This is a genomic window from Streptomyces sp. NPDC057697 (assembly GCF_042799335.1).
GTDB lineage: Bacteria > Actinomycetota > Actinomycetes > Streptomycetales > Streptomycetaceae > Streptomyces.
The window spans coordinates 153,386-210,828 of record NZ_JBHVJA010000001.1; the positions used below are offsets into that span (position 1 = coordinate 153,386).

Annotated in this window: 47 protein-coding genes and 1 tRNA gene (1 of these 48 cut by a window edge); 22 read left to right on the plus strand and 26 right to left on the minus strand. The window is 72.2% G+C overall.

Annotated elements, in window-relative coordinates; genetic code table 11:
• Positions 1–157 precede the first annotated feature (157 nt).
• The 5 genes from ACFVFH_RS00735 to ACFVFH_RS00755 form a co-directional block, all read right to left on the minus strand.
• Positions 158–1,162 (minus strand): TerC family protein, encoded by a 1,005-nt coding sequence (locus ACFVFH_RS00735; RefSeq protein WP_383761467.1) that lies wholly within the window; start codon positions 1,160–1,162, stop codon positions 158–160.
• Positions 1,163–1,426: 264 nt separating this feature from the next.
• Positions 1,427–3,361 (minus strand): TerD family protein, encoded by a 1,935-nt coding sequence (locus tag ACFVFH_RS00740; RefSeq protein ID WP_383761470.1) that lies wholly within the window; start codon positions 3,359–3,361, stop codon positions 1,427–1,429.
• 144 nt (positions 3,362–3,505) lie between these two features.
• On the minus strand, positions 3,506–4,084 hold the full coding sequence (locus tag ACFVFH_RS00745; protein ID WP_362443411.1) for a TerD family protein: 579 nt from the start codon (positions 4,082–4,084) through the stop codon (positions 3,506–3,508).
• A gap of 131 nt (positions 4,085–4,215) precedes the next feature.
• Positions 4,216–6,336 carry an excinuclease ABC subunit UvrB gene (uvrB, locus tag ACFVFH_RS00750; protein WP_383761473.1) on the minus strand — a complete coding sequence of 707 codons (2,121 nt, stop codon included), beginning with the start codon at positions 6,334–6,336 and terminating at the stop codon, positions 4,216–4,218.
• 105 nt (positions 6,337–6,441) lie between these two features.
• Positions 6,442–7,329 (minus strand): MHYT domain-containing protein, encoded by an 888-nt coding sequence (locus ACFVFH_RS00755; RefSeq protein WP_383761476.1) that lies wholly within the window; start codon positions 7,327–7,329, stop codon positions 6,442–6,444.
• A 214-nt stretch (positions 7,330–7,543) separates the two neighbouring features.
• On the opposite strand from ACFVFH_RS00755, the gene ACFVFH_RS00760 reads away from it, so the two are divergent.
• The 3 genes from ACFVFH_RS00760 to ACFVFH_RS00770 all read left to right on the plus strand — a co-directional run bounded on the left by ACFVFH_RS00760 (position 7,544) and on the right by ACFVFH_RS00770 (position 11,047).
• The gene (locus tag ACFVFH_RS00760) at positions 7,544–8,494 is read left to right on the plus strand and encodes a glycerophosphodiester phosphodiesterase (protein ID WP_383761479.1); all 951 of its coding nucleotides are present in this window, start codon (positions 7,544–7,546) and stop codon (positions 8,492–8,494) included.
• Positions 8,495–8,611: 117 nt separating this feature from the next.
• Positions 8,612–9,160 (plus strand): methylated-DNA--[protein]-cysteine S-methyltransferase, encoded by a 549-nt coding sequence (locus tag ACFVFH_RS00765; protein ID WP_383761482.1) that lies wholly within the window; start codon positions 8,612–8,614, stop codon positions 9,158–9,160.
• 396 nt (positions 9,161–9,556) lie between these two features.
• Positions 9,557–11,047 (plus strand): MFS transporter, encoded by a 1,491-nt coding sequence (locus ACFVFH_RS00770; RefSeq protein WP_383761484.1) that lies wholly within the window; start codon positions 9,557–9,559, stop codon positions 11,045–11,047.
• 13 nt (positions 11,048–11,060) lie between these two features.
• On the opposite strand, the gene ACFVFH_RS00775 is transcribed toward ACFVFH_RS00770, so the two are convergent.
• A complete protein-coding gene (locus tag ACFVFH_RS00775) occupies positions 11,061–11,423 on the minus strand; it encodes a cupin domain-containing protein (RefSeq protein WP_329199688.1) in 363 nt (120 codons plus the stop codon).
• A gap of 279 nt (positions 11,424–11,702) precedes the next feature.
• On the opposite strand from ACFVFH_RS00775, the gene ACFVFH_RS00780 reads away from it, so the two are divergent.
• Together ACFVFH_RS00780 and ACFVFH_RS00785 are read left to right on the plus strand one after the other, a co-directional pair.
• On the plus strand, positions 11,703–12,668 hold the full coding sequence (locus tag ACFVFH_RS00780) for a pseudouridine-5'-phosphate glycosidase (RefSeq protein ID WP_383761487.1): 966 nt from the start codon (positions 11,703–11,705) through the stop codon (positions 12,666–12,668).
• Positions 12,665–13,582: a carbohydrate kinase family protein gene (locus ACFVFH_RS00785; RefSeq protein ID WP_383761490.1), complete on the plus strand. Its 918-nt coding sequence runs from the start codon at positions 12,665–12,667 to the stop codon at positions 13,580–13,582. Before ACFVFH_RS00780 ends, ACFVFH_RS00785 begins: the two co-directional genes overlap by 4 nt.
• Before the next feature lie 105 nt (positions 13,583–13,687).
• On the opposite strand, the gene ACFVFH_RS00790 is transcribed toward ACFVFH_RS00785, so the two are convergent.
• Both ACFVFH_RS00790 and ACFVFH_RS00795 read right to left on the minus strand, forming a co-directional pair.
• Positions 13,688–14,338 (minus strand): uridine kinase, encoded by a 651-nt coding sequence (locus ACFVFH_RS00790; RefSeq protein WP_383761492.1) that lies wholly within the window; start codon positions 14,336–14,338, stop codon positions 13,688–13,690.
• Positions 14,339–14,419: 81 nt separating this feature from the next.
• Positions 14,420–15,562, minus strand: coding sequence for a hypothetical protein (locus ACFVFH_RS00795; protein ID WP_383761495.1), 1,143 nt, complete (start codon positions 15,560–15,562; stop codon positions 14,420–14,422).
• A gap of 65 nt (positions 15,563–15,627) precedes the next feature.
• Between ACFVFH_RS00795 and ACFVFH_RS00800 the strand changes: the two genes are divergently transcribed.
• Positions 15,628–15,993: a nuclear transport factor 2 family protein gene (locus ACFVFH_RS00800; protein ID WP_383761498.1), complete on the plus strand. Its 366-nt coding sequence runs from the start codon at positions 15,628–15,630 to the stop codon at positions 15,991–15,993.
• A gap of 171 nt (positions 15,994–16,164) precedes the next feature.
• On the opposite strand, the gene ACFVFH_RS00805 is transcribed toward ACFVFH_RS00800, so the two are convergent.
• A complete protein-coding gene (locus ACFVFH_RS00805; protein ID WP_383761501.1) occupies positions 16,165–16,833 on the minus strand; it encodes a winged helix-turn-helix transcriptional regulator in 669 nt (222 codons plus the stop codon).
• 86 nt (positions 16,834–16,919) lie between these two features.
• Here ACFVFH_RS00805 and ACFVFH_RS00810 point away from each other — a divergent pair, with 86 nt between their 5' ends.
• Positions 16,920–18,131 (plus strand): pyridoxal phosphate-dependent aminotransferase, encoded by a 1,212-nt coding sequence (locus ACFVFH_RS00810; RefSeq protein WP_383761503.1) that lies wholly within the window; start codon positions 16,920–16,922, stop codon positions 18,129–18,131.
• A 13-nt stretch (positions 18,132–18,144) separates the two neighbouring features.
• Positions 18,145–18,762 (plus strand): peptidase, encoded by a 618-nt coding sequence (locus tag ACFVFH_RS00815; protein ID WP_383761506.1) that lies wholly within the window; start codon positions 18,145–18,147, stop codon positions 18,760–18,762.
• A gap of 320 nt (positions 18,763–19,082) precedes the next feature.
• On the opposite strand, the gene ACFVFH_RS00820 is transcribed toward ACFVFH_RS00815, so the two are convergent.
• The 3 genes from ACFVFH_RS00820 to ACFVFH_RS00830 form a co-directional block, all read right to left on the minus strand.
• A tRNA-OTHER gene (locus ACFVFH_RS00820) sits at positions 19,083–19,168 on the minus strand.
• Between the two features lie 32 nt (positions 19,169–19,200).
• Positions 19,201–19,932 carry a hypothetical protein gene (locus ACFVFH_RS00825; protein WP_383761509.1) on the minus strand — a complete coding sequence of 244 codons (732 nt, stop codon included), beginning with the start codon at positions 19,930–19,932 and terminating at the stop codon, positions 19,201–19,203.
• 50 nt (positions 19,933–19,982) lie between these two features.
• A complete protein-coding gene (locus tag ACFVFH_RS00830; RefSeq protein ID WP_383761511.1) occupies positions 19,983–20,438 on the minus strand; it encodes a RidA family protein in 456 nt (151 codons plus the stop codon).
• 346 nt (positions 20,439–20,784) lie between these two features.
• Between ACFVFH_RS00830 and ACFVFH_RS00835 the strand changes: the two genes are divergently transcribed.
• Complete coding sequence (locus ACFVFH_RS00835) at positions 20,785–21,240, plus strand: DUF3574 domain-containing protein (RefSeq protein ID WP_383763468.1); 456 nt, start codon at positions 20,785–20,787, stop codon at positions 21,238–21,240.
• A 187-nt stretch (positions 21,241–21,427) separates the two neighbouring features.
• Here the strand turns inward: ACFVFH_RS00835 and ACFVFH_RS00840 are convergent, their stop codons facing one another.
• The 3 genes from ACFVFH_RS00840 to ACFVFH_RS00850 form a co-directional block, all read right to left on the minus strand.
• Positions 21,428–22,780, minus strand: a complete 1,353-nt coding sequence (locus ACFVFH_RS00840) for an SWIM zinc finger family protein (RefSeq protein ID WP_383761514.1) — start codon at positions 22,778–22,780, stop codon at positions 21,428–21,430.
• Positions 22,777–25,785 (minus strand): DEAD/DEAH box helicase, encoded by a 3,009-nt coding sequence (locus tag ACFVFH_RS00845; protein WP_383761517.1) that lies wholly within the window; start codon positions 25,783–25,785, stop codon positions 22,777–22,779. Before ACFVFH_RS00845 ends, ACFVFH_RS00840 begins: the two co-directional genes overlap by 4 nt.
• A gap of 182 nt (positions 25,786–25,967) precedes the next feature.
• On the minus strand, positions 25,968–27,041 hold the full coding sequence (locus ACFVFH_RS00850) for a slipin family protein (RefSeq protein ID WP_383761520.1): 1,074 nt from the start codon (positions 27,039–27,041) through the stop codon (positions 25,968–25,970).
• Positions 27,042–27,321: 280 nt separating this feature from the next.
• Here ACFVFH_RS00850 and ACFVFH_RS00855 point away from each other — a divergent pair, with 280 nt between their 5' ends.
• Positions 27,322–27,666, plus strand: coding sequence for a hypothetical protein (locus ACFVFH_RS00855; RefSeq protein WP_383761523.1), 345 nt, complete (start codon positions 27,322–27,324; stop codon positions 27,664–27,666).
• Here ACFVFH_RS00855 and ACFVFH_RS00860 read toward each other — a convergent pair.
• Together ACFVFH_RS00860 and ACFVFH_RS00865 are read right to left on the minus strand one after the other, a co-directional pair.
• A complete protein-coding gene (locus ACFVFH_RS00860) occupies positions 27,650–28,204 on the minus strand; it encodes a class I SAM-dependent methyltransferase (protein ID WP_383761525.1) in 555 nt (184 codons plus the stop codon). The two genes, ACFVFH_RS00855 and ACFVFH_RS00860, sit on opposite strands and share 17 nt — an antisense overlap.
• 9 nt (positions 28,205–28,213) lie before the next feature.
• Positions 28,214–29,407, minus strand: coding sequence for a PucR family transcriptional regulator (locus ACFVFH_RS00865; RefSeq protein WP_383761528.1), 1,194 nt, complete (start codon positions 29,405–29,407; stop codon positions 28,214–28,216).
• A 208-nt stretch (positions 29,408–29,615) separates the two neighbouring features.
• Here ACFVFH_RS00865 and ACFVFH_RS00870 point away from each other — a divergent pair, with 208 nt between their 5' ends.
• From ACFVFH_RS00870 to ACFVFH_RS00880, 3 genes are read left to right on the plus strand one after another with little or no spacing between them, the layout of a single operon-like run.
• Positions 29,616–30,518 carry an SGNH/GDSL hydrolase family protein gene (locus tag ACFVFH_RS00870; protein WP_383761531.1) on the plus strand — a complete coding sequence of 301 codons (903 nt, stop codon included), beginning with the start codon at positions 29,616–29,618 and terminating at the stop codon, positions 30,516–30,518.
• A 6-nt stretch (positions 30,519–30,524) separates the two neighbouring features.
• Positions 30,525–32,516: a hypothetical protein gene (locus ACFVFH_RS00875; protein ID WP_383761533.1), complete on the plus strand. Its 1,992-nt coding sequence runs from the start codon at positions 30,525–30,527 to the stop codon at positions 32,514–32,516.
• A 40-nt stretch (positions 32,517–32,556) separates the two neighbouring features.
• Positions 32,557–33,651 carry a tyrosine-protein phosphatase gene (locus ACFVFH_RS00880; RefSeq protein WP_383761536.1) on the plus strand — a complete coding sequence of 365 codons (1,095 nt, stop codon included), beginning with the start codon at positions 32,557–32,559 and terminating at the stop codon, positions 33,649–33,651.
• Positions 33,652–33,693: 42 nt separating this feature from the next.
• Here ACFVFH_RS00880 and ACFVFH_RS00885 read toward each other — a convergent pair whose 3' ends face one another.
• Positions 33,694–34,854: an ADP-ribosylglycohydrolase family protein gene (locus ACFVFH_RS00885; RefSeq protein WP_383761539.1), complete on the minus strand. Its 1,161-nt coding sequence runs from the start codon at positions 34,852–34,854 to the stop codon at positions 33,694–33,696.
• A gap of 47 nt (positions 34,855–34,901) precedes the next feature.
• Here ACFVFH_RS00885 and ACFVFH_RS00890 point away from each other — a divergent pair, with 47 nt between their 5' ends.
• A complete protein-coding gene (locus tag ACFVFH_RS00890; RefSeq protein WP_383761542.1) occupies positions 34,902–35,180 on the plus strand; it encodes a DUF6343 family protein in 279 nt (92 codons plus the stop codon).
• A 33-nt stretch (positions 35,181–35,213) separates the two neighbouring features.
• On the opposite strand, the gene ACFVFH_RS00895 is transcribed toward ACFVFH_RS00890, so the two are convergent.
• The 3 genes from ACFVFH_RS00895 to ACFVFH_RS00905 all read right to left on the minus strand — a co-directional run bounded on the left by ACFVFH_RS00895 (position 35,214) and on the right by ACFVFH_RS00905 (position 37,312).
• Complete coding sequence (locus tag ACFVFH_RS00895) at positions 35,214–35,582, minus strand: tetratricopeptide repeat protein (protein ID WP_383761545.1); 369 nt, start codon at positions 35,580–35,582, stop codon at positions 35,214–35,216.
• 88 nt (positions 35,583–35,670) lie between these two features.
• Positions 35,671–36,273, minus strand: a complete 603-nt coding sequence (gene coaE / locus ACFVFH_RS00900) for a dephospho-CoA kinase (protein WP_383761548.1) — start codon at positions 36,271–36,273, stop codon at positions 35,671–35,673.
• A 100-nt stretch (positions 36,274–36,373) separates the two neighbouring features.
• Positions 36,374–37,312 (minus strand): PAC2 family protein, encoded by a 939-nt coding sequence (locus ACFVFH_RS00905; RefSeq protein ID WP_383761550.1) that lies wholly within the window; start codon positions 37,310–37,312, stop codon positions 36,374–36,376.
• Positions 37,313–37,795: 483 nt separating this feature from the next.
• On the opposite strand from ACFVFH_RS00905, the gene ACFVFH_RS00910 reads away from it, so the two are divergent.
• Positions 37,796–38,758: a right-handed parallel beta-helix repeat-containing protein gene (locus ACFVFH_RS00910; protein ID WP_383761553.1), complete on the plus strand. Its 963-nt coding sequence runs from the start codon at positions 37,796–37,798 to the stop codon at positions 38,756–38,758.
• Between the two features lie 97 nt (positions 38,759–38,855).
• Here the strand turns inward: ACFVFH_RS00910 and rpsA are convergent, their stop codons facing one another.
• Positions 38,856–40,367 (minus strand): 30S ribosomal protein S1, encoded by a 1,512-nt coding sequence (gene rpsA, locus ACFVFH_RS00915; RefSeq protein ID WP_072483117.1) that lies wholly within the window; start codon positions 40,365–40,367, stop codon positions 38,856–38,858.
• Between the two features lie 399 nt (positions 40,368–40,766).
• Between rpsA and ACFVFH_RS00920 the strand changes: the two genes are divergently transcribed.
• Entirely contained in the window at positions 40,767–41,579 is an 813-nt protein-coding gene (locus tag ACFVFH_RS00920) for a class I SAM-dependent methyltransferase (RefSeq protein ID WP_383761555.1), read from the plus strand.
• A 103-nt stretch (positions 41,580–41,682) separates the two neighbouring features.
• Positions 41,683–44,259 carry an ATP-dependent helicase HrpB gene (hrpB, locus tag ACFVFH_RS00925; protein ID WP_383761557.1) on the plus strand — a complete coding sequence of 859 codons (2,577 nt, stop codon included), beginning with the start codon at positions 41,683–41,685 and terminating at the stop codon, positions 44,257–44,259.
• Here hrpB and ACFVFH_RS00930 read toward each other — a convergent pair.
• From ACFVFH_RS00930 to ACFVFH_RS00940, 3 genes are all read right to left on the minus strand, one after another.
• Complete coding sequence (locus ACFVFH_RS00930) at positions 44,246–45,217, minus strand: DUF3068 domain-containing protein (protein ID WP_383761560.1); 972 nt, start codon at positions 45,215–45,217, stop codon at positions 44,246–44,248. The two genes, hrpB and ACFVFH_RS00930, sit on opposite strands and share 14 nt — an antisense overlap.
• Before the next feature lie 33 nt (positions 45,218–45,250).
• On the minus strand, positions 45,251–45,388 hold the full coding sequence (locus ACFVFH_RS00935) for an SPW_0924 family protein (RefSeq protein ID WP_136330601.1): 138 nt from the start codon (positions 45,386–45,388) through the stop codon (positions 45,251–45,253).
• A gap of 145 nt (positions 45,389–45,533) precedes the next feature.
• The gene (locus ACFVFH_RS00940; RefSeq protein ID WP_383761563.1) at positions 45,534–47,315 is read right to left on the minus strand and encodes a lytic murein transglycosylase; all 1,782 of its coding nucleotides are present in this window, start codon (positions 47,313–47,315) and stop codon (positions 45,534–45,536) included.
• A gap of 347 nt (positions 47,316–47,662) precedes the next feature.
• On the opposite strand from ACFVFH_RS00940, the gene ACFVFH_RS00945 reads away from it, so the two are divergent.
• A complete protein-coding gene (locus ACFVFH_RS00945; RefSeq protein WP_383761565.1) occupies positions 47,663–48,517 on the plus strand; it encodes a DUF4184 family protein in 855 nt (284 codons plus the stop codon).
• Between the two features lie 313 nt (positions 48,518–48,830).
• On the opposite strand, the gene polA is transcribed toward ACFVFH_RS00945, so the two are convergent.
• A complete protein-coding gene (gene polA / locus ACFVFH_RS00950; RefSeq protein ID WP_383761567.1) occupies positions 48,831–51,542 on the minus strand; it encodes a DNA polymerase I in 2,712 nt (903 codons plus the stop codon).
• A 156-nt stretch (positions 51,543–51,698) separates the two neighbouring features.
• On the opposite strand from polA, the gene ACFVFH_RS00955 reads away from it, so the two are divergent.
• From ACFVFH_RS00955 to ACFVFH_RS00970, 4 genes are all read left to right on the plus strand, one after another.
• Positions 51,699–53,975, plus strand: coding sequence for an FdhF/YdeP family oxidoreductase (locus ACFVFH_RS00955; RefSeq protein WP_383761570.1), 2,277 nt, complete (start codon positions 51,699–51,701; stop codon positions 53,973–53,975).
• Positions 53,976–54,103: 128 nt separating this feature from the next.
• On the plus strand, positions 54,104–54,574 hold the full coding sequence (locus ACFVFH_RS00960) for a PaaI family thioesterase (protein ID WP_383761572.1): 471 nt from the start codon (positions 54,104–54,106) through the stop codon (positions 54,572–54,574).
• 670 nt (positions 54,575–55,244) lie between these two features.
• Positions 55,245–56,462 carry a branched-chain amino acid ABC transporter substrate-binding protein gene (locus ACFVFH_RS00965; protein WP_383763470.1) on the plus strand — a complete coding sequence of 406 codons (1,218 nt, stop codon included), beginning with the start codon at positions 55,245–55,247 and terminating at the stop codon, positions 56,460–56,462.
• Between the two features lie 100 nt (positions 56,463–56,562).
• A protein-coding gene (locus ACFVFH_RS00970; protein ID WP_093539618.1) for a branched-chain amino acid ABC transporter permease crosses the window boundary here: on the plus strand, positions 56,563–57,443 show its 5' portion. The gene runs 49 nt beyond the window's last position; the window shows 881 of its 930 coding nt (coding positions 1–881); its start codon is at positions 56,563–56,565; its stop codon lies beyond the right edge, outside the window.

The window sequence follows — 57,443 nt, forward strand, 5'->3', positions numbered from 1 at the left end:
GGGGCCGCGGGGCGGCCCGGGGCGCCCCGGGGGGGGGGGGGGGGGGGGGGGGGGGGGGGGCGCCGGGGGGGGGGGGGGGGGGGGCCCCCCCCCCCCCCCCCGGCCGGTGCCGGTTCCCGTCCTGCGGGACGGCCGGGTGTCCGGCCGTCCGCCGGGGTCAGGCGTCGATGCCGGCGCCCTTGCCCGCGGCCTTGTCCGCCTCCCCGTCCGATTCCGTCCGGGCCTGCTTCTTGTTGGCGACGAGGCTGGTGATCGTGGTGATCACCAGCACGCCGCAGATGACACCGAGGGACACCGGGATGGAGATCTCGGGAACGTGCACACCGGACTCGTGGAGCGCGTGCAGCACCAGCTTCACGCCGATGAAGCCGAGGATGACCGAGAGTCCGTAGCTCAGGTGCACCAGCTTCTTCAGCAGTCCGCCGATCAGGAAGTACAGCTGCCGCAGCCCCATCAGGGCGAAGGCGTTGGCGGTGAAGACGATGTACGGGTCCTGGGTCAGGCCGAAGATCGCCGGGATGGAGTCCAGGGCGAACAGCACATCGGTGGTGCCGATGGCGAGCATGACGACCATCAGCGGTGTCAGGACGCGCTTGCCGTTGTTCCGGATGAAGAGCTTGGTGCCGTGGTAGCGGTCGGCCACCCCGAAGCGGCGCTCGATCGTCTTGAGGAGGCGGTTCTCCTCGAACTCCTCCTCTTCCTCGTCGGCCCGCGCCTCCTGGATGAGCTTCCAGGCGGTGTAGATCAGGAACGCGCCGAAGATGTAGAAGACCCACGAGAAGTTGGCGATCACGGCGGCGCCGGCGGCGATGAAGACCGCCCGCAGCACCAGCGCGATCAGCACGCCGATCAGCAGCACCCGCTGCTGGAGGTGTGAGGGGACCGAGAACTTCGCCATGATCAGGACGAAGACGAAGAGGTTGTCGACGCTGAGCGACTTCTCGGTGATGAAGCCCGCGAAGAACTCGCCGGAGGCCTGGCTCTCGCCGAAGAGCAGCAGGCCGAGCCCGAAGAGGACGGCCAGGGCGATCCAGACGATCGTCCAGATTCCGGCTTCCTTGGTCGTCACGTCATGGGGCTTGCGCCCGATGAAGAAGTCGACGGCGATGAGGGCTGACAGACCAAGAATGGTCAGCACCCAGAGGGTCCATGAAACGTCCACTGCGCCTCCGGCAGTTCGCTACGGCTACTGATCAGCGTCGTCGCTGCCGGAGGTCTCTTCCACCCGGGCGCACGGGATGTGCGCCTCGGGCCGGCGCCCCGGGACCGGTCACGGTCCGTATTGACGGGAACGCCGCGTACGGGAGTACTCCCCTCCGTTCAAAGAACAGTACAGGGAATCCCAAGGAAAGGTAAAGAGCAGGGTAAAGATCTTTCAAACACGCAGGCCAGAGGGGTGTTAACAGGGGAAGCCGATGCGCCCGGCTCAGGGTTGCCGGGGGCGGCGGGCCGCGGCCACCTGGGCGAGCACCTGCTCCAGGACCCGGCTGCCCGGCGGTATCCGCGACGGCTCGTACGTCCAGGCGTGCCCCACCCAGGGGTCGGCCAGGTGGTCGTCGGCGACCGGGGTGACCCGCAGCAGCGAACGCCACAGCGGATCGAGCACCGGCCCGTACGCCCTGGCGTCCTCCCGGTCCGCCACCATCATCAGGTGGACGCCGACCGAGGGCCCCTCGTCGGCGAGGTAGCGCAGCTGGGTGACGGCCCGGTCGTCGAAGCCGTGTGGGAAGTCGTTGACGATCAGCAGCTGCTCACCGGTGTCCAGATCCGGCGGGAGGGAGTCGGCGGCGCCCGCCCGGATCGCCATCTGCACCAGGTCGACGCGCCGGGTGAGCCGGGCCAGGACCGAGGCCACGCCCCCGGCCCCGGCGGCGGGCGGACCGGCGAGCGCTCCGGAGCGGACGAGGGGGGCGAGCGCCCCGGCCGCCGAGCCCGCGGGGTCGATGACATGGACCGAGAACTCGTCTGCCGGGTAGACCGCCAGCAGCCGGGCCGCGTGCGCGACCGCGGTCTCCATGGCGAGGACGCGCAGCCGGGCGGCGTCCGTCAGGGCCGCGTCCTCCGAGGACGTGCGGCCGCTGTCGACCCAGATCCCGCGCTCCAGCGGCAGCCGGACCAGCAACGGGATGCGCAGGCCGGGGTTCTCGGGCAGGTGGAGGTCGCCGATGCGCAGCGCCATGGGGATCTCCATCGGGACGCGGTAGGCGTGCCAGACGGGGTTGTCCCAGCCCGCGAACGGGGTGGGCAGCGCGGGTTCCACCACGGCCGCCTCGGCGGCCAGCTGGGCGAGGTCGCGGTCGAGGGCCTCGCGCGCCCGGGTGGTCAGCTCGTCGCGCTTGGTGCGGGCCTGCGCGCGGGCCCGGTCCGCCGCGCCGCCGATCCGGCTGCGCGGGTCGGACAGGGTGCGTTCGAGCTCCTGCTCCATGCGGGACTCGGCGAAGTCGACGGCGCTGCGGTAGGCGGCGGTGGTGCGGGCCAGGTCCTCGAACATGCCCCAGATCTGGTTGTAGAGGCGCTCGTCCATGGACCAGCCGGTGGCGTCCCCGGCGACGGGCTGTGCGGGGCGGCCCGGCTCGGCGGGCGGCGCGGTGGGCGGGGGCGGCGGGGGCGCGGTGGTCCGGCGGCGCGGGTGCGCGTAGTCGATGGGCCCGCCGGACGTGGCGGCGGACGGCGGGGTGGCGGGCTCCGCGAGCGGCTCGGGTGGCTGTGCCGCGGTCCGCGGAACGTCCGGGGGCGGTACGGGACCGGCGCCGGATCCGACCCGGTCGGCGTCCGGGGTGCGCGGCGGGGGCGGGGTGACCGAGCGGGCCGTCGCCCGGGTGACCGCGTCCTGGATGGAGCGGGCCAGCTCGGCGGCGCCGGAGAGGCCCTGGTCGGCGAGCATGGCGTCGAGGCCGCCCGCGTAGCCCTGGCCGACGGCACGCACCTTCCAGGCGCCCTGACGGCGGTAGAGCTCCAGGGCGGCGACGGCGGATTCGGTGTCCAGGCCGGTGAGGGTGAAGGTGGCGATCTCGGTGCCGTCGAGTCCGGTGACGGAGACGAAGGGGGCCGCGACCGCGCCGAACCGTACCGGGCCGCCGACTCCCGTCGGCAGGGCCAGCAGGACCGTGACCCGGTGCACCGGGGCGGGCAGGGCGTCGAGGTCCACGGCGAGCCGGTGGTCGGCGGCTGCCTGCCCGGACACCTCGATCCCGGGGAGCCGGGGCGATCCCGGGTGGGCGATCCATTCGGTGCCGCGCACCGTGCCGTTCTCGTCCCCCAGCGTGGCGCCGGCCACGACGGGCGTGCCGGCCGATACCCGGATCTCCAGACGGGTCTGGGGCAAGGTGTGGTTCTGCCCCCGGACCAGCTCGGCCGTCATTGCCCTGTCCCCTCGACGATGCGCTGCTGCGCTCTGCTCTGCGGTGCTGGTGCGACATGCGCGTCGCGATGTGATGCAGCTCCCGGCGGCCGATGCCTCCGGGAGCTGCGCGTACCGATGTGTACCGGCGTGGCCGGGACCTGGCTACAGGTGCGGCAGGATCGCCGGCATCAGGTCCTGGAAGGTGCGGCCGTTGGCCGGGTTGCCGAGGGCCGTCATCTGCCAGGCGTTCCCCGAGCGGTGCACCTTCGCCATGATCTGCGCGGTGTACTGCCCGCCGCCGTCCAGCGTGTAGCGGGCGAGTTCCTGGCCGTTGGTCTCGTCGACGATGCGGCAGAAGGCGTTCTGGACCTCCTGGAACGTCTGGCCGGTGAAGGAGTTCACCGTGAAGACGATCTGGTCGATGTGGACCGGCACCCGCTGCAGGTCGACGAGGATCGCCTCGTCGTCGCCGCCGGAACCGGCGCCGCCGACCAGGTTGTCCCCGGTGTGCTTGACCGAGCCGTCGTCACTGACGAGGTGGCGGAAGAAGACCACATCGACCGGCTGCTTGTCGGCGAAGAGCACCGCCGACGCGTCGAGGTCGATCTCCCGCGTACGCGAACCGAACAGGCCCCGGCGCGGTGCCGCCTGCCAGCCGAGCCCCATCCGTACCGCGGTCAGGGTCCCCCCGTCGCTCTTCTGCAGGCTGATGGCCTGACCCTTGGTCATATTGACCGTCACGCGCTGTCCCCTCTCCGCTTTCCCCGCAACCGTCCGTGCGCGGTTTCCCAGCACCCTACGCAGTCGCGTCGGCGACGCGACCGCTCGGGGCCGTTTTGTGTCGGTTCTGCAACACACCGGGTGCGACGGGCTCAGGCGAGCCCCGCTTCCCGCATCTGGCGCAGCTCCTTCTTCAACTCCCCGACCTCGTCGCGCAGTCGAGCCGCCACCTCGAACTGGAGGTCCGCGGCGGCCGCCCGCATCCGGTCGGTCATCTCCTCGATGATCCCGGCGAGTTCGGTGGCGGGCCGGTCGGTGACCGCTCCGCCGCCTCCCTCGGCCTTCCTGGATCCGGCCGCCTTGGTGCCCAGCGCGGGCACGGGGGCCTTGGCGCCCTTGGCCTGGCGGTAGCCGGTGCCGAGCAGCTGCTCGGTGTCGACCTCCTCGCGGGCGATCGTCGCGACGATGTCGTTGATCTTCTTCCGCAGCGGCTGCGGGTCGAGACCGCGCTCGGTGTTGTAGGCGATCTGCTTCTCGCGGCGGCGGTTGGTCTCGTCGATGGCCTGTGCCATGGCCGGGGTGATCTTGTCCGCGTACATATGGACCTGGCCCGAGACGTTACGGGCGGCACGGCCGATGGTCTGGATCAGGGACGTGCCCGAGCGCAGGAAGCCCTGCTTGTCCGCGTCGAGGATGGCGACGAGCGACACCTCGGGCAGGTCGAGGCCCTCGCGCAGCAGGTTGATGCCGACCAGTACGTCGTACTCGCCGGAGCGCAGTTCGCGCAGCAGCTCGATGCGGCGCAGCGTGTCGACGTCGCTGTGCAGATAGCGGACCTGGATGCCGAGCTCCAGGAAGTAGTCGGTGAGGTCCTCGGCCATCTTCTTGGTGAGGGTGGTGACCAGGACCCGCTCGTCCTTCTCGGCGCGGGTGCGGATCTCGTGGACCAGGTCGTCGATCTGGCCCTCGGTGGGCTTGACGACCACTTCCGGGTCGACGAGGCCCGTGGGGCGGATGATCTGCTCCACGAAGCCCTCGCCCCGGGACAGCTCGTACTTCCCGGGGGTGGCGGAGAGGTAGACGGTCTGGTTGATCCGGCTCAGGAACTCCTCCCACTTCAGCGGGCGGTTGTCGAGCGCGGAGGGGAGCCGGAAGCCGTGGTCGACGAGGGTGCGCTTGCGGGAGGCGTCGCCCTCGTACATGGCGCCGATCTGCGGCACGGTGACGTGCGACTCGTCGAGGACGAGGAGGAAGTCCTCGGGGAAGTAGTCGAGGAGGGTGTTGGGGGCGGTGCCCGGCGAGCGGCCGTCGAAGTGCATCGAGTAGTTCTCGACGCCGGAGCAGGTGCCGATCTGGCGGAGCATCTCGATGTCGTACGTGGTGCGCATCCGCAGCCGCTGGGCCTCCAGCAGCTTGCCCTGCTTCTCCAGCTCGGCGAGGCGCTGCTCCAGCTCCTGCTCGATGCCGGTGACCGCCTTCTCCATGCGTTCGGGACCCGCGACGTAGTGGCTGGCGGGGAAGACGTGGAGGGACTGGTCCTCGCTGATCACCTCGCCGGTGAGCGGGTGGAGGGTGGAGAGTGCCTCGATCTCGTCGCCGAACATCTCGATGCGGACGGCGAGCTCCTCGTAGACCGGGAAGATCTCGATGGTGTCGCCGCGGACCCGGAAGGTGCCGCGGGTGAACGCGAGGTCGTTGCGGGTGTACTGGATCTCGACGAAGCGGCGCAGCAGCTGGTCCCGGTCGATCTCCTCGCCGACCTTGAGCTGGACCATGCGGTCCACGTACTCCTGGGGCGTACCGAGGCCGTAGATGCAGGAGACGGAGGCGACCACGACGACATCGCGCCGGGTGAGCAGCGAATTCGTCGCGGAGTGGCGCAGCCGCTCGACCTCCTCGTTGATCGAGGAGTCCTTCTCGATGTAGGTGTCCGACTGCGGGACGTACGCCTCGGGCTGGTAGTAGTCGTAGTACGAGACGAAGTACTCGACGGCGTTGTTGGGCAGCAGCTCGCGGAACTCGTTCGCCAGCTGGGCGGCGAGCGTCTTGTTGGGCGCCATCACGAGCGTGGGGCGCTGCAGCTTCTCGATCATCCACGCGGTGGTCGCCGATTTGCCGGTGCCGGTCGCTCCGAGCAGGACGACGTCCTTCTCGTCGGCGCGGATGCGCCGCTCCAGCTCGGCGATGGCCGCGGGCTGGTCGCCGCTGGGCTGGTAGGGACTGACGACCTCGAAAGGCGCCACCGAACGTTCGATCTTCGAAACGGGCCGCATGGAACCACCGTACGACCCACCACTGACAACCGGGTCTGCCCGGCCCGCGCGCCGGGCCGGATCGGCCTGTCCACCGGGGCGGATCGGCCGTCTGCCGGGTCGGGGTCAGCGTTCTCCCGGCGGCGCGGGGTCGCGCGGCCGGGAGTGGAACGACGCCGGGTCGGCGTGTGTGCCGAACCGCGGCACCTGCCGCTGGGCCGGGATGCCGGGGGGCCGGCCGGTCCCGTTCAGGGCCCTGGGGTCGTTCCAGTCCGGGCTGCCCATCACCATCAGCGGATCGAACATCACGACCACCGCGGCGAGGAGCAGGAAGCAGCCGGGGCCGATCAGCAGCGGCACGAGCGGCGCGGTCGTCCCGTCGGCGGCGGTGTTGTCGGGGAGGGCGCCGGGGTGCAGATGGACGCTGAGCGCGGCCATGCCGGTGTAGTGCATGCCGCTCACCGCGACGCCCATGACGACGCTGGCTCCGAGGCTGGGCAGGAAGCCTTTGACGGAGACGGCCGCCCAGAGGGCGGTCGTGGCGGCCACCACGGCGATGACGACGGAGAGGGACACGGTGAGCGTGTCGTATTCGAGCTGTCCTTCGAGGCTTATTCCGGCCATACCCAGGTAGTGCATGGTGGCCATGGCGAGTCCGGTGATGGTCCCGCCCGTCACCAGGGCCATTCTGGTGGCGCCGCGGTAGCCGACGATGAAGATGCCGACGCCGACCATGCCCACGGCGACCGCGAGGCTGGCGAAGGTGATCGGCTTGTCGTAGCGGACGGTCACGCCCTCGACGGAGAAGCCCATCATCGCGATGAAGTGCATCGTCCATATGCCGGAGCCGATGGAGGTCGCGCCGAGGGCCAGCCAGCCGGCTTTGAAGGAACGCTCCGTGCGCAGCGAGCGGTTCGTACAGCGCAGCCCCAGGGCCGCGCCGAGGCAGGCCATGAGGAAGGCCGCGACGGGCGTCACCGCTCCGTAGCCGAAACCGTCGATCGTGCCCTGCATGCTCGTACGCCCTTCGCGGAAGCCCGGGTTCGGGGTGACCCTAAGGCGCGAGTCCCGGCAAACAAACAGAAGAGCTGCATTTTATCGAGCAGGAATCCGGCCCGTGACCCGGTGTCGTCGGCCGCGTTCACGTTGTGGCCATCCTTCGCCTGTCCCCCGTTGGGTCGCGGCTGTCACTCTCGGCCCGTCCGCAACTCTGACGCAAGGAGTACCCGTGTACGCACGCACCGCCACCGCCGCCCTCGCCGCCGCCGCGCTGATGGGCACCGGCGCCGTCCTGATGTCGACCGCCGACACGCGGACCCCGGACAGGGCCGGGGCCGGGGCCGGGCACGTCACCGCGGTCACCGGCGTCAGCACCATGAGCGCCCTGACCACGCACGCGAAGCGGACCGCGCCCGTCGTCTTCGCCCACCGGGGCGCCTCGGCCTACGCGCCGGAGAACACCCTGGCCGCCGTCGACAAGGCCGACGCGCTCGGCTTCGACTGGGTGGAGAACGACGTCCAGTTCACCAAGGACGGTGTGCTGGTGGTCGTGCACGACACCGATCTGAAGCGGACCACGGACGTCGAGGAGGTCTTCCCGGACCGGACCTCGTGGGCGGTCAAGGACTTCACTGCGGCGGAGATCGCCCGGCTGGACGCGGGCAGCTGGTTCGGTCCGCGGTTCGCCGGGGCCCGGGTGCCCACGCTCAAGCAGTACCTGGACCGGGTGGAGCGCAACCGGCAGAAGCTGCTGCTGGAGATCAAGAGCCCGGAGATCTACCCGGGCATCGAGAAGGAGACCCTTCGGGTGCTGCGCCAGAAGGGCTGGCTCGACCGCGCCCACGTGAAGAACCGGCTCGTGATCCAGAGCTTCGGCGCGGACAGCGTGAAGAAGGTGCACCAGCTGCGCCCGGACATCACGACCGGCTTCCTCGGCGCCCCGACGGTGGCCGAACTGCCGTCGTACGCGGCCTTCACCGACCAGATCAACCCCGCCCACACCTCGGTCTCCGCCGACTACGTGGACGCGGTGCACGCGCTGAAGGGCCCGCACGGCAAGAGGCTCCGGGTCAACACCTGGACGGTCAACGACGCGGAGACCGCCACGAAGGTGGCGGGCCTCGGCGTGGACGGGATCATCACCAACACCCCCGACGTGGTGCGCGAAGCCACGCGCTGACCCGGGGCCGGGGAAGCCGGGACGGGGAGGAGACCGGCCGAGGCCGGGGCCGGGGCCGGGGCCGAAATGGAAACGGGCCGGGGACGGTTGTCAGTGCCCGGCCGTACGGTGGTTCCCATGGACAGCAACGGGGTCGGGGTCGTCGAGTGGGCCGTCGTCGGGAGCGACATCGGCCCGCTGCTCCTTGCCGCCACCGGGTCGGGTCTGGTGAGCGTGGTCTTCCACGCGCGCCCCGACGTACGGGAGAAGGCGGTCGACAGGCTGAGGGCACGGTTCGGCACGGAGCCGGTGGAGAGTCCCGGCTCCGCCCGGCTCGCCGAGCCGATACGCCAGCTGGCGGCGTACTTCGCGGGCTCCTCGCGGGAATTCTCGCTCGGTCTGGACTGGTCGCTGACATCCGGCTTCAACCGCCAGGTGCTCCGCGAGCTGGCGTCCGGGGTGCCGTACGGGACGGTCGTCGGGTACGGGGAGCTCGCCGGGCGAGTGGGACAGCCGAAGGCCGCCCAGGCGGTCGGGGTGGCCATGGCGTCCAACCCACTGCCGGTGGTGGTGCCGTGCCACCGGGTGGTGGAGAGCGACGGCGGGCTCGGTGGTTTCGGCGGAGGCCTGGAGACCAAGCGGCAGCTGCTGGCCCTGGAGGGCGTGCTGCCCCAGCCGTTGTTCTGACGGGCGGTGCTGCCCGGCGCTGTTGTTCCTCATGGCGCCGCGTCCAGCCGGTGTCGTTCTCCGTGGAGGCATGGAGGTGCCACCCAGCCGATCTCGTTCTCCACGGCGGTGCTGCCCAGCCGTTGTCGTTCTCTGCGCGGCGCTGCCCAGCCGATGTCGTGTTCCCGATGGCGGTGCTGCCCAGTCACTGTTGTTCTCCACGGCAGTGCCGCCCAGCCGATGTCGTTCTCTGCGGCGGTGCCGCCCTGCCGACGTTACGAGGTGGGCGGTGCTGCCCCGGCCGGTCGGCCGAAGGCGCCGGGCCCCGGGTGGGTTCGCTCGCACGCCGGGACGGGACCGGGCCCACCCGGCCCGGACCCGGTTTCGTACCCGTGTGCGGGCTGGCACACTGCGCCAGTGACCAACACCCTCGACGCACCTGACACCCCCACCGGGCCCGGCGGTCCCGCGGCCCGGGTTCCGGCGGACGGGCTGCCCGCACTGCGGCGCAGAACGTCCGCGGTGCTCATCGGCAGCCAGATACTCGGCGGCCTCGGCGTGCCCATCGGCATCGCCCTGGCGCCCGTGCTGGCCACCGAGGTGAGCGGCACCGAGGCGCTGTCCGGACTGGCCCCGACCGCCTCCGTGACCGGGACCGCGCTGCTCTCACTGCCGCTCGCCGCGCTGATGACCTCGCGCGGCCGGCGCCCCGGTCTCGTACTGGCGTATGTGATCGGTGCGCTCGGTGCGGGACTCGTGGTCCTGTCCACCCTCGTGGAGAGCTTCCCGCTGCTGCTCCTCGGCATGGCCGGGTTCGGCGCGGGTTCCTCGGCCAATCTGCAGGCCCGGTTCGCCGCCGCGGACCTGGCCGAGCCGGACCGGCGCGGCCGGGCGATCTCCACCGTCATCTGGGCCACCACGATCGGCTCGGTCCTCGGGCCGAACATCGCCGCCCCGGTGGGCCGTCTCTTCCGCGGCACCGCGATATCGGAGAAGGCGGGCCCGTTCGTCTTCGCGGCCGGGATCTTCCTGCTGGCCGCCGTGGTGGTCGGGGTGCTGCTGCGGCCGGACCCGCTGCTCACAGCGCGGGCGCTGGCACCGCAGGGCGACGGGTCACCGGCCGGCCGCTCGCTGCGGGCCGGGGTCGCGGCGGTCCGGGCCTCGCCGATGGCACGGCTGGCGCTGGTGACGGTGGCCGTCTCGCACACCGCGATGGTCTCGATCATGGTGATGACCCCGGTCGACCTGGGCCATCACGGCGCCGGGCTCCAGCTGATCGGCCTGGTCATCAGCGGCCACATCGCGGGGATGTACGCGTTCTCCCCGGTGATGGGCTGGCTGTCGGACCGCTTCGGCCGGCTCGCCGTGATCGGTCTGGCGGTCGGGCTGCTCTCCTGTGCCGCGCTGCTCGCCGGAACCGCCGGTTCCAGCCACGGGCAGACGGCGGCCGGTCTCTTCACGCTCGGCCTCGGCTGGTCGGCGGGGCTGGTCGCCGGTTCGGCGCTGCTCACCGACTCCGTGCCGCAGGCGGCCCGCGCCGCCGTGCAGGGCCTGTCGGATCTGACCATGAACACGGCGGCGGGCATCGGCGGAGCCGTCGCCGGGGTCGTCGTGGCCCGTGCCAGCTACGGCTGGCTGAACGTGGCCGGGGCCTGTCTGCTGCTGCCGATGGCGGCGCTGGCGCTGCGCCGGGCGCTCTCCCGGCGCACGGAACCGGCGGCGCCCGCCGCGTCCGGTACAGCCGTCACGACCGACGCCACCGGCGCGACGGGGACAGCCGGTACAAGCGACGCGGCCGGCGCCACCGAGGTCACTGGCGCCACCGGTCCAGCCGATGCCGTCGACGCACCCGAGCCTCCGCGCGAGGTCCGCGAGGTCCGCGAGGTCCGCGAGGTTCCCGACGTCTGAGTGCCCCGGGGCGTCACAGACTGATGTGGTACGCCTTGCGCAGTGTCTCGTGAACCGTCCACGTCGTACGGTCGCCCTCCCGCAGCACGCAGGCGTCGCCCGGCCCGATCTCCAGCGTCGCGCCGCCCTCGACCGCCACGGTCGCCCGCCCGCTGACGACCACGAAGAGCTCGTTGGCCTCGGTGTCGGTGACCACACCGGGCGTGATCTGCCAGATGCCGCGCAGTTGCTTGCCGTCGGGCGACTCCCAGAGCACCTTGCCGGTCACCACGGGCTCGCCCGAGACGATCTGCGCGGGGTCGAGCGGTTCCGGTTCGAGTTCGGCATCCGGAATGTGCACGGCGAAGGAGGCAGGTGCTTGATCAAATGTGGTCATGGCCGGTCACCTTAGCGACCGCCCGGAGGCGCCCCTGCGGCAGGATGCGCCGAGTCGTACCCGACCGGCCGGAAGGAAACCCGGGCCCGCCGCTTCGGAGAGGCGACGACCACCCCACCGGGGCCCCGACGATCACCCCACCCCGCCCCCGGACCCGGCGGCTACCCCGCTCAGGAGCCCTCAGCCACCAGCCCCGGGACCCGTGCGATCCCGGCCACGTGGTTCCGCCGTCCCGGCCCGCACGTTTGAGGCGGGCGCACCCGCGACAGGGATGTGGACATGTCATTGAACGCGTCGCACGGCGCACACCCCTGCGCCCCCGTCCTCTCCGCAGAGGTACGGGCGGCCCTCGCCACGCACCACCCCGTCGTGGCCCTGGAGTCGACGATCATCGCCCACGGCCTGCCGCGCCCCCGCAATCTGCGGGTCGCCGAGGAACTCGAAGGGCTCGTACGGTCCGCGGGCGCGGTGCCCGCGACGATCGCCGTGCTCGACGGAAGGGCCCGCATCGGCCTGGACAAGACCCAGCTGGAGCGGGTCGCCTGCGACACCGCGATGCGGAAGCTGGGTCACCGCGACCTCGCTCCGGCGCTGGCGGCGGGCGCGAGCGGCGCGACGACCGTGTCCGCGACGGCGTTCCTGGCCGCCCGTGCCGGTCTACGCGTCTTCGCGACCGGCGGCCTCGGCGGCGTACACCGGGAATGGACCCGGACGCAGGACGAGTCCGCCGACCTCCGGCTCCTCGCGCGGACCGGGATCACGGTGGTGTGCGCGGGGGTGAAGTCGGTCCTGGACGTCCCGGCGACGCTGCAACGGCTGGAGACGCTGGGGGTCCCGGTGGTCGGTTACGGCACCGACCGTTTTCCCGGTTTCTATCTGGCCAGTTCGGGCGAGCCGGTCGACTGGACGGTGCGGACGCCCGAGGAGGTCGCGGCGGTGATGCGGGCCCAGGACGAGCTCGGCGGCGGGGGTTCCGCGCTGATCGTCGCCAACCCCGTCGCCGTGGCCGACCAGTTGGATCCCGCGCTCCACGACCGGGTGCTGGCCGAGGCCCTGGCGGAGTGCCAGGAACGCGGTGTGACCGGCCAGGCCGTCACACCGTTCCTGCTGGACCGGCTGATGCGGAGCACCGGGGGTGCCTCGCTCGAAGCCAATCTGGCCGCCGTACGCGGAAACGTGTCACTGGCCGCGCGGATCTCCGGCGCCTGGACCGACGCGTCCCGGGAACCGGCGGCCGGGGCATGAGCGGTGGCGGCCTGCTCGTCATCGGGGACGTGGTCACGGACGTGGTGGCCCGGCACGGAACGGCGCTGGCCCACGGCACCGACACCCCGGCCCGGATCCGCACCCTGCCCGGCGGAGCGGGCGCCAACGTCGCCTGCTGGGCGGCCCGTTCGGGGTGCGCCGACGTACGGCTGCTGGCCCGGGTCGGCGCCGACAGCGCGGACTGGCACCGGGACGCGCTCCGGCGGGCGGGGGTGCGCTCCCTGCTGGCCGTGGACGACGACGTGCCGACCGCCACCGTCGTCGCGCTCGTCGACTCCGCCGCCGAGCGCACCTTCCTCACCGACAGCGGCGCCGTGCTCCGTCTGGCTCCCGACGACTGGTCACCGTCGATGCTGGACGGCGTCGCCCATCTCCATCTCTCCGGCTACCTCCTCTTCGCCGCGACGAGCCGCGCGACGGCCCTGCTCGCCCTGCGGGAGGCGCGGCGGCGACGGATACCGGTGAGTGTCGATCCGGCCTCCGCGGGCTTCCTCGCCGAGCTGGGCGTCGACCGGTTCCTGACCGCCGTGGACGGCGCCGATCTGCTGCTGCCCAACGCGGACGAGGCCCGGCTGCTCACCGGGCTGCCCGAACCGGCCGACGCCGCCGCCAAGTTGAGCCTCCAGGCGGGCCGGGTGGTGGTCACGCTCGGCAAGGGCGGGGCGCTGCTCGCCACAGCGGGCGCGGTGACCCGGCGCGTTCCGGCCGTCCGGGTGCGCGGGGCGGTGGACTCGACCGGGGCGGGCGACGCATTCACCGGCGGATTCCTCGCGGCGTGCCTGGCGGGGGCGGACGACGCCACGGCCACGGCGGCGGGCTGCCGGGCGGGGGCCGAGGCGGTCACCACCATGGGCGGCCGCCCCGGCCCACGAGACCACACGCCGGACCCGTGACCGCGGAAACGATCCCCCACCCCTCGGCTACGACGACCGCAGGAACAATCCCCCCGTCCCACGCCCATGACCGCAGAAACGATTCCCCGCCCCACGGCCGGAACCTCAGGCCGTCGGCCCGCACCATCCGGTCCAGGCCGGGTGCAGCGGGTCGTCGGCCCGCACCACCGCGTCCGCGCGGTCGCCGGGCGCGGTCTCCTCCTCGTACCGCGCGAAGGCGGGCAGGGTCCAGCGCTCGGCCTCCTCGGTGCGCCGCCGCAGCGCGCCCGGCGACAGCCGCAGATGGACGCTCAGGTCGAACGGGAACCAGTGGCCGAGAAGCAACGGGCCGTGCACCACCAGTACCCCGCCCTCGGGCAGCGGCCGGTAGGGACTGCGCGTGGCCCGGTCGGTCACCGGATCCCAGAGGTCGGGCAGCACCCGCCCGCTCCCTCCTGCCTCCAGCGGTCCGAAGACCTCGCGCCACAGCGCGCCCGTGTCGAACCAGCTGTCGTAGTACGAGTCGGGGTCCTCCTTGCCGTACTCGTACCGCAGGCTCGCCGGGCGCAGGAACCCCTCGGTGGGGACGACCAGCACCGCCCGGCCCCGGACCCGCAGCGCCTGTGCGACCCGCTCGGCCAGTTCCCCGGTACGGGCCGCCGGGGCGCCGTCGACCGCGAGCTTCAGCCAGGGTCCGCCGTCCGCAGGTCCGAGGGAGTCGGCGTGCGCGGCGAAGGCTTCCGCCAGCCGCTCCCAGGTGATCGCTTCGAATCGCACCGCACCATCATGTCGCGGTGCGGTGGTGACCCGCACCCGGTCCCGGCCACCATCCTCCCGGGCCCGCGCCGGAGCCCGTGCTCAGTCCCGGCCGTCCCGCCAGCGAGGGGCGTCCGCACCGGGTTCGTCGGGGACGGCGAAGCGGAACGGGATACCGAGCCGCTCCGCCAGCTCCCGGCCCGTCCGCACCGCCTCGCCGGTCCCCGCCGCGCCGATCAGGAAGCGGGCCAGCACGACGTTCTCCCCCGGCGGCGACGACACGGCGCTCAGCACCACGGTCCAGCCCCGGGTGTCACCGTCCCGGTCCGCCTCGACGGCCACGGGCGCGCGGGGCAGGGCGCCGGCCGCGGCGGCCAGGGTGTCCACGTCGAGGCGGGGCGGGGGCTCCACGCGGTCCACGAGCGCACGGTGGCGCCCGGCCAGCACGTCCATGCACAGGTGCAGCCCCGGACGCGGTTCGACGCCGCTCTCCCGCATGGCGTGGACGGCCTGCACGGCCCGGTCCGCCACGACCAGTCCGTCGACGCGCTCGCGCACCTCGGCGGAGAACGTCCACCACAGGAACTCCGCCGGATGGCTCCCGGCCAGGCGCAGCACCCGGTCGGCGAGCGGGCTCAGGCCCGGTTCGCGGGCCGCCGCCGTCTCGGCGAGCCGTCGGATGTCGTCGAACCACCGCCCGGTCGGGCCGTCCGGCGCTCCGGCGCGCCGGAGGCCGCGCTCCAGCAGCCCCCGGGCGTTCTGCGGCTGTCCGCGCAGTACGGCCTTCGTCGCGGCGACCGCGTTGGCCAGCGCGCTCGCGTACGGCGACCAGTCGTCTCCGTGCGCGGTCGCGCGCCCCTCGCCCGGGGCGGCCGGGGTCGCCGCGATCTCCAGGTCCACGCGCCAGAACAGCGGAAGCCCGCGGAAGGCGGCGAAGACCAGCCGCCGCTCCCGGGAGTTCCGCGACTCCGGGTCCGTGCGCAGGGAATCCAGCGGCCGTACCGCTCGGAGCACTTCCGGGACCGCGGCGACACAGGCGTCGAACCGGTCTCCGGGCACGGTCCAGGCGAGGTCGATGTCGCTGTACGCGTCCGCTGTCCCCCGGGCGAGCGAGCCTCGCGGCTCCGCCCTCGAACCCGGGCAGTGCGCGGTGAGCGCCCGGCTCAGCTCCCGCGCGAACGCGGCGCGGCGTGCCGGATCGAGTGCGCCCTCGTCCGTTGCGGCCCGGCGGTCCTCCCCGTTCATGGCTGCTGCCTCCCTCGTTCGAGAACGCCTCTTCCCCCGGGGCCTCGCGTCCTACGATCTTTCCCATGGACCTCGAATTCGCCCGCACGTTCGCCGCCGAGTGGCTGGACGGCTGGAACTCCCATGATCTGGAACGCATTCTGACGCACTATCACGAGGATGTGACGTTCAGTTCGCCCGTCATCGCGCAGATGACCGGTGACGCGTCCGGCACGGTACACGGCAAGGAGGCGCTGCGCGCGTACTGGGCGACGGGCCTGGAGCGCATCCCCGAGCTGCGGTTCGAGCTGATGGACGTCCGGGTCAGCGTGCACGCCCTGGTGATCGACTACCGCAACCAGATCGGCGGCCGGGTCAGCGAGGTGCTGATTTTCCGCGACGGGCTGGTGGTCTCCGGCTTCGGGGCTTACGGGGAGACGCTCGCCAACTGACGTCCGGCCGACCGCCACCCGTGGCCGCGCGGAGCGGGTGCCCCGAAACCACCCGGGTGCCGTACGGGGCCACCGGCGCGTATCCCTTCGCGCCCCGGCGACACCGCGCATCCCACGGGCACACCGGCGCGCGAGCACACCGCTCCGGCCCTCGGCGCCCCGGCCGGTCCGTCACTCCCCACGCAGCTCGGCGGCGAGCGGCCCGTCGCCCGACACCTCGGCGCGCCCGCCCCCGACGGCCTCGGCGAGGGTGAGCCCGCCCCGCGCCAGCTCCAGGCAGACCTCGACGTCGAGGGTGATACGCGCGTCGGCGCGGTCGGCCGGACCGTCCCCGTAGACGGCCGCCGCGCCCTCCGCACCACCGGCCCGCACATGGAACTCGCCCTCGTCCAGGTGCACTTCGACGGTCCCGGCGTGGCTCAGCCCCTCCAGCGCGCGCAGCAGGGGCAGGGCGAACCAGTGGGCCCGGACCGCGTCGGTGGGCCGCCGTTCGGCGAGCGCGGGCGCACCCCACTCGGCGAGTGCGGCGAGCACCGGCATCAGCGCGTGGCCCCGGCCGGTCAGTTCGTAGACCGAGGCGGCGGCGGGCGGCGGAAGCCGGCGGCGGGTGGCGAGACCGCTCTGCTCCATGTCCCTGAGCCGGGAGGCGAGCACGTCCGTACTGACGCCCGGCAGATCGGCGTGGAGGTCGGTGTAGCGGCGTGGGCCCGCCAGCAGTTCACGGACAATCAGCAGGGTCCACCGGTCACCCACGGAGTCGAGGGCACGTGCGGCGGCACAGAACTGGTCGTAACTCCGGCGGCGGGCCGGGCGCGTTGCGGGCTGTTGCTGACGTGGCATGCGACGCAGTCTAGACATGTTGTTGGACTTTCCAAGCCCGAGCTTGGTAAAACCAAGTATCGCAATCAGGTCGGGGAGGCCACCGCATGGAATTCCGGCAGTCCAGCAAGCTCGACGAGGTCTGTTACGAGATCCGGGGCCCGGTCATCGAGCACGCCAACGCCCTGGAGGAGGCGGGCCACAGCGTGCTCCGCCTCAACACGGGCAACCCCGCGCTCTTCGGTTTCGAGGCGCCGGAGGAGGTCGTCCAGGACATGATCCGGATGCTTCCGCAGGCCCATGGCTACACGGATTCGCGCGGCATCCTGTCCGCCCGCCGGGCGGTGGCGCAGCGCTACCAGGCGATGGGGCTGCCGGATGTCGGGGTCGACGACATCTTCCTCGGCAACGGTGTCTCCGAGCTGATCTCGATGGCCGTCCAGGCGCTGCTGGAGGACGGCGACGAGGTGCTCGTGCCCTCCCCCGACTACCCGTTGTGGACCGCCGTGGTGACCCTCGCGGGCGGCAAGCCCGTGCACTACACCTGCGACGAGGCGTCGGACTGGAACCCCGACCTCGCCGACATGGCCGCGAAGATCACCGACCGCACCAAGGCCGTCGTGATCATCAACCCGAACAACCCGACCGGCGCCGTCTACCCGCGCGAGATCCTCGACGGCATCCTCGATCTGGCGCGCAGGCACGGTCTGATGGTCTTCGCCGACGAGATCTACGACCAGATCCTGTACGACGACGCCGAGCACCACGGCGTGGCGGCCCTCGCCCCCGACCTGGTCTGCCTCACCTTCAGCGGGCTCTCGAAGACGTACCGCGTGGCGGGCTTCCGCTCCGGCTGGATGGTGGTCTCGGGCCCGCAGCAGCACGCCCGGGGCTATCTGGAGGGGCTGAACACGCTCGCCTCCATGCGTCTGTGTCCCAACGCGCCCGCGCAGTACGCCATCCAGGCGGCGCTCGGCGGCCGGCAGTCGATCCGGGAGCTGGTCGCGCCGGGGGGCAGGCTGTACGAGCAGCGCAACCGCGCCTGGGAGAAGCTGAACGAGATCCCGGGGGTGTCGTGCGTGAAGCCGAAGGGCGCGCTGTACGCGTTCCCGCGCATCGACCCCAAGGTGCATCGCATCGTCGACGACGAGAAGTTCGTGCTGGATCTGCTGCTCCGGGAGAAGATCCAGGTCGTCCAGGGCACCGGCTTCAACTGGCCCCGGCCCGACCATTTCCGGATCCTCACGCTCCCGTACGCTGACGATCTCGACGCGGCGATCAGCCGTATCGGCCGCTTCCTGACCGGATACCGCCAGTGATCGGACATCCCCGGTGACCTGCCCCGCCTGCCGTGTTCCCGTCCACACCCAGTTCGCCTCGCCCGAGCTCGTCGGCCCGATCGTGGAGGAAGGACTCGATCCGGCCACCGACCCGGCCTGGGCGGAGTCGGGTGCGGCCTCACCGGCCGAGTACGCGCGCTGGTCGGGTCATCTGTGCGGAATGACCTGCCTGCGCATGGCGCTCGGCGCCGGCGCCCCGTCCCTGTTCGCGCTGCGCGACGGGGCGCTCCGCTACGGCGCGTACACCCAGGACGCGCAGGGGGAGATCCGGGGCCTGATCTACGCCCCCTTCGCGGAGTACGCACGCGAGGTGCACGGCGTGGACGCCACGGTGCACCGCCATCTCGCGGCACGGGAGATCCTCGGCCTGCTGGACGCCGGGCGCACGGTCATGGCCTCGGTGCACTACGGCATCCGGCATCCGGGGCGGCCGGCCCCGGGGCGCGGCGGCCACCTGGTGCTGCTGACGTCCCGTACGGCCGACGGCACGGGCGTCCACTTCCACAACCCGTCGGGCACGACGGCGGGGTCCCGGGCCGCGGATCTCGCGCTGACCGACTTCGAACGCTTCTTCGCGGGGCGCGGGGTGTCACTGCCGGTGAAGGCCTGAGCGGTGCCTCGGGGGGGAAAACAGGAGCGGGCCCGGGGGCGTAGCCGACCCCCGAGCCCTGGTGTGCCACCCATACGGCACGCCGACACTTTTAAGGACCCGCGTCAGGTTGATGCCGCCGCGTCCTGCCTTTAGACGACCGCAGATCGAAGCTCTGCGAGCCGGAGTCGAACCGGCATCTCGACGCCCATGGGCACGGGTCCGTTTGATTCGGCGTTGGGTGGCGAATGCTGAGTCTGGAGCAAGAGTCTGAGATTGATCGCGGTCTGCCTCTACCATTTGGGCCACCCCGGCCCGTGCGTGCGCCGGGGCGCACGGAGTGCCGGGGGGAGGACTCGAACCTCCACTGGAACCGCGTCGTCACGACAAGCCTCAGTTTCAGCTTGCGCTCCTGGCGCACCCCGGCCGAAATGGGTCGGCCGGGGAATCAATGGTCGGTCACCCGAAGAGGTAACCGAATACCGCATCACCCACCCGCTGGTCCGTGACATCCACGCCGTTGGCCTCCTCGCGGGCGAACTTCACAGCCTGCTGGAGCTTCTCCACCCGGTCCAGCAGCTCGTTGACGCGCCGCGCGGGGAGCGCGCCGGAGAACTTCACCGTCGTCCAGTAGCCGATCGGGACGTCCTCGTAGTACACGTCGACCTGCGCCGGGTGCTTGTCGGTGGCCTCCGCCTTCACATGGTTGCGGGGCACCTTCTTCGTGCGGAGCGTCCGCACCGGCTCGGTCTTCCAGGAATCCGTCGACGGGTCCTGGGTCCATGCCTCGGCGGCGTCGAGCACCGGCAGCTTGCGGACGAAGGTGTTGAGGTCCGTCAGCTGCTTCTCCAGGAAGAGCAGGTACGAGACCGGCACCTCGCTCACGAGCACCCGCCCGTCGACCTTCACATCCGCGCGGGCCGAGCAGTTGGCCCAGTCCTTCGTGGCGGTCACGTCGAAGAGGCGGGTCAGGGTCGCCGCGGTCTCCCGCAGCACGTCCTCGGCCTTGATCTGCACCAGCGTCGACTCCGGCGGCAGCTGCTCGCCCTCCTCGTCCTTCGGCTGGTACGTCCGGGAGATCCCGGCGAGCAGACCGGTCTTCTGGAGGCCGTGATGCGCCGCCGTCAGGTCCTGGTGAGCCTTGGACTTGACGCCCTTCTCGACTGCGATGATCTGATTGAGTTTCGCCACGTCGAGAAAGCTAACAACGCCTCATCGGCCGAACAAACGTTTTTCCGTGGTCAGTTGTCCGGACTCTCGGAGTGCGGCGACCGGGGGCCGGTGGCCCGTGCGGGCAGCGCCGCGGTGAGGTCGACCTCGACGAGCTGTCCGGTGAAGCCGAGCCGCGCAACGCCGAGGAGCGTGCTCGCGCTGGTGAACGCGGGGCCGATGACCGAGCCGGTCAGCCGGCGCCAGGCGGCCCCGAGGCTCGGGACCTCGTCGCTGACCACGTAGATCACCGAGCGGACGACCTGTTCCGGTCCGGCGCCCACGGCCGCCAGGGCGACGAGGGCGTTGGCCGCGATCTGGTCGATCTGGGCATCGAGATCGCCCGGACCGACCAGGGTGCCGGAGCGGTCGAGTGGGCACTGCCCGGCCAGATGGGCGGTCCGGCCCGCCTCCACGACGGTGATGTGGTGGTAGCCGGGGGTGGGGTGCAGCTCCGGCGGATCGATACGGCTGATCTCCGCGCTCATGAAGCCGATTCTGGCAGCCGGGGTCCCGGGCCGCGACGGGATATCCGGCAGCGCGCCGGGCCGACCGTACGGGTGGTTTCCCGCGGACGCCCATGTCCTTGCCGCTGTCCGGCGGGGGCCGCTTGTCACAGTGAGGCCGCGCATCCACCGGCCCGCGGGCTCTCCGCCCGCGCACGGCCTCCGCCCTCGCGGGCTCCCTCGCCCGCATCCGGACACCGCCTTCCCCAGGCGCCGAACGAAGGTATCCGCCTTGCCCCGCTTCCTCCGCCCCACCGCCCCGAAGCGTCCCACCACCTCGAAGGAGCGCACCGCTCCGGAGCGCCGCACCGGCCCGAAGAGGCGTGTCCTGATCACCGCGACGACCGCCGCCCTGGCCGCGCTGGCCGTGGGAACGCCCGTCGCGTACGCCACCCTCGGGGACGAGGCCCCCGCCGCCTCGCGCTCCGCCGAGCGGGCCGCCGCCTCGCGCGGGAGGGACTACATCGAGACCCGGCTCCTCTTCGGCACGGAACGCCCGGACGGCGGACCGGCCGTGACGGACCGGCAGTTCCTGGCCTTCATCGACGAGGAGGTCACCCCGCGTTTCCCGAACGGGCTGACCATCCAGGACGGCCGGGGGCAGTGGCGCGACTCCCACGGGGCCATCGAGCGGGAGCGCAGCTACGAACTGACCCTGCTCTACCCCGCGTCCGAGGCCCGGGTGCGCGACGCCCAGGTCGAGCGGATCCGCGACGCCTACGAGAAGGCCTACGCCCAGGAGTCGGTGGCCCGGATCGAGGAGCGCACGAGCGCCGACTTCTGACACCCGTCCGCGAAGCGCCGGTCGTCGACCGCCGGTTCCCGGTCGTCGGCTGCGGGTTCCTGGTCATCGACGGCCCGCACCGGCTTCCGGCGTACGGCGGTCGCGCGGGTCTCGCGTCCCCCGGGGCCGCGCTCTTCGTCCCTCTCCGGAGCTCCTGGGTGCGGGGTGGTGCCTTGGCCCGTCGCGTTCAGCCGCCGCTGAGTTCGGTGAGCGCGCTCACCGGGTCGGTGTCCGGGGCGGCCCGGGGCCACCAGTCGTCCTCGCCCGGCTCGGACTCGTAGCCGTACCAGCGGCCGTCGTGGCCGAAGCGGAGCTGGAGCGTGCCGCCGGGGTGGGTGAGGTGGTTGCGCCGGGGCTGGAAGCGGGGGAAGCCGGCGGCCGAGAGCGCGGGGCGGGCCCGGTCGAAAGGGCCGGCCGGGGGGTCCCAGGGGGTTTCGAGGACGGCCAGCCCTTCGGCGCCGCCCTGGCGCCAGGCCGCGACCGCTCGGGCCAGGTCGGTGGTGGTGCGGCCGGTGGCGTACGCCAGCTCGCGGTAGAGCGCCCGGGTGGTGGCGGTGAGCCCGGCGGTGGGCCGGGAGGCGGCCAGGCGGACCGCGTCCTGCCAGGGGGTGAGCCCGGCGAGCGGGTCGGTACCGGTGGTGAGGAGTGCGTGCGCGCGGGCTGCGGCGTCCGTGGCGAGGTGGTCGAGGGCGAGCGGGTCGCGGGCGCCGGGCAGGCTCGGGTACGAGGGCGGCTGCGCGGGGTGCGGCAGCACCGGCAGCGGGGCGGGGAGCGGCGGGAGACGACGGTCGGCGAGGGCCTCACGCACCGGTACGGAGGGGGCGGCGGGAGCCTCGGGGCGTTCCCGGGCGGAGTGGGCGGCGTTGCGGCGGCCCAGCTCTTCGAGGAGTTCTCGTTCGCCCCGGCCGCGCAGCAGGAGGAGGACGAACGGGTCGGTGTCCAGGAGCCGCGCCATCTGGTAGCAGAGCGCGGCCACGTGCTTGCAGGGCCAGCCGTGGTCCGGGCAGGTGCAGCCGGGGTCGAGGTCCCCCGCGTCGGGCAGCAGCCCGATACCGGCCCCGGCCGCCGTGTCGACCAGCGAGTGCGGCATCTCCTTGGCGAGCAGCGCGGCGAGGTGGCCGGGCCGGGCGGCGACCGCGTCGAGAAAGGTGTCCCAGTCCGGGTCGGTGAGGGCCCGCAGCCGCAGTTCGCAGCGGTAGGGGCGGGGGCGGCTGCCGTGGACGTAGGCGACGACCCGGCCGGGGGTCACGGTGATCGCGGCGACCTTGCCGCTGTCGGCGTAGGCGCGGCCCCGGGCGAGCCGGCCCTCGTCCATCGAGAGGGATTCCAGCGCGGCCACCCAGGCGCGGCCCCACCAGCTGTCCGCGAAGGGCTCGTCACCGACGGAGGTGCGGGGCGGCACGGCCTCGAAGGTGCGCCGCAGGTCGTCGGGGCCGGGGCGCGGCCGGGCGGCCGGGCGGGGGTCGTGCCCGGTGTGCGGGCGAGGGTCGTGCCCGGTGTGCGGGCGGGGGTCGTGGCCGGTGTGCGGGCGGGGGCTCATGCGGGCCTCCGGAGCGAGACGAGATCGGCCAGCTCGCGGTCGCTGAGCTCGGTCAGCGCGGCCTCCCCGGTCCCGAGGACCGTGTCGGCCAGGGCCCGCTTCGCCTCCAGCAGTTCACCGATCCGGTCCTCGACGGTGCCTTCCGCGATCAGCCGGTGCACCTGCACGGGCTGCGTCTGGCCGATGCGGTACGCCCGGTCCGTGGCCTGTTCCTCGACGGCCGGGTTCCACCAGCGGTCGTAGTGGATGACGTGGGCGGCCCTGGTGAGATTGAGGCCGGTGCCCGCCGCCTTGAGCGAGAGCAGGAAGACCGGGACCTCGCCGGACTGGAAGCGGTCCACCATCCGCTCCCGCTCGGCGACCGGCGTTCCGCCGTGCAGGAGCTGGGAGGGGACGGCCCGCGAGGCGAGGTGGGCGGAGAGCAGCCTGGCCATGGTCACGTACTGGGTGAAGATGAGCACGGAGCCGTCCTCGGCGAGGATCGTGTCGAGGAGTTCGTCGAGCAGGGCGAGCTTTCCGGAACGGCCGACGAGGCGGGTCGGCTCCTCCTTCAGGTACTGCGCGGGGTGGTTGCAGATCTGCTTGAGCGAGGCCAGCAGCTTCATGATCAGCCCGCGCCTGGCGATGCCCTCGGACGCCTCGATGAACGCCATGGTCTCGCGGACCGCCGCCTCGTACAGCGTGACCTGCTCGCGGGTGAGGAAGACGGGGTGGTCGGTCTCCGTCTTGGGCGGCAGTTCGGGCGCGATGCCCGGGTCGGACTTCTTGCGGCGCAGGAGGAAGGGCCGCACCAGGCGGGAGAGCCGTTCGACCGCCTCGTCGTTGGCGAGCCCGGCGGCCGTACCGGTGTTCTCGACGATACGGGCGTGCCGGGCGCGGAACGCCTTGAGGGGGCCGAGCAGTCCGGGAGTGGTCCAGTCGAGCAGGGCCCAGAGCTCGGAGAGGTTGTTCTCCACCGGGGTGCCGGTGAGGGCGACCCTGGCCGGGGCGGGGATGGTGCGGAGCGCCTTCGCCGTGGAGGACTGGGGGTTCTTCACGTGCTGGGCCTCGTCGGCGACGATCAGCCCCCAGCCGTGACCGGCCAGTTGCGCCGCGCTGGAACGCATCGTGCCGTAGGTGGTGAGGACGAAGCCGCCGTCGGGCTCGGCGAGCGTGCGGTCGGTGCCGTGGAAGCGGCGCACGGGGACGCCGGGGGCGAAACGGTTGATCTCCCGGTGCCAGTTGCCCAGGAGGGAGGCGGGGCAGATCACCAGGGTGGGCGCGGGGTGGGCGCGGTGCAGATGGAGGGCGATGAGGGTGATCGTCTTGCCCAGGCCCATGTCGTCGGCGAGGCAGCCGCCCAGGCCGAGGGAGGTCATCCGGTCCAGCCAGGCCAGGCCGCGAAGCTGGTAGTCGCGGAGCGTGGCGTCGAGGCCGGGCGGCGGGGCGATCGTGGTGTGCTCGGCGGTGATGCGCTCGCGGAGTGCGGCCAGCGCGCCGACGGGCACGGCTTCGACCTGCTCGCCGTCGACCTCGGCGGTGCCGGTGAGGGCGACCGCGAGGGCGTCGACCGGATCGAGCAGGCCGAGCCCCCGCTTACGTGCCTTGCGGACGAGCGCGGGGTCGACCACGACCCACCGGTCGCGCAGCCGCACCACCGGCCGGTGTGCCTCCGCGAGGAGGTCCATCTCCGCCTCGGTGAGCTGCTCGTCGCCCAGCGACAGCTGCCAGTCGAAGGCGAAGAGCTGCTCGGCGTCGAAGAACGAGGTGCCGTCGGTGGCCGAGCCGGGAGCGGGCCGCACGACGGCGGAGGCGGTGAGCGAACGGACCAGCTCCCTGGGCCAGTGGACACTCACCCCGGCCGCCGCCAGCCGGGCTCCGGCGTCGCCGAGCAGCTCGTACAGCTCGTCCTCCGTCAGGGCGAGGACATCGGGCACCGGCTGGTCCAGCAGCCTTTCCAGCGGGGCCCAGACGCGGGCGGCGCGGCGCAGGGCGAGCACGGCGTCGATCCTGGCCCGCGGGCCGAACGGCTCGCCCGCCCCGCCGTTCCAGAGCGCGGCGGCGTCGGTGACATGGGTCGGATCGGCGAGGCTGTGCACCTGGGCGATGGCAGCGGCGGCGTGCCGCGCGGCCCGGCCCGGGGCGCGGCCATCGGAGGTGCCGGAGCTGCCGTACGTATCAGCCGCGTCGGCGGTGTCGTACGTGTCGGCTCCGTCGCCGGCGTCCGCCGCGTCGGCGGCGTCGTACGGATCGGCCGCGTCGGCCGTATCGAAGAGTTCGTACGCCGAGAGGTCGAGGCGCAGCGACACGCGGACCCCCGCGTCGAGTCCGGACGCCACCTCGACCGCCCAGGCGCGGGCTCCCGGCAGGTGCTGGGCCTCGCGGGCCGCGAAGGGCGCGCCCATCGCGTACGCCGCGGCGGGCGTGCGCGGCAGGGTGTCGGCGACCGCGTCGAGGAACGATCCGAGCAGCCACTCGGGGTCGGGGAGGCGGAGCGGGGTGAGGTCCGGCAACGGGACCGCGTGGCCCTCGGCGGGCAGTGCGGCGGCGATCGCGCGCAGATGGGCGATGTCCTCGACGTCGCGCGGCCCGGCCCGCCAGGCGTCGTGGTCGTCCGCCGTCAGACCGGGCAGGAGCCTGCCGCGCGCCGCCAGACCGAGCGCCTGGAGCGCGGCGGCGCCCCAGCACCGCGTGGCGGGGTGGGCGGACTCCTGGTGCCGGGCGCGCACCAGCAGCGGCAGCGCGTCGGCGACGGGCAGCAGGACCGCGGGGACCGTACGCCGGCGCACTCCGCCCGCCTGCCCGTGGCGACCGACGACGGTGATCTCGGCCGTACGCGGGCCGGAGCCCGGATCCACCGGGTCCGGGCGATGTCCGCAGACCTCGCCGGGCTCCGGGAGCGGGCCGCCGTCGGGGGCCCAGAAGGCGACGCTCCCGTTCCTCGGCAGCGCGGCGGGCAGGAACACGGCGGCGCAGCGCAGAAGGCGGATGACGGAGGTGTCCTGCCGAGGTGATGCCGTGGTCATCGGTCCCGCTCCCCTCCCGCCCTGATCCTCGTGATCGCCTTGTCCCTCATGACTCCTGCGAGTCTAGGCGGGGGGTCGGACAGTCGGTCGCGCGGCTGCGTTTCGGCAGGTCAGGCACGTTATTTCCCGCCTCGGCCCAGTGCTGTGGGCCGAGGCGGGAAACGCTGGACGCGCGGTCCGGCTCAGTGCTTGGCCAGGGGCTTCGCATTCGGCCGGGTGGGCCGCACCGGAGCGGCGGCCGGGGGCGCGGGCATGGGCGCGGGCGACGCCGTCTGCTGCGACGGGGCCGGTGCCGGACGCCGGGGTGGCGTGGGGCGCGGCCGCGGGGCGGGCCGGGGCGCCTGCGCACCGGGCTGCTGCGCCGACTGCCGCGCCCGGACCGCCTGCGAGGGCTCCGCCGCCTGCCGCTGCGCGGACGACCGCTCTTCCACGGGCTGCTGCTCCACCGCGGGCCGCGGCTGTGCGGGCTGCTGTACCTCGGGCTGCGCCTGTGCGGGCTGCTGCGCCCGCTCCAGGAAGCGGAGCAGCTCCACCGGGAACGGCAGCACGAGCGTGGAGTTCTTCTCCGCCGCGACCGCCACCACCGTCTGAAGCAGGCGCAGCTGGAGGGCGGCGGGCTGGGCAGACATCTGCTCGGCCGCCTCGGCGAGCTTCTTCGACGCCTGGAGTTCGGCGTCGGCGTTGATGACCCGGGCACGCCGCTCACGGTCGGCCTCGGCCTGGCGGGCCATGGAGCGCTTCATCGTCTCCGGCAGCGACACGTCCTTGATCTCCACCCGGTCGATCTGCACGCCCCAGCCCACCGCCGGGCTGTCAATCATGAGTTCGAGGCCCTGGTTCAGCTTCTCGCGGTTGGACAGCAGATCGTCCAGATCGCTCTTGCCGATGATCGACCGCAGTGAGGTCTGCGCCATCTGGGACACCGCGAACCGGTAGTCCTCCACCTGGATCACGGCACTCGCCGCGTCGACGACCTTGAAGTAGATGACCGCGTCCACCCGTACCGTCACGTTGTCCCGGGTGATCCCGTCCTGGGCCGGGACCGGCATCGTCACGATCTGCATGTTGACCTTGCGCAGTCGCTCGATGCCGGGGAGCACCATGGTGAATCCGGGTCCCCGTACATCGTTGCGGAGCCTGCCGAGCCTCAGCACGACGCCCCGCTCGTACTGCTTGACGACCTTGGCCGCCGCTGCCATGTACAGCGCGCACGCCGAGACCGCCGCCACTATCGCGATCACGAGCTCCTGGACCATGACGGCCCCCTGAAAGCCGGAAACTTCCTGCGTCTTCCTGTCGCGAATGAATCACTCGCTACTACCACGGTATGCCCGATACGACCAGATATGAACAGGGGCCGGCCTCCCGCCGCCCCGGTTCTCGCCCGCCCGGCCGCGCCCCGGATGCCGGGGCGCCGGTGAGCGGGCAGGGTGACCAGCGTCAGCACGTACTCCGTACGTGCTCCGTGCCCCGTACCGCCCGTACCGGCGCCACGGGCCCGACGAGACACCGGACGAGACAGACGAGGACCCGCCCATGCCCGTGACCGCCCACCGTCGCCGCCTCGGTATCGCAGCCGGGACCGCGCTCCTGACCCTCACCGTCGCCGGCTGTTCCGGCCTCGGCCGGACCGCGGTCGGGCCGGTCACCTACACGACGGAGCGGGACGACGTGATCATGGTCAACAGCCCGCTCGTGAGGGGCTGCCACCGGCTCGCCCCCGCCGGCGCCAAGGAAGTGAACAACGGCACCCTGGTCGACATCATCCTGTACCGCACCCCCGACTGCACCGGTCCGGGCACGACATACGTCGCGCGGTCGGTCAACGATGTCAACGCGGGCTCCGCCCCGCCCTGGCGGAGCTTCAGCACGGTCCACTGAAGCCCGCGCGGGCCGCCCGCCCGCTCGGCGGGGCACCGCGCGCACCCGGGTGCCGTCGTCCATGGGGCGCAGGCCGACCGTCGGGCCCGCCGCCGGGCGCGCCCCGAACCGTTCCTCCGACAGCCTCCGCGACAGGAAGGCCCGGGTCCGGCGCGCGTCGCCGAAGATGTGCGCGCGGCAGGCGTGCGGCATCCCGTCCCGCACCCGGTCGTACGGTGCGGGCGCCTTGGACGCGCTCCGGCATCCGCGCCGACCCGTCCACGGCGGTGGCCTCGAAGCCGCGCCCGGTCAGCGGACGGGACACCCGGCCCGCTCCGCAGCCCGGCTCCAGCACGCGCGCCCCGGCGGGCACGGCGGCCGCGGTCACCTCCGGTCCGTCGCCCACGGGCAGCCGCCGGTACAGCTCGACCCCGCGGCCGTCGGGCGTGATCGCCCCCGGCCCGGTCCCTGAACAGCCCTCGCGCACCGGTCGTCCGCTCGCGCACGACCGAACGAACGGCCCTCGGCGACGGTTCCGTACCCGACGGCTTCCGGCCACCGTTCGCCCTCACACCGAGCGGCGGGCCACCAGCGCCGCGCTGATGTGCTGGAGATCGGCCGGGCGGGCCGGGGAGAGGCCGGTCAGCCGGTCGATACGGCGGATGCGGTAGTCGACGGTGTTGGGGTGGATGTGCAGCGCGGCCGCGGTGGCCCGCCGGTCCAGGCCCAGTTCGAGATAGGTCTCCAGGGTGCGCAGCAGCTCCGGCTTCACCTCCAGCGGCCTCAGCAGCTGCGCCAGCCCGTGCAGCGCCTCGCTGGGCCGGCTGAGCTGGTACTCCAGCAGGACGTCGGCCAGCCGGTACAGGCCGGGGGGCCGTCCGGTGCGGGCGACCAGATCGACGATCTCGGCGTTACGGGCCACGGCGGCCGGGACCGCCTCCGGTTCGGCGGTCTCCGCGGCTGCCGTGATGGGCACACCGGCCGCGCGGGCGGCCTCCTCGATCAGCGCGCACAGACCACCGGGCCCGCGCCACGGCGGCGGTGGCTCGGCGGCGGGCAGCAGCACCGTGCCGCCGGAGGCGTCGAGGGCGGTGAGCGCCGGCGTACCGGCGAAGTGGTCGAGCGCCGTGCGGACGCGGCGGATCTTGCGCCGGGCCGCGATGCCCGAGCCCGGCCCCGGCGGCTGGCCCAGCTCGTCGGGGTGCGGGGCCAGCGCGAGCGTCATGGTCAGATAGCGGGCGGCGGGACGCAGTCCGGTGCGGTGGGTGAAGCGGTCCAGGGGTTCACCGGTCAGCAGGGCGGCCATCAGCGCGTGCCGACCGCCGTGTTCCTGGCTGTCGAGGATCTGCCGGGCCTCCAGATAGGCGCTGCTGACGGCGGAGGTCAGCTGCTGCTGGAGGACCATGATGCGGTCCATGATCTCCAGGACGGTGGGGAGATCGCCGGGCAGCGCCCCCTGGGCGGTCTCCTGCCAGCACATCGCCGTGCCGACCTGGTAGGCCGTGAGGATCGCGTCCAGCGGCACGCCCTCCTCGGCGCGCTGGGCCGCCGAGTCGCGCTGCTGGGCCAGTTCGGCGTCCGTGGCGGGGCGGCGGTGCTCGACGACGTCCGCGAAGAGGCGCAGGTTGTGCTGGACGATGTCGGCGATGTCGCCGGAGATCTCCTCGTGCGGCAGATCGGCGTAGACCGGCAGATCGGCCAGGAGCCGGGCGACGACACGGCCGGTCAGGGCGGGGACCCGGGCCCGCAGGTACGCGGCCACCGGACGCCCCGCGATGGCCGGCGGCCGGCCCCGCGGCCCCGCCGGGGCACCGCGTTCCCCCGTGCTGACGAGCGGCCGCTTGTCACGCGTCACAAGTTCCCCCGCGGAAGTCTGCGTTACCCACCAGTTAAACGACGGCACTTGAGTCTGCATGATGACCGGCGTCACACGCCATCCCGCGTCCCGCCCCCCACCGTCGGAGGATTCCGTGAACCTGCCGCAGCACAAGGGCTTCTGTCGATCCGTCAGGACCATCGTGGGCGCGCTCGCCCTGACCGGTCTGGCGGTGGGAACGGGCGCGGTCCCGGCCTCCGCCGCCGACGAGGACGGCACCACCTCCTATGTCGCGCTCGGCGACTCCATGGCCTCCGGACCGCTCATCCCGGACATCACCGGGCCGGTGGCCTGCGGCCGCTCGACCCACAACTACGCCCATGAGCTCGCCTCGCGGATCGGCGCGTCACTGCGCGACGTCACCTGCAGCGGCGCCGCGTCCAAGCACATGACCGAGAAGCAGTCGCTGTCGCTGCTGGACATCCCGATGGGTTCGGCGCCGCCCCAGTTCGACGCGCTGCGCCCGGACACCGACCTGGTGACCCTGACCATCGGCGGCAACGACACCGGCCTGGTCGGCATCGCGCAGAAGTGCACCACCCTCGACCCGAACGCCACCCCGTGCAAGGAGAAGTACAACGAGGGCGGCGTGGACCAGGTGGGGCAGCGCATCGCCGAGTTCGCGCCGAAGCTGGGCGTCGTACTGGACTCGATCCACCAGCGCTCGCCGCATGCCCGGGTGATCGTCACGGGGTACGGCCTCTACATCAAGCCCGGCGGCTGCTGGCCGCTCCAGCCGGTCCTCCCGGTGGACGCCGACTTCCTCCAGGGCAGCGTCGACCGGATGAACACGGTGATCGCCGAACAGAGCGCCGCGCACGGCGCCGAGTACATCGACCTCGCCACGCCCAGCAAGGGCCACGACTCCTGCCAGGCCCCGTCCGACAAGTGGGTCGAGGGCTACGTGCCGACCGCGGCCGCCGCCCCGCTGCACCCCAACCGCAACGGTGAGGCCAACTACGCCGCCCTCATCGGCGCGCACCTCCAGGGGAGCTGACCGGAGTTGCGACACCGCCTGCTGCGCGGGCTGACGGCGGCGGCGCTCTGCGCCGCCGCCGTGCTCGTCCCGCACTCCCCCTCGGCACGGGCCGCCGGGGAGTCCGGGCCCGGCTGCGACCCGCTGGCTCCCGTCGAATGCCTGCTCCCGTTCCCGAACGACTGGTACACCCGGCCCGACCCGGCCACCGACACCGGCCGCCGGGTCTCCTTCGGCACCGCCACGCTGCCGCGCCCCGCCACCGGACGCCCCGTCGATCCGACGGCCTGGAACCGGTCCGACGGCTTCTCCCCCGGCTCGACGCTGATCGCCCACGTCCCGGGGCTCGACCCGGCGGCGACCGGCATCGCCCCGCTCACCGACATCGGCCGCTCCCTCGCCCCGGACGCGCCCGTCGTCCTGCTGGACACCCGCACCGGCGAGCGGTGGCCGTACTGGGCGGAAGCGGACGCCAACGCCACCGACCCCGCGCGCCGGGCCCTGCTCATCCACCCCGCGCGCAACCTCCTCGACGGCCACCACTACGCCGTCGCGCTGCGACACCTCAAGGACGGGGCCGGGCACCCGGTCCCGGCCGCCGCGCCGTTCGCCGCCGTCGCCGGGAAGCCACTGCCCCCCGGGCACCCGCTGCGCACCCGGCAGCAGCGGCTGCGCCCGGCGCTCGGGGCCCTGCACCGCGCCGGGGTGCGGTCCGAAGGGCTGTACCTCGCCTGGGACTTCACCGTCGCGAGCACCCGCAGCCTCACCGGCGACCTCTTCGCCGTCCGCGACGACGCGTTCCGCCGGCTCGGCGGCCGTTCGCCCGCGTTCGCCGTCACCGATGTCACCGACTTCACGGCCGCCCAGGACCCCCTCATCGCCCGCGAGGTGACCGGCCGGATCAGCGTGCCCAGCTATCTGGACCTGCCCGGCGGCCCGCCCGGCTCCGTACTGCACCGCGGCCCCGACGGCCTGCCGCGACGGCTCCCGGGCAGCACCCGGGCCGCCACGTTCCGCTGCGAGATACCGCGCTCCGCCTTCCGCTCCCCCTCGCACCCGGCCCTCTACGGGCACGGCCTCCTGGGCCGCCGCTCCGAGGTCGGCGCGGGCAACGTCAAGGCGATGGCGGCGGAGCACGACTTCACGTTCTGCGCGACGGACTGGATCGGAATGGCCGAGGAGGACATCCCCGTGGTGCTCGGCGCCCTCGCCGACCCGAACCTCTTCCCCGCCGTTCCGGAACGCACCGAACAGGGCATGCTGAACGCCCTCTTCCTCGCCCGCGCCCTGGTCCACCCCGACGGACCGACCACCGACGCGGCCTTCCGTGACGCGCACGGCCGCCCGCTCGTCGACATCCGGCACGGCATCGGCTACGACGGGAACAGCCAGGGCGGCATCCTCGGCGGCGCCCTGCTCGCCGCCTCGCCCGACATCCGGCGCGGAGTCCTCGGCGTCACCGGCATGAACTACGGCCTGCTCCTGAACCGCAGCGCCGACTTCGCCCCGTTCCAGCAGGTCCTGGACACCTCCTACCCGGACAAGCTGCGCCAGCAGATCGTCCTCCAGCTGTTCCAGATGGTGTGGGACCGCGGCGAGACCGACGCGTACGCCAACCACCTCACCGACCGCCACCAGGTGCTGATGCACATCGCCTACGGGGACCACCAGGTCGCCAACGCGGCGGCCGAGGTGGAGGCGCGCACCATCGGCGCCCGGCTGATCACCCCCGCGCTCGCCCCGGGCCGCAGCCCGGACACCGTCCCGTACTGGGGCATCGGGACCGTCGCCGCGGACCGGCTGCCCCACCGGGGCTCCGCGATGACCGTGTGGGACAGCGGCACCCCCGCCCCGCCGCTCACCAACACCCCGCCCACCGGGCCGCAGTACGGCCACGACCCGCACGAGGACCCCCGCAACTCGTCGGCCGCCCGACAGCAGAAGGCCACCTTCCTGACCACCGGCCGTGTCATCAATGTCTGCGGCACCACGCCGTGCACCGCCGCACCCACCTCCTGACACCCCCCACACCCCGACAGGGATGCAGACAAGGAGCACCATGCGCACGCACCGCATCACCCAGGCAGCCGTCGCGGCCGTCCTGCTCGCCGGTACGGTCCTCGTCCCGCCCGCGCTCGCCGCCACTCCCGCCGGCGCACCCGTGGCGACCGCCGGGGCCGTACGGGCCGCCGCCGTGCCGTTCACCGAGGCGAGCGCCCGGCGCGCCGCGGACGGCGGCTACACGCTCTCCTGGTCCTCCGCCGCCGGATCGGTGGCCGTCACCGCCGTCACCTCGCCCGACGCCACCACCGGCACCCCGGTGGGCACCGCCCCCGGCACCGGCTCGCTGACCGTCCCCGCCGGAACCCTGGCCGAGGCGGGACGCTGGTACTTCCGGCTGGTGCCGGACAGCGGCTCCCCGCTCGTCGTCGCCGAACGCTCGCTCGGCATCGACTCCGCCCGCAACTTCCGCGACATCGGCGGCTACCGCACCACCGACGGGCGCTGGGTACGCCCCGGTCTGGTCTACCGCTCCAACAAGCTCAACAGCCTCACCGACGCCGAGCAGCAGCGTCTCCTCTCCCAGCGCCTCACCCTCGACGTGGACCTGCGCAACGCCGTGGAGCGGCACGACGACCCGGACCGGGTGCCCGCCGGGGTGAAGTACCAGGTCGCCGACGTGGTGTCGCTCAGCCACGGCATCCGCTTCCACGACTCGGCGCTGATGACGCTGGCCGAGGCCATCGCGGCCGGACTGTTCTCCGGCTCGTCCGACCTCGGCCAGTCCATCGGCTACCCGTTCATGGTCAACTTCGTGGGCGCCGACTACGCCTTCCGCGACCTGGTCACGGCCGTCGCGTCCAACGGCTCCGGCGCGACGGTCTACCACTGCAGCTCGGGCAAGGACCGCACCGGCTGGAGCACGGCCGTCCTGCTCACCCTGCTCGGCGTCCCGCGCGCGACCGTCGAGGCGGACTTCCTGGCCAGCAACGACTACCTGGGCAACCCGAAGGCCGTCGAACTGAGCTGGCTGCGCGCGGCGTTCGACGAGGTGGACCACCTGTACGGCGACTTCGACACCTACGTACGCGAAGGCCTCCGGCTCGACGACGCGACGGTCGCCGCGCTGCGCGCCAAGCTGCTCACCGACTGACGCACCGCGCCGGCCCCGCCGCCCGGCGGCGGGGCCCGCCCGTCAGTACGCCGGGTAGCGGTCGGCCGGCCAGTCGACCGCGTACGCGAACTCCAGGCACAGGTCGTCGGCCACCTCGGCGATCACACCCCGGCCCTCCGTCGCCACCAGCCAGGACGGCGGAAGGTGCACGTCCCCGTGGCGGGCGCCCAGCAGATTGCCGCAGATCGCCCCGGTGGAGTCGCTGTCGCCCGAGTGGTTGACCGAGAGCAGCAGCGACCGGGCCACCTGGTCGGCGCCGGGCAGCACGAGGGCGCAGTACACGGCGATGGCGAGAGCCTCCTCGGCGACCCAGCCCGCGCCCAGCGTCTCCACCTTCTCGCCGGTCGGCGCCCCCTGCGCGGCCAGGTCCACGGCCGCCCGCAGCGCCGCCGTCGTCTCCTCGTGGCCCGGGTGGCGGCGCAGCAGCTCCATCGCCCGCAGAACGGCGCCCGCCGTCGAGTCGCCCTCCAGGAGGTACGCGACGATCGCCGCGAGGGCCCCGGCCGCGTACGCGCCGGTGGGGTGGCCGTGGGTGATCTGCGCACACCAGTAGGCGAGCCGGAAGCCCTCCTCGGCGTCCCGCGCCACCAGCCCGAAGGGGGCGGACCGCATCACCGTGCCGCATCCCTTGGACCCGGTGTTGACCGGCCCGGGATCGCCGAGCCGGTCGGTCGGCTCGGGGACATGGCCGGTCGCGAGCCCGGTCAGGCAGGCGTTCCCGGGAGCCCGGCGCGCGTACAGCCAGGGCTCCAGCCTGAGCCGGCCGGTACGCACCGGGTTGTCGCCGCCCCCGGCGGGCGGCGCGGGGTGGTTCTGGGTGTCCAGCCAGCGCAGATAGGCGTTCCTCACGATCCGGGGCCCGGCGCCGCCGTCCCCGGTGCCGCCGCCCTCCGCCCTGGCCCGGGAGTGGGCCCTGATCAGCCCCTCGGCGGTGAACAGGGTCATCTGCGTATCGTCCGTGACCCGTCCGACGACCCCTTCGTCGTCCGGGAGGAGTCCCTGTACCCCGTGTTCACCGTGCGCGCGGCGGATACCGGCCAGGGACAGGAATTCCACCGGATTCCCCAGCGCGTCCCCGATCGCCCCGCCCAGCAGACAGCCCCGGACCCTCGCCCTGCGGCCTGTGCGGTCCTCCCACGATGCGCCGTTCACGCAACGATCCCCTCGATCCGATGTCGACATGTACCAAACGCCGTCGCGGGTCCATCCTGGTAGGAGAGGCGATCGCCATGCGTACCGGCAATGAACCGACGACTGCCCGCAGTCCACTGCGGCTGCGGTTCTGGCTGAGTCTATGGGGGCTGGTCTGGGCCGTCTTCGGCCTGGCCGCCTTCACGATGGCCGGCCGGCCGGGCTGGGCCGCCGCCTGCGGCGTGCTGCTCCTGCTGGTCCTGGTGGACCTGGGGGTGATCGTCCACCACATCCACCAGGGACCGCACTACCAGCCCGGACGCAACATCCCGCCCTACGAGCCCGACCACGGCGGGCGCGGCAGATACGGCCACTGACCCCGCCCGGGGCGCGCCCGCCGGGCCCGGACCTCAGTCCTGGACCGGGAAGCGGGCCGCCCTCAGATACTCGGGGTTCGGGTCGAGCGCGGCGGCCAGCCGGAAGTGCCGGGCGGCCCGGTCGGTGCGGCCTGAGCGCTCGAAGGTCCGGGCCAGCGCGAAGTGCGCGAAGGCGTTGTCCGGTTCGCGCTCCAGGACGAGTTCGAATTCCAGCTCGGCGGGGCGCAGCTGGGCGGCGGCGAAGAAGGCACGGGCGCGCAGCAGCCGGGCCGCGGTGTTCTCCGGATGGGCGGCGATCACCGAGTCCAGCAGCTTCACCGCGCCCCGTGGGTCGCGCGCCGCCAGCAGCTGTTCGGCCGCGCGGAAGTCGATGACGTCGGTTTCCGGGGTCCTCTCGGGCACGGTCTCGTCCCTCCCTTCCTCACCGGGTCCTCAACGTCCGGGCGGGGTCCGGTATTCCGCGCGGAGGGGCCGGGGCCGCGCGCGGGCGTCAGCCGGCCGCGGACCGCGCGGTCAGCTCCGACCAGACCTTGCGGACCTGCGGTTCCAGGTCCTCCAGCGGTCCGTCGTTGTCGATGATCAGATCGGCCACGGCCCGCCGCTGCTCCCGGGTGGCCTGGGCGGCCATCCGGGCGCGGGCCTCGGACTCGGCCATGCCGCGCAGCCGTACCAGCCGGTCGAGCTGGGTCCCGGGGCTCGCGTCGACCACCACGACCAGGTCGTAGAGCGGCGCCAGGCCGTTCTCGGTGAGGAGCGGCACGTCGTGGACGACGACGGAGCCGGGCGCCGCCGCCCGCTCCAGCTCGGCGGAGCGGGCTCCGACCAGCGGGTGGACGATGGCGTTGAGGGCGGCGAGCCGCTCGGCGTCGGAGAAGACCACCGAGCCGAGCCTGGGCCGGTCCAGGGTGCCGTCCGGGGCGAGGACGTCCGCGCCGAACTCCTCGACGACGGCGGCGAGGCCGGGGGTCCCCGGCTCGACAACCTCACGGGCGATGCGGTCCGCGTCGATCAGCACGGCTCCGTATCCGACCAGCAGCCGTGACACTTCACTCTTGCCGGCGCCGATCCCACCGGTCAGGCCCACTTTCAGCATGCCGGGCAGCCTAGTACGCGCGGGGCGCGACGGAAGGCCCGGAGCCGTTCGGACGGCCTCGCCCCGGCGCGCACATGGTCCGGGGCCGCCCGGCAGGGTCTCAGGCGTCGCCCTCACGCTCGGCGAGGAACCGCTCGAATTCGAGGCCGATCTCGTCGGCGGACGGCAGGTCCACGGGCTCGGCGACCAGATTGCCGCGGGTCTCGGACCCGGCGACCGCGTCGTACTGGTGCTCAAGGCCCTCGACCAGCGCGACGAGCTCCTCGTCGCCCTGGTCGACCTGGCGGGCGATCTCGGTCTGGGTGCGGTGCGCCTCCGTGCGCAGCGCGTGGGCGACGGTCGGCAGCACCAGGCCGGTCGCGGCCGTGATCGACTCCAGCGCGGTGAGCGCCGCGTCCGGGTACGCGGAGCGGGCCACGTAGTGCGGCACATGCGCGGCGACACCCAGGACGTCGTGTCCGGCCTCCATCAGCCGGTACTCCACCAGGGACTCCGCGGAGCCGGGCACCTGCGCCTCGTCGAAGGGGCTGCGGTGGCCGGGCATGAGGTCGGTGCGGTTGCCGTGGGGGGTGATGCCGACGGGGCGGGTGTGCGGGACGCCCATCGGAATCCCGTGGAAATTGACCGCGAGGCGGACCCCGAGGCGCTCGACGATCTGCTCGATGGCGGCGGCGAAGCGCTCCCACTCGACGTCGGGCTCGGGCCCGGACAGCAGCAGGAAGGGCGCTCCGGTGGCGTCCTGCACGACCCTGACGTCGAGCGTCGGGGTCTCGAAGGACGCCCAGCGGTCGCGCCGGAAGGTCAGCAGCGGGCGCCGTGCGCGGTAGTCGACGAGCCGGTCGTGGTCGAATCTGGCCACGACCTGGTGCGGCAGCGTTTCGAGCAGACCGTCCACGATCTGCTCGCCGGTCTCGCCCGCGTCGATGTATCCGTCGAAGTGGTAGAGCATGACCAGGCCGGCCGACTCCTGGGCGAGCGCCATGTCGACGACGGCCAGGCCCTTCGGCTCCCATTCGTACAAACTCTGCGGATCAGGCACGGTTACCGCTCCTCCTCGTGTTCGTCGGGAAGAACGCCCGGCAGGGCACATGCATTCCCGGACTGTGCCCTTTCACCCGCCGGTTCATGCCGGAACACCCGCCGGTCCGTGCGCGGACCCGCGCGGGCACGCGGGCGCGGGAACAGCGGCGGGGAGCGCCACGCGCGCCCCGGGCACCGACAGCGGAGCCCAGGAACACGGCCGTTGGCATTCACGCCGCTGAACGGCCCGGCGGGAAAGTCGAGTTCGCTGCGGCCGGGACCACCGGAGCGCCCCCGCGGCGCGGTCCGTCGGCTCCCCGCACGGCACAGGGGGGGTTCCCGCCAGTCGCCCGAACGGCCTTGCCCCAGCGCGCCCCTGGCACTGGTCCGGACATTGACACGGCCACAGCGCGTCCCTACCGTCACTGGGCAGCAAGTTCAGAGACTCGCCCCACATTCATGTACGAGAACCTCGGACTCCTTCGACGGGAAGGCACCCCCCATGCGCACCCGCACGCTGCTCCCGGCCCTGCTGGCCACCGCGCTCGCCACCGGCGGCCTCGCCCTCGCCTCCGCCGCCACGGCGGACGCGGCGACGGTCATCGAGGTGAGCACCGCCGCCCAGCTCAAGTCCGCGCTCACCGCCGCGGCCCCGGGCGACACCATCCACCTCGCGGACGGCACCTACACCGGCAACTTCAAGGCGAACGTCCCCGGCACCGCCTCGGCCCGGATCACCCTCACCGGCTCCGCCAAGGCGGTCCTCACGGCCGGCGGCGGCTACGGGCTGCACCTCAACGGCGCCTCCTACTGGACCGTCAAGGGCATCACCGTCACCGGCGGCCAGAAGGGCATCATGGCCGACACCGCCACCGGCGTCGTCATCGACTCGGTGACCGTGCACGACCTGGACATGGAGGGCGTCCACTTCCGCAAGTCCAGCAAGGACGGCATCATCCGGAACTCACGGATCTACGACACCGGGCACGACGGCCGCGGCATGGGAGAGGGCGTCTACGTCGGCACGGCCGGTGATCTCTCCGACCGGAGCGACCGCGTCCAGATCCTGGACAACACCATCGGTCCGGGCGTCGGCGGCGAGAACGTCGATATCAAGGAAGGCACCACGGGGGCGCGGATCGTCGGCAACACCTTCGACGGCAGCGGCCTGACCGGCGCCAACTACGACGACTCCTGGGTCGATGTGAAGGGCAACGACGTCCTGGTCGAGAACAACAAGGGCTCCCGTACGACCAACAACGGCTACGAGACCCACACCCAGCAGAGCGGCTGGGGCTGCGGCACCGTCTTCCGCGGCAACATCTCGGACCTGACCGGGGCCGGGGGCGACAAGCAGATCGCGATCAACGTCACCAACTACGGCTCCGGCTGCCCGGCCACCGTCTACCGCAGCAACACGGTGACCGGCGGCAAGGGGCTGACCAACATCGCCGTCACCCCGTAACCGCCCCGCGGAAACGAGTGAGGCCCGCCCCCCGGAGGGAGCGGGCCTCACTTTTCAGCTACTGCGGTCGATCAGCGACCGGAGGGGGTGCAGAGCGTCAGCTCTGGCCGCCCGCCAGCTTCTCGCGCAGGGCAGCCAGGGCCTCGTCCGACGCCAGGGCGCCGGAGTTGTCCGCGGACTCCGAGGAGTACGAGCCGCCACCGCTGCCGCCGGAGGCAGCCGGGGCGCCACCGGCCGGGGCGGCAGCGCCCTCGGCAGCAGCGGCCTCGTCGGCCTCGCGGGACTTGATGACCTGGGCCTGGTGCTGCTCGAAGCGCTGCTGCGCCTCGGCGTACTGCGTCTCCCACGCCTCGCGCTGGGTCTCGTAGCCCTCGAGCCAGTCGTTGGTCTCGGGGTCGAAGCCCTCGGGGTAGATGTAGTTGCCCTGGTCGTCGTAGGACGCGGCCATGCCGTACAGGGTCGGGTCGAACTCGACCGAGGCCGGGTCGGCACCGAAGGACTCGTTGGCCTGCTTCAGCGAGAGGCTGATGCGACGGCGCTCGAGGTCGATGTCGATGACCTTGACGAAGATCTCGTCGTTGACCTGGACGACCTGCTCCGGGATCTCCACGTGGCGCTCGGCCAGCTCGGAGATGTGGACCAGACCCTCGATGCCCTCGTCGACGCGGACGAACGCACCGAACGGAACGAGCTTGGTGACCTTACCGGGAACGACCTGCCCGATCTGGTGCGTGCGGGCGAACTGCTGCCACGGGTCTTCCTGCGTCGCCTTGAGCGACAGGGAGACGCGCTCGCGGTCCATGTCGACGTCGAGAACCTCGACGGTGACTTCCTGGCCGACCTCGACAACCTCGGAGGGGTGGTCGATGTGCTTCCAGGAGAGCTCGGAGACGTGCACGAGACCGTCGACGCCGCCGAGGTCCACGAACGCACCGAAGTTGACGATCGAGGAGACGACGCCGGAGCGGACCTGACCCTTCTGCAGGGTCGTGAGGAACGTCTGGCGGACCTCGCTCTGGGTCTGCTCCAGCCAGGCACGGCGGGACAGGACCACGTTGTTGCGGTTCTTGTCCAGCTCGATGATCTTGGCCTCGAGCTCCTTGCCCACGTAGGGCTGGAGGTCGCGGACACGGCGCATCTCGACGAGGGAGGCCGGCAGGAAGCCACGGAGGCCGATGTCGAGGATGAGACCACCCTTGACGACCTCGATGACGGTACCGGTGACGATGCCGTCCTCTTCCTTGATCTTCTCGATCGTGCCCCAGGCACGCTCGTACTGAGCGCGCTTCTTGGACAGGATGAGGCGGCCTTCCTTGTCCTCCTTCTGGAGAACCAGGGCCTCGATCTCGTCGCCGACCTTGACGACCTCGTTCGGGTCGACGTCGTGCTTGATCGAAAGCTCGCGGGAGGGGATGACGCCTTCGGTCTTGTAACCGATGTCGAGCAGGACCTCGTCCCGGTCGACCTTCACGATGACGCCGTCGACGATGTCGCCGTCGTTGAAGTACTTGATCGTCTCGTCGATCGCGGCGAGGAAGGCTTCCTCGTTACCGATGTCGTTGACCGCTACCTGCGGGGTGGTGGCGGTGGTCTCGGTGCTGCTCGTCATGTGGGAAAGGGCTCCGGTACGGACAGTGAGTCGTAGGTACTGCTACGCCGGGAGCCCGTATCACCTCTGCAGAAGCCGAACAGCCCGGGAAGCACCCGACCCGCCGGACGGGAGGCGCCTCGTGAACCGAGGGGACATACAACAGATGCGAGCGCGGCCTACTAGGTCTGAGGCGCGCAGGCTCGCAGCGCAACTTGTAGCATACGGGGGCAGCCGGGCACGGTCAATGCGCGAAGGCGCACACCGGGGGCGCAACGGCCCATATCCGGCACAACTCGTGTTCCCCGAGGCCAGATCGGCCCCGGGAGACATTCCATGGGCACGGCAGCCGTGTCCACGGGTACCCCCAGGTACGTACCGCGTGCGGCGGGGTGAAGGCAAACTACAACGACGGACACGATGAGCCAAGAGATCTACGAGGCCGAACCCGAGGCGACCCGCCGCGACGCGTCGGAGGCCGAGAGCAGCCGGGCCAGTCGCGGCTGGTGGGACCGGAACGCCGACGAGTACCAGAACGACCACGGCGCCTTCCTCGGCGACGACCGCTTCGTCTGGGGCCCCGAGGGCCTCGACGAGGCGGAGGCCGGCCTGCTGGGGCCCGCCGCTTCGCTGCGGGGCCTGGACGTCCTGGAGATCGGCGCGGGCGCCGCCCAGTGCTCGCGCTGGCTCGCCGCCCAGGGCGCCCGCCCGGTGGCCCTGGACCTCTCCCACCGGCAGTTGCAGCACGCGCTGCGCATCGGCGGCGGGGTCCCGCTGGTGGAGGCGGACGCCGGGGTGCTGCCCTTCCGGGACGGCTCCTTCGACCTGGCGTGCTCCGCCTACGGCGCGGTGCCGTTCGTCGCCGACCCCGTACAGGTCTTCCGCGAGGTCCGCAGGGTGCTGCGCCCCGGGGGCCGCTGGGTCTTCTCGGTGACGCATCCGGTCCGCTGGGCGTTCCCGGACGAGCCGGGACCGGAGGGGCTCTCGGTCGCGGCCTCCTACTTCGACCGCACCCCCTACGTCGAACAGGACGAGCGGGGCGACGCCGTGTACGTCGAACACCACCGGACGGTGGGCGACCGGGTGCGGGACGTGGTGGCCGGCGGCTTCCGGCTGGTCGACCTGGTCGAGCCGGAGTGGCCCGCCTGGAACCACCAGGAGTGGGGCGGCTGGTCCCCGCTGCGCGGCAACCTCATCCCCGGCACGGCGATCTTCGTCTGCGAACGGGACTGACCGGCCGCCCGCGAACGGGACCGGCCGGTCGTCCGCGTACGGAACCGGCCCCGTACCGCCATCGGGTTACGGCGGCGGGGGCGCGCCGTACGAGACTGGGGGCGTGATCCGTACCGACGCCCTGGACCAGTTGCCCGTACGCACCGCGGTGCCCGCCCTGGAGCGGGCGCTCGACGACCACGGGGTCGCGGTGCTGTGCGCGCCGCCCGGCACCGGCAAGACGACCCTCGTACCGCTGGTCCTGGCCGGTCTGACCGGGGGCGGGCCGGTGCGCAGGGTGGTGGTCGCCGAGCCGCGGCGGATCGCCGCGCGGGCGGCCGCACGGCGGATGGCGTGGCTGCTCGGCGAGCGGACCGGCGGCCGGGTGGGGTTCACGGTCCGCGGGGAGCGGGTGGTGGGGCGCGACACGGTGGTGGAGGTGGTGACCACCGGTGTGCTGCTCCAGCGGCTCCAGCGCGACCAGGAGCTCGCCGGGGTCGACGTGGTGATCATCGACGAGTGCCACGAACGGCATCTGGACGCCGACACGGTCGCCGCGTTCCTGCTCGACGTGCGGGAGGCGATCCGGCCCGACCTGCGGCTGGTCGCCGCCTCCGCGACCACGGACGCGCAGGGCTGGGCCCGGCTGCTGGGCGACGCCCCGGTGGTCGAGGCGCAGGGGGTCTCCCACCCTGTGGAGGTGGTCTGGGCGCCGCCGCCGGCACCGGTGCGCCCGCCGCACGGGATGCGGGTCGATCCGGCGCTGCTGACCCACGTGGCCGCGACGGTGCGCCGGGCGCTCGCCGAACGGGACGGCGACGTGCTCTGCTTCCTGCCGGGCGTCGGCGAGATCGGCCGGGTGGCGGGGCAGCTGGCCGGGGTGGCCGCCGAGGTGCTCCAGGTGCACGGGCGGGCCCCCGCGGCGGTGCAGGACGCGGTGCTGGCCGGGTCGTCGGACGGCCGGCGGGTGGTGCTGGCGACCTCGGTGGCGGAGTCGTCCCTCACCGTGCCCGGGGTACGGGTCGTGGTCGACTCGGGGCTGGCCAGGGAGGCGCGCACCGATCACGCGCGGGGGCTGAGCGCGCTCACCACCGTGCGTGCCTCGCAGGCGGCGGGGCGGCAGCGGGCGGGCCGGGCCGGGCGGGAGGCGCCCGGGACGGTGTACCGGTGCTGGGCGCAGGCGGAGGACGGGCGGCTCGCCCGCTTCCCCTCCCCGGAGATCAAGGTCGCGGACCTGGCCGCGTTCGCCTTGCAGGCGGCGTGCTGGGGCGATCCGGACGCCTCGGGCCTGGCCCTGCTCGACCCGCCGCCCGCGGGGGCGATGGGCGCGGCGCGCGAGGTGCTGACGGCGATCGGCGCGGTGGACGCGGACGGGCGGGTGACCGGCCGGGGCGTGCGGATGTCGCGCCTCGGTCTGCATCCCCGGCTGGCGCGGGCCCTGCTGGACGGCGCCGCCGAGGTGGGCGGGCGCCGGGCGGCCGAGGTGGTGGCGCTGCTGAGCGAGGAGCCGCCGCGGGAGTACGGGGACGACCTGGCGGCCGCGCTGCGCGGCGCGCGCCGGGGCGGGGACGGCTACGCGGCACGGTGGCGGCAGGAAGTCAGGCGGCTGTCCTCGTCGGTGACGGACGCGGGCGGGGGGTCCGGCCCGGTGTCCTCGTCGGTGCGGGACGCGGCCCCGGGATCCGGTCCTGTGTCCGCGCCGGGCACGGGCACGGGGGCCGGGCCGGACGACGGGGCCGTCGGGCTGGTGGTCGCGCTGGCGTTCCCGGAGCGGGTGGCGCGGGCCCGTGGCGAGGGGACGTTCCTGATGGCGTCGGGGACGGGCGCGGAGCTGCGGGACGGCTCCGCGCTGCGCAGGGCGCCCTGGCTGGCGGTCGCGGTCGCCGACCGGCCCGCGCACGCGGCGTCCGCGCGGGTACGCCTGGCCGCCGTCGTCGACGAGGACACCGCGCGGGCGGCCGCCGGGCATCTGCTGCACGGTGGCGAGGAGGTCCACTGGGCCGACGGCGACGTGGTGGCCCGCCGGGTGGAGCGGCTGGGCGCCGTCGAGCTGTCGGCGCGCCCGCTGAAGCAGCCGCCCCCCGGGCTGGTGCGCGAGGCGTTGGTGGCGGGTCTGCGGCGAGAAGGGCTCGGACTGCTGCGCTGGACGCGGGAGAGCGCGCAGTTGCGGGAGCGGCTCGCCTTTCTCCACCGCGAGCTGGGCGGGCCCTGGCCCGATGTGGCGGAGGAGGCGCTGCTGGACCGTACCGAGCAGTGGCTGGAGCCCGAACTCTCACGGGCCCGGCGGCGCTCCGACCTGGCGCGGATCGACGCGGGGCAGGCGCTGCGGCGGCTGCTGCCGTGGGCGACGGGCGAGGCGGTGCGGCTGGACGAGCTGGCGCCGGAGCGGATCGAGGTGCCGAGCGGCTCCCGGGTCCGGGTGGAGTACGGCGGGGCGCAGCCGGTCCTCGCGGTGAAGCTCCAGGAGCTGTTCGGTCTGCGGGAGACCCCGAGGGTGGCCGGGGTGCCGGTCCTGGTCCATCTCCTCTCCCCGGCGGGCCGCCCCGCGGCCGTGACCGCGGATCTGGCGTCGTTCTGGCGGGACGGCTACCGGGCCGTGCGGGCGGAGCTGCGCGGCCGCTACCCGAAGCATCCGTGGCCGGAGGATCCGACGACGGTGGAGGCGACCCGGTTCACGAAGGCGCGGCTCAGGCGGGAGTAGGTTCCGGGGCCGGGCGGCGGGAGCGCGCCTCCAGCCAGAGGGAGAGTGCGAGCAGCGCGAGGCCGAGGGCCAGGAAGCCCCAGGGCAGGTACGAGGTGAGCAGCAGGACCAGCAGGCGCTGGGACTTGACCAGGTCGACGATCGACGCGACGTAGTCCGGGCGCATCTTCACGTGCCCGGCGAACACGGTCATGGTGTCCTGCGGCATCCCCATCTTCTTGGCGTCGCGCAGCTCCTCCTTGTGGATCTCCTCGCCGTTGACGGGCGCTCCGGTGACGGGGTCCACCCAGAACATCCGCTTGGTGGTGTACCAGCGGGTCATGCCCGTCTTCGCGATCTGTTCGGGGCTGACGCCCTTGATCGGCATCTTCTTCGGCATGGGGACCTTGGTCCACGGGATGGTCTGCTCGAAGTAGTAGACGTCCATGCCGTGGAAGGTGCGGGTGCCCTTGTAGTGGATGGGCGAGCTGGTGCGGGCCTGGGCGTCGAAGTACTCGTAGTCGCGCTTCTGGGTGAGGAAGGGCCACTTGAACTCGATGCCCTCGCGCCGGACCGGGTCGCCGTCGACGGATTCGCCGGTGGCGTGGACGGGGGCCTGGCTGTGGGCGTCGAAGATGTAGCGCTCGGGGATCTCGGAGACCATCTTGCCGTCCGGGCCGACCACATAGCTGAGGGCGTCCCAGACGACGACGTCACGGCCGGCGCTGCGTTCGATCTTCTCGGACTCCTCGACGTTGCCCTTGAGGGTCTGCACGATGGTGACCTGGGGGACCTTCTTCACCTTCATGTTGTCGTTGTAGTCGAGGAGGGTGGCGGGCTTCGCCTCCAGCACCGTCTCCTGGTACTGGCTGGGCGGGATCTTCGCCAGCCTCGGGAACGCGTACCAGCGCAGCAGTGGCGACATGGCGGCGAAGAAGACGGCGAATGCCAGGAGTACGAGGCTGGCTCGGCGGCGCATGTGGTGCCCTCCCTCGGCTTCTGCTTCCGGCGACTAGTTCTTGGGGCCCGGGACGGTGGTCAGCAGGGGTTTGGGCGAGGTCTCTCCGGGCGGGGCGCCGATCGCGCTGATGGTGAGGACGAGCGCGAGGGCAGCGGCCAGCCCGATGGCGGCGGCGACGAGAGCACGCATGCCGGTCCTCCCGGAGAGCACGTATCTGATGGGTCGTCAGGGTTGGGGCACCGTAGCAACGCGGGCGCGAGATGAGAACACGTAGAACAGCCCCTCTGCCGGGTGGTGGCAAAGGGGCTGCTCCGACGCGGGCGGACGGGCGGGATCAGCCGGCGGGCGTCCTGGGGGCCTTGGACGCCCCGGGGGTCCCGGGGGTCTTGGACGCCTCGGGGGTTCCGGGGGTCTCCGACGGCCCGGGGGTACCAGGGGTCTCGGACGGGTCGGACGGGTCGGGCGTCTCGATCTTCAGCTCGATGACGAGGGTGGCGCCGCCCTCGGTGGTGAGGCGCAGCTTGTAGGTGCCCTCGGTGTCGTCGGCGTAGATGCCGGGGAGCTTCAGGGTGCCGTCGGCGCCGGTCTTCAGCCCGGTGAGGGTGCGGACCCTTTTGCCGTCGGCGTCCTTGAAGTAGGGGCCCTTGTCGTTCTCGGCAGGCTTGTCGGCGTCGGTGATCATGGTGGCGGTGACGGCGACACCGGCCGCGGGCGCGTCCTTGTACGTGGCCTCGACCTCGACGGTGTCGGCGAACTCGGCGCCGGGCGCCGCGGTCAGCGCCTTGTCGTCGGTCAGGGCGATCGCGTCGGCCCGCCGCGCGGTGACGGTCGCGGCGTAGTTGACGGGGGGCAGCGAGCGCCCCGTGGCGGTGGCCCGCACCGTGAACTTCCCGGCCTTCTCGCCCGCCTTCAGCACCGGGGCGGTGACCGTGCCATCGGCTCCGGTGCGGAGGGTGACCGTCTTCTTCCCGCCGTCGAAGGCGGCGTCGGTGTCACCGGAGACGGTGAAGGTCACCGATGCCTCGGCGAGCGGGCCGCCGAGGCCGTTCTTGGCCCGTACCTTGATCCGCTCGGCGAAGTCGTCGCCCGCCGTGGCGGTCAGTGTGCCGGTGCCGGCGTTCTCCACTCCCGCGAGGGTCTGCGCCGGCGGGGTCGTGGGCGGGGTCGTCGGAGGCGTGGTGGGCCGGGTCGGGCCGGTCGATCCGCCGTCACCCGGCTTCGACGGGTCCGGGCTCGGCTTCGGCTTGTGCGTTCCGGACGGCGAGGGGGACGGGTCCGGGCCGGGGTCCGTACCTCCGCCGAGGCCGGGCGGGAGGGCGCCGGTCCCGTCGGGGATCTCGTGGGTGCCGCGGTTGTAGTAGTCGAACCACGAGCGGACGGTACGCAGATAGGCGTCCGAGTGGTTGTAGCTCAGGACCGCCCGGTCGAGGTCTGCGGCGAGCGACAGGTCACGGGAGCCGGCGCAGAGATAGCGCCCGGCGGCGAGCGCCGCGTCGTAGATGTTGTTGGGGTCCTTGCGGCCGTCTCCGTTGCCGTCCTGACCCCAGGTCGCCCAGGTGGACGGGATGAACTGCATCGGGCCGACGGCACGGTCGTGGGTCGAGTCCCCGTCGTACGCCCCGTTGTCGGTGTCCTTGATCATCGCGAAGCCCCGGCCGTCGAGGACCGGGCCGAGGATCGGCGAGAACGTCGTGCCGTTCGCGTCGACCCGGCCGCCGCGCGCCTGGCCGGACTCGACCTTGCCGATCGCGGCGAGCAGCTGCCAGGGCAGCCGGCAGGCGGCGTCGTCGGCGGCGATGGTCTGTTCGGCCTTCTTGTACGCGGCCAGGATGGAGGCCGGGATGCCGGACTCCGCGCTTCCGGTGACGGGCGGGTTCGTCGAAGTGCCCGGCCTGTCCGGGGTGTTCAGCGGGGGCAGGTCCGTGTAGTACGGCGAGTTGCCGGTGGCCGCGCTGTCGTCCGGCGGCGGTGTCGTCCCGGTGGACTGCTGGTCGCCGCTCTGGTTGACCAGCGAGGTGCCGGGGGCTCCCGAAGCGGAGAGCGCCGCCACGACGGCGGCGGCCACAGCGGTCGTGGTCGCCCCCCTGCGAAGTCGGCGACCGAATTGCGCTGCCATAACCTCTGGCCCCTCCCCTTCGACGGCTGTCCGCGCTCCCCAGCAGCAGGACTCAGGCGACCCTACGGCAACTTGTGCTGCCGGGACACCGTGCACTGACCGGTTCTTACCTCTTTTTCACGTTCCGGACAGCAAGTTGTCAGGCGGTGAACAGAATGGCCGCACGGCCGTGGCCGGGGGCGACATACGGCGACGCGGGGAGCGTCGTACGGCCGCGGCCGGGGGTGTTGCGACGGCGACGCCCGGGACGTCGTACGGCCGTGGCCGGGCGCACCGCACGGCATTGCTCAGGAGCGTCGTACGGCCGTGGCCGGGCGCGTTGGGACCGCTCGCGCATACTTGCCGCCATGCCGTTCACCCTCAGCCATGCCGCCGCCGTTCTCCCCGGGATGCGGCGGGACGGGACGGCCCGCGGGCCGCTGTTCGCCTCGGCTCTCGTAGCGGGCTCGTTCGCCCCCGACATGACGTACTACGCGGACACCGCGATCCCCGGCGCCATGGAGTTCGGGCAGGTCACGCACTCGGTGTGGGGCGTGTTCACGGTCGATGTGCTGATCACCGCGGCCGTGGTGGCGTTCTGGCTGCTGCTGCGCGAACCCCTGGTGGCACTGCTGCCGGATACCTGGCAGGGGCGGGTGCACGCCTTCGTACGGGGTCGGCCGGCCGGCCGGGGTGTCCGGGCTGCCGTGTGGTTCGTGCTGTCGGCGGTCTTGGGGGCCGCCACCCATGTCGTCTGGGACGCCTTCACCCATCACGACCGGTGGGGGGTGCGTCTGGTGCCGGTGCTCGACGGGAGCGTCGGCGGGCTTCCGGTCTTCCAACTGGTGCAGTACGGCAGTTCGGCAGCGGCGCTGGCCGTCCTCGCCGGGTTCACCGCCTCGGGGCTGCGGCGGACCGGGGCACGCCCGGCGCCCCCGTCCGTGCCGGTGCTGGACCGCCGGGGACGGTGGTCGGCGGGGGTCCTCCTGGGCGTCTGCGCGACGCTCGGCGTGGTCCACCGGTGCGCACGCTGGTACGCGTACTTCGGGCACATCGACACCCCGCTGGACATCATCCCGACCGCCTGTTTCGGCGCGGGGGCGGGGCTGGCGGTGGGTCTGGTGCTCTATGGGGCCTGGATGAGGCTGCGGCGACCACGCCCGGCAACCGCCACCACGCCCGCAAAGCGGGCGGAGCGGGCGGAGCGGGCGGAGCGGCAATAGGGCTCGACGCCCCGGCACGCACAGCGCACTCGGCCGAGAACGGGAACAGTCAGAGACGGGAACGGACGGAGACGGAAGCGGCCGCGGGCGGGAACGGCCAGCGGGCGGGTACGGCCGCAGACGGGAGCGGCCAGGGACGGAACGGCCGCAGACGGGAGCGGCCAGGGACGGAAGCGGCCGCAGACGGAAGCGGCCAGAGGCGGCCGGGGCAGGGCATCTCGCCCCCGGCCCCCGGCTTGCCCGGCCAACTCCCCTGCCCGTCCGCCCGGCGCCCCGGCGCCCCGGCACCCCGGCCCCCCGGCCCCCCGGCAGGTCAGTGTGCCGCGGACTCCCAGTCCGTACCGACGCCCACCGAGACATCCAGCGGGGCCCGCAACTGCACGGCCGTGGACATCTCGTGGCGGAGGATCTCCTCCAGCTGCGCCCGCTCGCCCTCGGCGACCTCCAGCACGATTTCGTCATGGACCTGGAGCAGCATCCGGGACCGCAGCTTCGCCTCGGTCAGCGCCCGGTCGACATGGAGCATGGCGACCTTGACGATGTCCGCGGCCGTGCCCTGGATCGGCGCATTGAGCGCCATCCGCTCGGCCATCTCACGACGCTGGCGGTTGTCGCTGTTGAGGTCGGGGAGATAACGGCGGCGGCCGAACACCGTCTCCGTGTATCCCGTGGCCCTGGCCTCCTCCACCACCCGGTGCAGATAGTCACGCACTCCGCCGAACCGCTCGAAGTAGGTGTCCATCAGGCCACGCGCCTCGCCCGCCTCGATGTTCAGCTGCTGGGAGAGGCCGAACGCGGAGAGCCCGTACGCCAGCCCGTAGCTCATGGCCTTGATCTTGCGGCGCATCTCCGGGTCGACGGCCGACTTGTCGACGCCGAAGACCTGCGAGGCGACCGTGGTGTGCAGGTCCTCGCCGGAGGTGAACGCCTCGATCAGGCCCGCGTCCTCGGAGAGATGGGCCATCACCCGCAGCTCGATCTGGCTGTAGTCGGCCGTCATCAGCGTCTCGAAGCCCTCGCCGACGACGAAACCCCGGCGGATGGCCCGGCCCTCGTCCGTACGGACCGGGATGTTCTGCAGATTGGGGTCGGTGGAGGAGAGCCGTCCCGTCGCCGCCACCGTCTGGTTGAACGTGGTGTGGATACGGCCGTCCGCCGCGATCGTCTTGATCAGGCCCTCGACCGTGACCCGCAGCTTGGCCTGCTCACGGTGGCGCAACATGATCACCGGAAGCTCGTGCTCGGTCTGCGCGGCGAGCCAGGCCAGCGCGTCGGCGTCCGTCGTGTACCCGGTCTTCGTCTTCTTCGTCTTGGGAAGGCCCAGCTCACCGAAGAGGACCTCCTGGAGCTGCTTGGGCGAACCGAGGTTGAACTCACGGCCGACCGCGGCGTGCGCCTCCTTCACCGCCTGCTGCACCGCACCGGCGAACTGCTGCTCCATGCCCTCCAGATGAGCCCGGTCGGCGGCGATGCCATGCCGCTCCAGCCGGGCCAGCAACGCGGACGTCGGCAGCTCCATGTCATGCAGCAGCTCCGCCGCACCGACCTCCGCGAGCCGGGTGGTGAACGCGTCGCCCAGATCCAGGACGGCGCGAGCCTGCGCCATCAGGGACTCGGCCTCGGCCTGGTCGTCCGCCCCGAAGGCCAGCTGCCCGTCGGACGCGGCGGCCGGAGCCAGCTCACGGCCCAGATACTCCACCGCCAGCGCGTCCAGCGCGAAGGAACGACGGCCCGGCTTGACCAGATAGGCGGCCAGCGCGGTGTCCATCGTGACGCCCTCGACCCGCCAGCCGTGCTCGGGGAAGACCCGCATCGCGCTCTTCGCGTTGTGCATGACCTTGGGCCGGGAAGCGTCGGCGATCCAGGCGGCGAACGCCCGCTCGTCGCCCTCGTCGAGCTGGGCCGGGTCGAACCAGGCCGCCGCACCGTCCGCCGCGGCCAGCGCGACCTCGGTGACCGCACCACTGCCCACCGCCCAGGTGTCGACCGTGGCCACCCCGAGCGGCTGCTCCCCGTGCCCGGCCAGCCAGGGCGCCAGCTCACCCGCGCCCAGCACCGCACCGTCCAACTCCACGCCCGCGGCCGGCGCCGGGGCCTCCTCCTCGGCCGCACCCGGGTCCACGGCCAGCAGCCGCTCACGCAGGCTCGGGTTACGGATCTCCAGGACATCCAGCACGCCCGTCACCGCCGTACGGTCGTACGGCGCGCGCGCCAGGTCCTCGGGGGACTTCGGCAGCTCCACGTCACGGACCATCTCGGTCAGCCTGCGGTTCAGCCGCACCGCGTCCAGGTGGTCCCGGAAATTCTGGCCCGCCTTGCCCTTGACCTCCTCGGCGCGCTCGACCAGCTCGTCGAACGAACCGAACTGATTGATCCACTTCGCGGCCGTCTTCTCACCGACACCGGGAATACCCGGAAGGTTGTCCGACGGGTCACCCCGCAGCGCCGCGAAATCCGGATACTGCTGCGGCGTGAGCCCGTACTTCTCCTCGACCTTCGCCGGGGTGAACCGCGTCAGCTCCGAGACACCCTTGGTCGGGTACAGCACCGTGACGTTGTCCGTGATCAGCTGGAACGAATCCCGGTCACCGGTGACGATCAGCACCTCGAAACCGGCCGCCTCGGCCTGCGTGGCCAGCGTCGCGATGACGTCGTCCGCCTCGAAACCATCGACCGCGAAACGGTCCGCGTGCATCGCGTCCAGCAGCTCGCCGATCAGCTCGACCTGCCCCTTGAACTCGTCCGGGGTCTTCGAACGGTTCGCCTTGTAATCAGGAAACTCCTGCGCGCGCCAGGTCTTGCGGGACACGTCGAACGCCACCGCGAAATGCGTCGGCGCCTCGTCACGCAGCGTGTTCGCGAGCATCGACGCGAAGCCGTACACCGCGTTCGTCGGCTGCCCCGACCCTGTCGTGAAATTCTCCGCAGGCAGCGCAAAGAACGCCCGGTACGCCAGGGAGTGCCCGTCCATCAGGAGCAGGCGCGGTCGGTTGTCTGCCGTCTTCTTCGATGCCGTCTCAGCCACGCCCCCGATCCTGCCACGGACCACTGACATTCCCGACCGACCCGGCTCGCCGCCCGCCCGCCGGCACCGCGTGACAGGATCGCGGAAGAGGGAAAGTACGAAGAACACGGACAGCCACGATGCGCACCACGCAGCCGGCCCGAGGAGGAGCACACCATGGCCACCAAGCCGCCCACAGGTGACCCGGCCCAGGACGCGCCGCACATCGAGCCGCCCCGGCACGCCGCCGCCGGACTGCCCGCCGTCGCCCACAGCCTGCGCATCGCCCAGCAGCAGATGGGCGTCCGGCGCACCGCGCAGACCCTCCTCAAGGTCAACCAGAAGAACGGCTTCGACTGCCCCGGCTGCGCCTGGCCCGAGGGCGACACACGGCACACCGCCGAATTCTGCGAGAACGGCGCCAAGGCCGTCGCCGAGGAAGCCACGCTGCGCCGGGTCACCCCCGACTTCTTCGCCGCGCACCCGGTCGACGACCTCGCCACCCGCAGCGGGTACTGGCTGGGCCAGCAGGGCCGGATCACCCAGCCGATGTACCTCCCCGAAGGCGCCGACCGGTACGAGGCCGTGACCTGGGAGCGCGCCTTCGCCATCATCGCCGAGGAACTCAACGCCCTCGCCTCCCCCGACGAGGCCCTCTTCTACACCTCGGGCCGCACCAGCAACGAGGCCGCGTTCCTGCTCCAGCTCTTCGCCCGCGAATTCGGCACCAACAACCTCCCCGACTGCTCCAACATGTGCCACGAGTCCTCCGGCTCGGCACTGACGGAGACCATCGGCATCGGCAAGGGCAGCGTCTCCCTGGAAGACCTCCACCGGGCGGACCTGATCATCGTCGCCGGACAGAACCCCGGCACCAACCACCCCCGGATGCTCTCCGCCCTGGAGAAGGCGAAATCCGCCGGCGCGAAGATCATTTCGGTCAACCCGCTCCCCGAGGCCGGCCTGGAACGGTTCAAGAACCCCCAGACCCCCCTCGGCATGATCAAGGGCACCCCGCTCAACGACCTCTTCCTCCAGATCCGGATCGGCGGCGACCAGGCCCTCTTCCGGCTCCTGAACAAAATGATCCTGGACACCGAGGGCGCCGTCGACGAGACCTTCGTACGCGACCACACCCACGGCTACGAGGAATTCGCCGCCGCCGCCCGCCGGGCCGACTGGGAAGAGACCCTCACTGCCACCGGCCTCGACCGCACGGCCATCGAAGAAGCCCTGGCCATGGTCCTCGCCTCGAAGCGCACCATCGTCTGCTGGGCCATGGGCCTCACCCAGCACAAGCACTCCGTGCCCACCATCCGCGAAGTCGTCAACTTCCTGCTGCTGCGCGGCAACATCGGCCGCCCCGGCGCCGGCGTCTGCCCCGTCCGCGGCCACTCCAACGTGCAGGGCGACCGCACCATGGGCATCTTCGAACGCCCCGCCCCCGCCTTCCTCGACGCCCTCGACCGGGAATTCGGGATCACCTCACCGCGCCACCACGGCTACGACGTCGTCCGCTCCATCCAGGCCCTCCGCGACGGCGACGCCAAGGTCTTCTTCGCCATGGGCGGCAACTTCGTCGCCGCCACCCCCGACACCGACGTCACCGAGGCCGCGATGCGCAACGCCCGCCTCACCGTCCACGTCTCCACCAAAGTCAACCGCTCGCACGCCGTCACCGGCACCCGCGCACTGATCCTCCCCACCCTCGGACGCACCGACAAGGACATCCAGGCCACCGGCAAACAGTTCGTCACCGTCGAGGACTCCATGAGCATGGTCCACGCCTCACGCGGCAACCTCACCCCCGCCGGCCCCCACCTGCTCTCCGAACCCGCCATCATCGCCCGCCTCGCCCGCACCGTCCTCGGCCCCCGCTCGGCCACCCCCTGGGAGGAGTTCGAGAAGGACTACGCGACGATCCGCGACCGCATCTCCCGCGTGGTCCCCGGCTTCGAGGACTTCAACACCCGCATCGCACACCCCGGCGGCTTCACCCTCCCGCACGCCCCGCGCGACGAACGCCGCTTCCCCACCGCCACCGGCAGGGCCAACTTCACCGCCGCCCCCGTCGAATACCCCGAACTCCCCGCAGGCAGGCTGCTGTTGCAGACCCTGCGCTCCCACGACCAGTACAACACCACCATCTACGGCCTCGACGACCGCTACCGCGGCATCACGGGCGGCCGCCGCGTCGTCCTCGTCAACCCCGAAGACGCCCACGCCCTCGGCCTGCCCGACGGCGCCCGCACCGACCTCGTCGGCGAATGGAAGGACGGCGTGGAACGCCGCGCCCCCGGCTTCCGCGTCGTCCACTACCCGACCGCCCGGGGCTGCGCCGCCGCCTACTACCCGGAGACCAATGTGCTGGTCCCCCTCGGCTCCACCGCCGACACCAGCAACACCCCGGCCAGCAAGTCCGTCGTCATCCGGTTCGAGAACACCGCCGCCTGACCCCACCCCCCGGGCCCGGCCGGCCCCCACTCCCCCGGACAAGCCCTAAGCGTCCGCTCAGTCGTCTGATAAGAACGATGTACACAGCAACGCAGCCGTGAACCACCGCAGACGATCGGAGCCGGCCCATGGGCGAGCACACCACACCCAAGTTCCCCCAGGAGATCATCGACGAGTACGCCGCACTCGGCGTCGACCTGCCCGCCCTCTTCTCCGCCGGCCACCTCGGCGAACGCATGGGCGTCACCATCGTCGAAGCCTCCGCGGACCGCGTCGTCGGCACCATGCCCGTCGAGGGCAACACCCAGCCCTACGGACTCCTCCACGGCGGCGCCTCCGCCGTCCTCGCCGAAACCCTCGGCTCCATCGGCGCCATGCTCCACGGCGGCGCGGGCAAACTCGCCGTCGGCGTCGACCTGAACTGCACCCACCACCGCGGCGTCCGCAGCGGACTCGTTACCGGCATCGCCACCCCCGTACACCGCGGCCGCTCGACCGCCACCTACGAGATCGCCCTCACCGACGAACAGGACAAGCGCGTCTGCACCGCACGCCTCACCTGCCTGCTCCGCGACGCCCCCCGGCCCGACGCCGCCTGACCGGCCCGGAACACACCGCACACCCACCACCACACCCCTGCCCGGCCGGAACACAATCCGGCCGGGCAGCGCCATATCCAGCCACAACCACCCACCCACACACACGGATTGACAACCGAACACCCCAACTCCCCTGACCGAAAACCCTGTTGCGCACCCCACCCGGCACCCGATCCACACCCGCCCCGCACCCCGCACACACAACACCGCGTCGACCACACCACCCCCGATGTCACCCTGCGTAATCAACGTCCGGTCCGCACCACCCCCCGCACCACCCCGCCGACCCACCCCCCACCACCACCGCACACCCCACCGGCCTGCACACACCCCACCCCGCACCCCACCACGCGACAGCACCAAGATCGACCCAAGCCCCTTAGCAGAGCTGCACGTTCTCAGAATGCGGTCACTTCACCATCCCGCAAAAAAACGTACATGTCCGCACAGCCACCTCAAGCCTTCCTCAACGGCATAACAAGACAGTCACATCCTGCGGCGGACCCATCCCCGACCCCCACACCTGCGCCTAGAGTCACCGCCAGTCACCGCGCCGCCGGGCGCGACTGCAGCACGGCCCTGTACCAACCAGTGCGGCCCGGCGAACGACACGGCACCTCAAGCAGAGGAGGCCGCGCCAGGGAAAGGACCTTTCGTGCGACACCGTTCTTTGCTCATACTCACCACCGTGCTCACCACCGGAGCACTGACCCTCACCGCCTGCGGGTCGCGCGACGACAACAAGAAGAGCAGCGACAGCGGCGGCACCCAGACCGTCGTCATCGGCGTCGACGCCCCCATCACCGGCGACCTCTCCGCCCTCGGCCTCGGCATCAAGAACTCCGCCGACCTCGCCGCCAAGACGGCCAACAAGGAAAACACCGTCCCCGGCATCAAATTCGAGGTCAAGCCCCTCGACGACCAGGCCCAGCCCTCCGTAGGCCAGCAGAACGCCCAGAAGTTCATCGACGACGACTCCGTCCTCGGCGTCGTCGGCCCCCTGAACTCCGGCGTCTCCCAGTCGATGCAGAAGCCCCTCAACGACGCCAGCCTCACCCAGGTCTCCCCCGCCAACACCGGCACCGAACTCACCCAGGGCGAGAACTGGAAGACCGGCGACAAGAAGCGCCCCTTCAAGACCTACTTCCGCACCGCCACCACGGACCAGATCCAGGGCGCCTTCGCAGCGAAGTACCTCTTCAACAACGCGAAGATCAAGCAGGTCTACCTCATCGACGACCAGAAGCCCTACGGAGCCGGCCTCGCCGCCTCCTTCAAGAACACCTTCACCACCCTCGGCGGCAAGATCGTCGGCGCCGACCACGTCAACCCCGACGACCGCGACTTCAACGCCGTCGTCACCAAGGTCAAGAAGTCCGGCGCCAAGGCCGTCTACTACGGCGGCGAATACCCCGCCGGCGCCCCCCTGAGCCAGCAGCTCAAGGACAGCGTCCAGCTCCCCCTCATGGGCGGCGACGGCATGTACAGCGCCGACTTCATCAAGCTCAACAAGAAGGCCCAGGGCGACATCGCCACCTCCGTCGGCAAGCCCGTCGAAGAACTCGACTCCGCCAAGAAGTTCATCGCCGACTACAAGACCGCCGGATACAAGGACGCCTACGAGGCCTACGGCGGCGGCACCTACGACGCCACCTGGTCCATCATCGAAGCCGTCAAGATCGCCGTCGCCGACAACGGCGGCAAGCTCCCCACCGGCGACGACGCCCGCGCCAAGGTCCTCGCAGCCATGGCCAAGGTCAAGTTCGACGGCGTCACCGGCCCCGTCTCCTTCGACGAATACGGCGACACCACCAACACCATGATGACCGCCTACCAGGTCGACGGCGGCAAGTGGACCTCCAAGCTCAGCGAGGCCTACAAGCCGTAACCACCCCCCGGGCCACGCCTGACCCGCACCAGACCGCGCGGGAGCGCCACCAGCCCTCCCGCGCGGTGCCATATCCGAACCACTCCACGGAGGCCCTGCGGTGAACGAACTGCCGCAACAGCTGGCCAATGGACTCATCCTCGGCGCGATGTACGGACTCATCGCGATCGGCTACACGATGGTCTACGGAATCATCCAGCTCATCAACTTCGCCCACGGCGAGATCTTCATGATCGGAGGCTTCGGAGCTCTCACCGTGTACCTCTGGATGCCGGCCGGTGTCTCCCTCCTCGCAATCATCCCACTCATGATCATCGGCGGCGTCATATGCTCCGTCGCCGTCAGCACAGCCGCCGAACGCTTCGCCTACCGGCCCCTGCGCAACGCCCCCAGACTGGCCCCGCTCATCACCGCGATCGGACTCTCCCTCGCACTCCAGCAGGCCATCTGGAAGTGGTACCCCGACGCCAAGAAGGACCGCTCCTTCCCCCAGTTCAAGGGCGAAGCGATCGACATCTTCGGCGCCCACATCCAACGCGGTGACCTCTTCGTCCTCATCACGGCACCCATCTGCATGATCGCCCTCGGCCTCTTCGTCTCCAAGACCCGCTCCGGCCGCGGCATGCAAGCCACCAGCCAGGACCCCGACACCGCCAAACTCATGGGCATCAACACCGACCGCATCATCGTCATGGCCTTCGCCATCGGTGCCGCGTTCGCCGCCGTCGCCGCCGTCGCCTACGGGCTCAAGAACGGCCAGATCGGCTTCAAAATGGGCTTCATCATGGGCCTCAAAGCCTTCACCGCAGCCGTACTCGGCGGCATCGGCAACATCTACGGAGCCATGCTCGGCGGCGTCGTACTCGGCATCGCCGAATCCCTCGCCACCGGCTACATGAGCAACGTCCCCGGCATGGAACTCTTCGGCGGCGGCGCCTGGAAGGACGTATGGGCCTTCGTCCTCCTCATCATCGTCCTCCT

Bases quoted from the DNA above. Each gene is read 5' to 3' on its own strand.
- ACFVFH_RS00920 (WP_383761555.1), top strand. From the start codon at position 40,767: ATGAGCCAAGAGATCTACGAGGCCGAACCCGAGGCGACCCGCCGCGAC.
- ACFVFH_RS00855 (WP_383761523.1), top strand. From the start codon at position 27,322: ATGCCCGTGACCGCCCACCGTCGCCGCCTCGGTATCGCAGCCGGGACC.
- ACFVFH_RS00840 (WP_383761514.1), bottom strand. From the start codon at position 22,780: ATGAGCCCCCGCCCGCACACCGGCCACGACCCCCGCCCGCACACCGGG.
- ACFVFH_RS00880 (WP_383761536.1), top strand. From the start codon at position 32,557: ATGCGCACGCACCGCATCACCCAGGCAGCCGTCGCGGCCGTCCTGCTC.
- ACFVFH_RS00765 (WP_383761482.1), top strand. From the start codon at position 8,612: ATGGACAGCAACGGGGTCGGGGTCGTCGAGTGGGCCGTCGTCGGGAGC.
- ACFVFH_RS00885 (WP_383761539.1), bottom strand. From the start codon at position 34,854: ATGTCGACATCGGATCGAGGGGATCGTTGCGTGAACGGCGCATCGTGG.
- ACFVFH_RS00755 (WP_383761476.1), bottom strand. From the start codon at position 7,329: ATGCAGGGCACGATCGACGGTTTCGGCTACGGAGCGGTGACGCCCGTC.
- ACFVFH_RS00910 (WP_383761553.1), top strand. From the start codon at position 37,796: ATGCGCACCCGCACGCTGCTCCCGGCCCTGCTGGCCACCGCGCTCGCC.
- ACFVFH_RS00940 (WP_383761563.1), bottom strand. From the start codon at position 47,315: ATGGCAGCGCAATTCGGTCGCCGACTTCGCAGGGGGGCGACCACGACC.
- ACFVFH_RS00795 (WP_383761495.1), bottom strand. From the start codon at position 15,562: ATGAACGGGGAGGACCGCCGGGCCGCAACGGACGAGGGCGCACTCGAT.
- ACFVFH_RS00775 (WP_329199688.1), bottom strand. From the start codon at position 11,423: ATGACCACATTTGATCAAGCACCTGCCTCCTTCGCCGTGCACATTCCG.
- ACFVFH_RS00780 (WP_383761487.1), top strand. From the start codon at position 11,703: ATGTCATTGAACGCGTCGCACGGCGCACACCCCTGCGCCCCCGTCCTC.
- ACFVFH_RS00850 (WP_383761520.1), bottom strand. From the start codon at position 27,041: ATGGTCCAGGAGCTCGTGATCGCGATAGTGGCGGCGGTCTCGGCGTGC.
- ACFVFH_RS00830 (WP_383761511.1), bottom strand. From the start codon at position 20,438: ATGAGCGCGGAGATCAGCCGTATCGATCCGCCGGAGCTGCACCCCACC.
- ACFVFH_RS00945 (WP_383761565.1), top strand. From the start codon at position 47,663: ATGCCGTTCACCCTCAGCCATGCCGCCGCCGTTCTCCCCGGGATGCGG.
- coaE (WP_383761548.1), bottom strand. From the start codon at position 36,273: ATGCTGAAAGTGGGCCTGACCGGTGGGATCGGCGCCGGCAAGAGTGAA.
- ACFVFH_RS00800 (WP_383761498.1), top strand. From the start codon at position 15,628: ATGGACCTCGAATTCGCCCGCACGTTCGCCGCCGAGTGGCTGGACGGC.
- ACFVFH_RS00805 (WP_383761501.1), bottom strand. From the start codon at position 16,833: ATGCCACGTCAGCAACAGCCCGCAACGCGCCCGGCCCGCCGCCGGAGT.
- rpsA (WP_072483117.1), bottom strand. From the start codon at position 40,367: ATGACGAGCAGCACCGAGACCACCGCCACCACCCCGCAGGTAGCGGTC.
- ACFVFH_RS00845 (WP_383761517.1), bottom strand. From the start codon at position 25,785: ATGACCACGGCATCACCTCGGCAGGACACCTCCGTCATCCGCCTTCTG.
- ACFVFH_RS00890 (WP_383761542.1), top strand. From the start codon at position 34,902: ATGCGTACCGGCAATGAACCGACGACTGCCCGCAGTCCACTGCGGCTG.
- ACFVFH_RS00785 (WP_383761490.1), top strand. From the start codon at position 12,665: ATGAGCGGTGGCGGCCTGCTCGTCATCGGGGACGTGGTCACGGACGTG.
- ACFVFH_RS00930 (WP_383761560.1), bottom strand. From the start codon at position 45,217: ATGCGCCGCCGAGCCAGCCTCGTACTCCTGGCATTCGCCGTCTTCTTC.
- ACFVFH_RS00810 (WP_383761503.1), top strand. From the start codon at position 16,920: ATGGAATTCCGGCAGTCCAGCAAGCTCGACGAGGTCTGTTACGAGATC.
- ACFVFH_RS00740 (WP_383761470.1), bottom strand. From the start codon at position 3,361: ATGACGGCCGAGCTGGTCCGGGGGCAGAACCACACCTTGCCCCAGACC.
- uvrB (WP_383761473.1), bottom strand. From the start codon at position 6,336: ATGCGGCCCGTTTCGAAGATCGAACGTTCGGTGGCGCCTTTCGAGGTC.
- ACFVFH_RS00960 (WP_383761572.1), top strand. From the start codon at position 54,104: ATGGGCGAGCACACCACACCCAAGTTCCCCCAGGAGATCATCGACGAG.
- ACFVFH_RS00955 (WP_383761570.1), top strand. From the start codon at position 51,699: ATGGCCACCAAGCCGCCCACAGGTGACCCGGCCCAGGACGCGCCGCAC.
- ACFVFH_RS00935 (WP_136330601.1), bottom strand. From the start codon at position 45,388: ATGCGTGCTCTCGTCGCCGCCGCCATCGGGCTGGCCGCTGCCCTCGCG.